The organism is Hansschlegelia zhihuaiae (assembly GCF_004103825.1).
Taxonomy (GTDB): domain Bacteria; phylum Pseudomonadota; class Alphaproteobacteria; order Rhizobiales; family Methylopilaceae; genus Methylopila; species Methylopila zhihuaiae.
In genome coordinates this window covers 14,061-60,609 of the sequence record NZ_RYFI01000021.1, presented here as the reverse complement: position 1 = coordinate 60,609, position 46,549 = coordinate 14,061, and the positions used below count along the sequence as shown (strand labels likewise).

At 70.0% G+C, this 46,549-nt stretch carries 49 protein-coding genes; 25 read left to right on the top strand and 24 right to left on the bottom strand.

The annotated features are described in order from the left end of the window. The 3 genes from EK403_RS18565 to EK403_RS18555 form a co-directional block, all read right to left on the bottom strand. The coding region (locus tag EK403_RS18565) for a PAS domain-containing protein (RefSeq protein WP_128778975.1) at positions 1–508 on the bottom strand (508 nt) is incomplete at its 3' end. Between the two features lie 165 nt (positions 509–673). Next, positions 674–3,070, bottom strand: a complete 2,397-nt coding sequence (locus EK403_RS18560) for a mechanosensitive ion channel domain-containing protein (protein WP_128778952.1) — start codon at positions 3,068–3,070, stop codon at positions 674–676. Between the two features lie 106 nt (positions 3,071–3,176). Beyond that, positions 3,177–3,398, bottom strand: a complete 222-nt coding sequence (locus EK403_RS18555) for a hypervirulence associated TUDOR domain-containing protein (protein ID WP_128778951.1) — start codon at positions 3,396–3,398, stop codon at positions 3,177–3,179. Positions 3,399–3,551: 153 nt separating this feature from the next. On the opposite strand from EK403_RS18555, the gene argE reads away from it, so the two are divergent. Together argE and EK403_RS18545 are read left to right on the top strand one after the other, a co-directional pair. After that, positions 3,552–4,709 (top strand): acetylornithine deacetylase, encoded by a 1,158-nt coding sequence (gene argE / locus EK403_RS18550; RefSeq protein WP_128778950.1) that lies wholly within the window; start codon positions 3,552–3,554, stop codon positions 4,707–4,709. A gap of 229 nt (positions 4,710–4,938) precedes the next feature. Further along, on the top strand, positions 4,939–6,189 hold the full coding sequence (locus tag EK403_RS18545; RefSeq protein WP_128778949.1) for a PQQ-dependent sugar dehydrogenase: 1,251 nt from the start codon (positions 4,939–4,941) through the stop codon (positions 6,187–6,189). Between the two features lie 24 nt (positions 6,190–6,213). Here EK403_RS18545 and EK403_RS18540 read toward each other — a convergent pair whose 3' ends face one another. Together EK403_RS18540 and EK403_RS18535 are read right to left on the bottom strand one after the other, a co-directional pair. Continuing rightward, on the bottom strand, positions 6,214–7,248 hold the full coding sequence (locus tag EK403_RS18540) for a diacylglycerol/lipid kinase family protein (RefSeq protein ID WP_128778948.1): 1,035 nt from the start codon (positions 7,246–7,248) through the stop codon (positions 6,214–6,216). 72 nt (positions 7,249–7,320) lie between these two features. Beyond that, positions 7,321–8,025, bottom strand: a complete 705-nt coding sequence (locus tag EK403_RS18535) for an RluA family pseudouridine synthase (RefSeq protein ID WP_128778947.1) — start codon at positions 8,023–8,025, stop codon at positions 7,321–7,323. A gap of 30 nt (positions 8,026–8,055) precedes the next feature. Between EK403_RS18535 and EK403_RS18530 the strand changes: the two genes are divergently transcribed. The 5 genes from EK403_RS18530 (at position 8,056) to ispG (ending at position 12,091) form a co-directional block, all read left to right on the top strand. Further along, a complete protein-coding gene (locus EK403_RS18530) occupies positions 8,056–8,373 on the top strand; it encodes an antibiotic biosynthesis monooxygenase (protein ID WP_245479792.1) in 318 nt (105 codons plus the stop codon). Between the two features lies 1 nt (position 8,374). Then, positions 8,375–9,346, top strand: a complete 972-nt coding sequence (locus EK403_RS18525) for a glucokinase (RefSeq protein WP_164919670.1) — start codon at positions 8,375–8,377, stop codon at positions 9,344–9,346. Between the two features lie 529 nt (positions 9,347–9,875). Beyond that, positions 9,876–10,136: a hypothetical protein gene (locus tag EK403_RS18520; RefSeq protein ID WP_128778945.1), complete on the top strand. Its 261-nt coding sequence runs from the start codon at positions 9,876–9,878 to the stop codon at positions 10,134–10,136. Between the two features lie 132 nt (positions 10,137–10,268). Continuing rightward, positions 10,269–10,799, top strand: coding sequence for a Fur family transcriptional regulator (locus EK403_RS18515; RefSeq protein WP_128778944.1), 531 nt, complete (start codon positions 10,269–10,271; stop codon positions 10,797–10,799). Positions 10,800–10,834: 35 nt separating this feature from the next. Next, positions 10,835–12,091 (top strand): flavodoxin-dependent (E)-4-hydroxy-3-methylbut-2-enyl-diphosphate synthase, encoded by a 1,257-nt coding sequence (ispG, locus tag EK403_RS18510; RefSeq protein ID WP_245479794.1) that lies wholly within the window; start codon positions 10,835–10,837, stop codon positions 12,089–12,091. 6 nt (positions 12,092–12,097) lie between these two features. On the opposite strand, the gene EK403_RS18505 is transcribed toward ispG, so the two are convergent. Both EK403_RS18505 and EK403_RS18500 read right to left on the bottom strand, forming a co-directional pair. Further along, complete coding sequence (locus EK403_RS18505; RefSeq protein ID WP_128778973.1) at positions 12,098–12,550, bottom strand: response regulator; 453 nt, start codon at positions 12,548–12,550, stop codon at positions 12,098–12,100. A gap of 297 nt (positions 12,551–12,847) precedes the next feature. Continuing rightward, positions 12,848–14,536 (bottom strand): bifunctional diguanylate cyclase/phosphodiesterase, encoded by a 1,689-nt coding sequence (locus tag EK403_RS18500; RefSeq protein WP_128778942.1) that lies wholly within the window; start codon positions 14,534–14,536, stop codon positions 12,848–12,850. Between the two features lie 169 nt (positions 14,537–14,705). Between EK403_RS18500 and EK403_RS18495 the strand changes: the two genes are divergently transcribed. Beyond that, positions 14,706–15,092: a hypothetical protein gene (locus tag EK403_RS18495; protein ID WP_128778941.1), complete on the top strand. Its 387-nt coding sequence runs from the start codon at positions 14,706–14,708 to the stop codon at positions 15,090–15,092. A 383-nt stretch (positions 15,093–15,475) separates the two neighbouring features. On the opposite strand, the gene rpmF is transcribed toward EK403_RS18495, so the two are convergent. Both rpmF and mtgA read right to left on the bottom strand, forming a co-directional pair. Continuing rightward, positions 15,476–15,661, bottom strand: a complete 186-nt coding sequence (gene rpmF / locus EK403_RS18490; protein ID WP_128778940.1) for a 50S ribosomal protein L32 — start codon at positions 15,659–15,661, stop codon at positions 15,476–15,478. 152 nt (positions 15,662–15,813) lie between these two features. Next, positions 15,814–16,533 (bottom strand): monofunctional biosynthetic peptidoglycan transglycosylase, encoded by a 720-nt coding sequence (mtgA, locus tag EK403_RS18485; protein ID WP_128778939.1) that lies wholly within the window; start codon positions 16,531–16,533, stop codon positions 15,814–15,816. A gap of 210 nt (positions 16,534–16,743) precedes the next feature. On the opposite strand from mtgA, the gene EK403_RS18480 reads away from it, so the two are divergent. From EK403_RS18480 to EK403_RS18465, 4 genes are all read left to right on the top strand, one after another. Then, the gene (locus EK403_RS18480; protein ID WP_128778938.1) at positions 16,744–17,673 is read left to right on the top strand and encodes a polyprenyl synthetase family protein; all 930 of its coding nucleotides are present in this window, start codon (positions 16,744–16,746) and stop codon (positions 17,671–17,673) included. A 73-nt stretch (positions 17,674–17,746) separates the two neighbouring features. After that, the gene (locus tag EK403_RS18475) at positions 17,747–18,328 is read left to right on the top strand and encodes an NADPH-dependent FMN reductase (RefSeq protein ID WP_128778937.1); all 582 of its coding nucleotides are present in this window, start codon (positions 17,747–17,749) and stop codon (positions 18,326–18,328) included. Further along, entirely contained in the window at positions 18,325–19,044 is a 720-nt protein-coding gene (gene pyrF, locus EK403_RS18470) for an orotidine-5'-phosphate decarboxylase (protein ID WP_128778936.1), read from the top strand. Before EK403_RS18475 ends, pyrF begins: the two co-directional genes overlap by 4 nt. Before the next feature lie 196 nt (positions 19,045–19,240). Then, entirely contained in the window at positions 19,241–19,873 is a 633-nt protein-coding gene (locus tag EK403_RS18465) for a response regulator transcription factor (RefSeq protein ID WP_128778935.1), read from the top strand. 127 nt (positions 19,874–20,000) lie between these two features. Here the strand turns inward: EK403_RS18465 and EK403_RS18460 are convergent, their stop codons facing one another. Continuing rightward, positions 20,001–20,441 (bottom strand): DUF4174 domain-containing protein, encoded by a 441-nt coding sequence (locus EK403_RS18460; RefSeq protein ID WP_128778934.1) that lies wholly within the window; start codon positions 20,439–20,441, stop codon positions 20,001–20,003. 58 nt (positions 20,442–20,499) lie between these two features. Beyond that, a complete protein-coding gene (gene leuB, locus EK403_RS18455; RefSeq protein ID WP_128778933.1) occupies positions 20,500–21,615 on the bottom strand; it encodes a 3-isopropylmalate dehydrogenase in 1,116 nt (371 codons plus the stop codon). A 174-nt stretch (positions 21,616–21,789) separates the two neighbouring features. Between leuB and EK403_RS18450 the strand changes: the two genes are divergently transcribed. Continuing rightward, entirely contained in the window at positions 21,790–22,320 is a 531-nt protein-coding gene (locus tag EK403_RS18450; RefSeq protein ID WP_128778972.1) for a hypothetical protein, read from the top strand. Between the two features lie 59 nt (positions 22,321–22,379). On the opposite strand, the gene EK403_RS18445 is transcribed toward EK403_RS18450, so the two are convergent. The 3 genes from EK403_RS18445 to EK403_RS18430 form a co-directional block, all read right to left on the bottom strand. Beyond that, complete coding sequence (locus EK403_RS18445; protein ID WP_128778932.1) at positions 22,380–22,775, bottom strand: VOC family protein; 396 nt, start codon at positions 22,773–22,775, stop codon at positions 22,380–22,382. Positions 22,776–22,995: 220 nt separating this feature from the next. Continuing rightward, the gene (locus EK403_RS18435; RefSeq protein ID WP_128778930.1) at positions 22,996–23,772 is read right to left on the bottom strand and encodes a Bax inhibitor-1/YccA family protein; all 777 of its coding nucleotides are present in this window, start codon (positions 23,770–23,772) and stop codon (positions 22,996–22,998) included. 158 nt (positions 23,773–23,930) lie between these two features. Then, positions 23,931–24,500: a L,D-transpeptidase family protein gene (locus EK403_RS18430; protein ID WP_128778929.1), complete on the bottom strand. Its 570-nt coding sequence runs from the start codon at positions 24,498–24,500 to the stop codon at positions 23,931–23,933. Positions 24,501–24,614: 114 nt separating this feature from the next. Here EK403_RS18430 and EK403_RS18425 point away from each other — a divergent pair, with 114 nt between their 5' ends. After that, positions 24,615–25,301 carry a response regulator transcription factor gene (locus EK403_RS18425; RefSeq protein ID WP_128778928.1) on the top strand — a complete coding sequence of 229 codons (687 nt, stop codon included), beginning with the start codon at positions 24,615–24,617 and terminating at the stop codon, positions 25,299–25,301. 34 nt (positions 25,302–25,335) lie between these two features. Continuing rightward, complete coding sequence (locus EK403_RS18420; RefSeq protein ID WP_128778927.1) at positions 25,336–25,776, top strand: cyclic nucleotide-binding domain-containing protein; 441 nt, start codon at positions 25,336–25,338, stop codon at positions 25,774–25,776. 115 nt (positions 25,777–25,891) lie between these two features. On the opposite strand, the gene EK403_RS18415 is transcribed toward EK403_RS18420, so the two are convergent. Next, complete coding sequence (locus tag EK403_RS18415) at positions 25,892–26,695, bottom strand: exodeoxyribonuclease III (RefSeq protein ID WP_128778926.1); 804 nt, start codon at positions 26,693–26,695, stop codon at positions 25,892–25,894. Positions 26,696–26,987: 292 nt separating this feature from the next. Further along, positions 26,988–27,692: an outer-membrane lipoprotein carrier protein LolA gene (locus tag EK403_RS18410; protein WP_128778925.1), complete on the bottom strand. Its 705-nt coding sequence runs from the start codon at positions 27,690–27,692 to the stop codon at positions 26,988–26,990. 129 nt (positions 27,693–27,821) lie between these two features. On the opposite strand from EK403_RS18410, the gene EK403_RS18405 reads away from it, so the two are divergent. Beyond that, positions 27,822–28,556, top strand: a complete 735-nt coding sequence (locus tag EK403_RS18405) for an AAA family ATPase (protein WP_128778924.1) — start codon at positions 27,822–27,824, stop codon at positions 28,554–28,556. On the opposite strand, the gene EK403_RS18400 is transcribed toward EK403_RS18405, so the two are convergent. The 4 genes from EK403_RS18400 to tesB all read right to left on the bottom strand — a co-directional run bounded on the left by EK403_RS18400 (position 28,557) and on the right by tesB (position 34,522). Next, on the bottom strand, positions 28,557–31,196 hold the full coding sequence (locus EK403_RS18400) for a DNA translocase FtsK (protein ID WP_206659586.1): 2,640 nt from the start codon (positions 31,194–31,196) through the stop codon (positions 28,557–28,559). A 292-nt stretch (positions 31,197–31,488) separates the two neighbouring features. After that, positions 31,489–32,949 (bottom strand): ammonium transporter, encoded by a 1,461-nt coding sequence (locus tag EK403_RS18395; protein ID WP_128778923.1) that lies wholly within the window; start codon positions 32,947–32,949, stop codon positions 31,489–31,491. Between the two features lie 53 nt (positions 32,950–33,002). Then, positions 33,003–33,341: a P-II family nitrogen regulator gene (locus tag EK403_RS18390; RefSeq protein ID WP_128778922.1), complete on the bottom strand. Its 339-nt coding sequence runs from the start codon at positions 33,339–33,341 to the stop codon at positions 33,003–33,005. A 320-nt stretch (positions 33,342–33,661) separates the two neighbouring features. After that, entirely contained in the window at positions 33,662–34,522 is an 861-nt protein-coding gene (gene tesB / locus EK403_RS18385) for an acyl-CoA thioesterase II (protein WP_128778921.1), read from the bottom strand. A 162-nt stretch (positions 34,523–34,684) separates the two neighbouring features. Here tesB and EK403_RS18380 point away from each other — a divergent pair, with 162 nt between their 5' ends. Beyond that, positions 34,685–34,867 (top strand): hypothetical protein, encoded by a 183-nt coding sequence (locus tag EK403_RS18380; RefSeq protein WP_128778920.1) that lies wholly within the window; start codon positions 34,685–34,687, stop codon positions 34,865–34,867. Positions 34,868–34,907: 40 nt separating this feature from the next. Then, the gene (locus EK403_RS18375) at positions 34,908–36,089 is read left to right on the top strand and encodes an FAD-dependent monooxygenase (RefSeq protein ID WP_128778919.1); all 1,182 of its coding nucleotides are present in this window, start codon (positions 34,908–34,910) and stop codon (positions 36,087–36,089) included. A gap of 186 nt (positions 36,090–36,275) precedes the next feature. Here EK403_RS18375 and thpR read toward each other — a convergent pair whose 3' ends face one another. Next, positions 36,276–36,809, bottom strand: a complete 534-nt coding sequence (thpR, locus tag EK403_RS18370; protein WP_128778918.1) for an RNA 2',3'-cyclic phosphodiesterase — start codon at positions 36,807–36,809, stop codon at positions 36,276–36,278. Between the two features lie 131 nt (positions 36,810–36,940). Then, entirely contained in the window at positions 36,941–37,537 is a 597-nt protein-coding gene (locus tag EK403_RS18365; protein ID WP_128778970.1) for an arylesterase, read from the bottom strand. 127 nt (positions 37,538–37,664) lie between these two features. On the opposite strand from EK403_RS18365, the gene EK403_RS18360 reads away from it, so the two are divergent. Both EK403_RS18360 and EK403_RS18355 read left to right on the top strand, forming a co-directional pair. Then, positions 37,665–38,348: an ABC transporter ATP-binding protein gene (locus EK403_RS18360; RefSeq protein ID WP_206659584.1), complete on the top strand. Its 684-nt coding sequence runs from the start codon at positions 37,665–37,667 to the stop codon at positions 38,346–38,348. A gap of 83 nt (positions 38,349–38,431) precedes the next feature. Beyond that, positions 38,432–41,050, top strand: coding sequence for an ABC transporter permease (locus tag EK403_RS18355; protein WP_128778916.1), 2,619 nt, complete (start codon positions 38,432–38,434; stop codon positions 41,048–41,050). 217 nt (positions 41,051–41,267) lie between these two features. Here EK403_RS18355 and EK403_RS18350 read toward each other — a convergent pair whose 3' ends face one another. Continuing rightward, complete coding sequence (locus tag EK403_RS18350; RefSeq protein WP_128778915.1) at positions 41,268–42,539, bottom strand: NAD(P)/FAD-dependent oxidoreductase; 1,272 nt, start codon at positions 42,537–42,539, stop codon at positions 41,268–41,270. A gap of 232 nt (positions 42,540–42,771) precedes the next feature. Between EK403_RS18350 and trxA the strand changes: the two genes are divergently transcribed. From trxA to EK403_RS18335, 3 genes are read left to right on the top strand one after another with little or no spacing between them, the layout of a single operon-like run. After that, positions 42,772–43,668 (top strand): thioredoxin, encoded by an 897-nt coding sequence (gene trxA / locus EK403_RS18345; protein ID WP_128778914.1) that lies wholly within the window; start codon positions 42,772–42,774, stop codon positions 43,666–43,668. A gap of 17 nt (positions 43,669–43,685) precedes the next feature. Further along, a complete protein-coding gene (locus EK403_RS18340; protein WP_128778913.1) occupies positions 43,686–44,357 on the top strand; it encodes an LON peptidase substrate-binding domain-containing protein in 672 nt (223 codons plus the stop codon). Between the two features lie 5 nt (positions 44,358–44,362). Beyond that, complete coding sequence (locus EK403_RS18335; RefSeq protein ID WP_428979630.1) at positions 44,363–44,560, top strand: Trm112 family protein; 198 nt, start codon at positions 44,363–44,365, stop codon at positions 44,558–44,560. 195 nt (positions 44,561–44,755) lie between these two features. Here EK403_RS18335 and EK403_RS18330 read toward each other — a convergent pair whose 3' ends face one another. Further along, positions 44,756–45,487 (bottom strand): hypothetical protein, encoded by a 732-nt coding sequence (locus tag EK403_RS18330; protein WP_128778911.1) that lies wholly within the window; start codon positions 45,485–45,487, stop codon positions 44,756–44,758. Positions 45,488–45,587: 100 nt separating this feature from the next. Here EK403_RS18330 and leuD point away from each other — a divergent pair, with 100 nt between their 5' ends. Further along, positions 45,588–46,193, top strand: coding sequence for a 3-isopropylmalate dehydratase small subunit (gene leuD / locus EK403_RS18325; RefSeq protein ID WP_128778910.1), 606 nt, complete (start codon positions 45,588–45,590; stop codon positions 46,191–46,193). Positions 46,194–46,390: 197 nt separating this feature from the next. Continuing rightward, a partial coding sequence (locus EK403_RS23410) for a RidA family protein (protein WP_487327330.1) occupies positions 46,391–46,549 on the top strand: 159 nt, incomplete at its 3' end.

The window sequence follows — 46,549 nt, the reverse complement described above, 5'->3', positions numbered from 1 at the left end:
CGCCCCCCCCCCGCCGCTCGGCTTCGGCGAGGTCGATGGTGCGGGCCTCGACCAGCTCGGCGAGCATCGCGCCCTCGGCGTCCGCCGCGTCGGCGTCGCGCGCGAGATCCTCGATGTCGGTCATCGATCCGGCCCAGCGCACGATCACGTCCTGAGCGTCGCGGATCGGCCGCGCGCGGCACAGGAACCGCCGCCACGCGCCGTCGCGCATGCGGATGCGGTGCTCGTTCTCGTACGGCTCAGCCGCGGCGATCGCGGCTCTCCAGCGCGCGAGCAGCTCTTCGACGTCGTCCGGGTGGATCGCGTCTGCCCAGCCTTCATAGGGGGGCGCGCCGGTGAGCTCCGTCCAGCGCGCGCTGACGAACTCGGTCTCGCCGTCGGGCGTGGCGGACCACAGGATGACCGGCGCCTCGGCGACGAGCGTCTCCTGCAGCTCGAGCGCGCGCGCTGTCTGGCGCACGGCTGCGCCCGCGTCCTCGGCTGGAACACGTGACGACGCGGCGGTCATCGCTTGAGGCCCCGACTCCTCGCGTCGCGGGCCGTCAGCCGGCCGCACATCCGCGGCCGGTCCGCCCCGACGGCGGTAGGCTAGCACGAAAAATCGGGGGCTTGGCGAGACTCTCGCGCAAGGCGCGCCCGCGCCGGCCGCACGCCTGCGGGTTATGATTGACGATCAGTTGGCCGGGCCGTCCTCGTCGTCGCCTGGCCCGTCCAGCGCCTCGACCCGCTCGGCGGGCGTCGCGCCGCCGACGGTCTTGGGCGAGGGTTTTGACCGCGGCCGCGCGGCCTCGACCGCGACCAGCGGCGAGCCGCCGTCGCCGCTCACCCGAAGCGGCGGGGCTTTGCCGTCCTTGTCCTCGCCCATGTAGAGGGTGACGTGAGGGAACGGCATCTCGATGCCGCGCTCGTCGAAGATCTCCTTCACGATCTCGTTGTAGGCGCGGCCGATCGCCCACTGCTTGCCGGGCTCGGTCTTGATGCGGGCCCGGACCGTGATGGCGCTGTCGCCGAACTCGGTCAGGCCTTGCATGTCGAATGGGCCGATGATGTGCGGGCCGTGCTCGGTCTCCTTCAGACGGTCGAAGGCGTCCTGCATCGCCCGCTTCACCTCCGGGATCGACTCCCGGTACGCGACCCCGATCTGCGCCATGTGATAGCTGAAGATCCGCGTCGTGTTGGAGACGGCGTCGACCGAGGAGAACGGGATCAGGTGATAGGTCCCGTCGAGCGCGCGGATGCCGACGGAGCGGATCGTCAGGTTCTCGACCGTGCCCTGCACGCCCGCCACCTTGACGTTGTCGCCCGTGTTCATCGCGTTTTCGAACTGGATGAACAGGCCGGTGATGATGTCCTTCACGAGGCTCTGCGCGCCGAAGCCGACCGCGAGACCGAGCACGCCCGCGCCGGCGAGCAGCGGGGCGATGTTCACGCCGAGCTCGGCGAGCGCCAGCATCGCGACCAGCACGGCGATCGCGATCGAGAAGGCGTTGCGGAACAGGGTCAGCAGGGTCTTCTCGCGCGCGTTCGGCACATGGCCGAACTCCGGATTGAGCCGGTATTCGACCCAGGACGACATCGCGACATAGAGCGCGAGGCCGACCAGCACGATGACGCCGGCGGTGAGCGTCGAGGACGCGACCCGCGCCCCGACCTCGGTGCCGAGCCAGCCCAGCACGTCGAACAGCGCCCAGCTCTGCGCGATCGCGAGCAACACGACGAGCAGCACGACGACCCGGACGACCTTGAGGATCGCGGGGATGAACGCGTTGAGCCGGCGTTCGAGCAGCGGCAGGCGTTGCTTGACGCTGTCCGGCACGTGCAGACCGCCCGAGATCAGCCGCGAGATGAAGGCCGTGACGAGCGCCCCGAGCGCCATGGCGGCGAGCGTCTGGGCGGTGGCGCGCGCCATGAAGGGCAGGGCTTCGGTCGGGTTGGCGAGCCAGACGACGAACAGCGCGACAAGCCAGACCAGCGCCGCGAGATGCCAGAAGCGCGCGAGGAAAGCGTAGAAGGCCGAGAGCGCGTCACTGCCGGTCGCCTCGGTCTTGTGGGCGAGCGTGGCGCGGACCTGCGCGCGGTTCTGCAGGACGATGGCGATCGCCATCATCAGCGTCGCGAAGGCGACCACCACCCGCACCGCCTGCGCGGCTCCGGGCGTCACCGCGGCCGCCACGATCGGCGCCACGAACAGGAAGGTGTAGCCGAGCGTCGAGACGATCCGGCTCAGCCAGAAATACCAGTAGGCCGCGGCCTCGTCGGCGATCGGCAGGGCGCGCAGGGTCGGCTGCGCCGGCGAGAACAGCGCGCGCAGGGTGACCTTGACCAGCTCGATGGCGAAGAAGGCGTTGAGATAGAGCGTCTGCTGGATGTTCATGACGCCGGTTTCGCCGAACTGCAGGGCGAAGACGTAGCCCGCGCCCCAGGCGATCACGATCATCAGGGCGTCGACCGCGACGCTCGCGGCCACGAGGCCTATGCGGCCGCCGAGCTCGGCGGTCGCGGCCTTGCGGCCGATCCAGCGGTAGAACGGGATGCCGAGCGCCCTCAGCCCGAAGAACGCGCCGAACGTGACGCCGATGGTGGCCGCGACCGCGATCAGCCGGCCCCAGTCGAAACCCTTGCCGCCTTCGGCGCCCGTCACGATGCTGGTGAGGTCGCCCGCGAGCGCGGCGCTCGCGGCCGCGAACGCCGCGGCGCGCTCCGCGACCCCGCGGGTGTATTCCGCCGCCCGGCGCGCGAAGGTGGGCTCGGCTGTGCCCTCGGCGGATTTGGCGGCGTCCGCCGCCGCCGCTTCGGTGGGCGCTGCGGCCGGGCCGTCGCCTGCGGACTTCTCAGCCTTCGGGGGCGCGGCGGACTCGGGAGACGCCGCGGCGCGCAGCCGATCGATCAGCGCCGCGCGCGCCCGGTCGTCCTCGAGGATGCGGATCAGCGCGTCGACGTCGCCCGGCGGCGCCTTCGCGGCCTGTCCGGCGGACGGCGCCGCCGTGGGCTCCTGGGCCGAGGCGGCGGGGGCGAACACAGCGGCCGCCAGGAAGGCGAGCGGCAGGAGGACGCGAAGCAGGCCTTGCATGGGTCCCTGGGGCGGGCCGCTTGTCTTGGGCGCGGCTTTGTTGCGCTTTAGCCATGCAACTAGGCCGCGGGCCTCCGGCGGCCACCCAGCCGAAGGTCGGCGGTTTTCAGGAAGCCTTCTCCAGCTCGGAATGCGACTTGAGCGCCCGCCCGCCGTCGCTTTGCTCGACCAGATAGGCGGGGTTCTGCTCGCTGGCGCGGCGCGAGATTCTGGCGCCCTTGATGGTGCGCTGGACGCGCTTCTTGAAGACCTCCGCGACTTTGCCCTCGGCCTTGCCCTTGCCCCAGGACCAGCTGACGGTCGAGCCGATCGGATAGGCGTTCGCCATGCGCTTCCTCCCTTGCGCGCCGTTCTATTTGCGTGTCTTGGCGTCGAACGCCGCGTGGCCAGCGTCGTTCCGCGCACGGGCCCGAGGGTTCAGATCGGCGGCCGCCTGCTCTAGGGTCGGTCGACTCCTCCCCTTCGGCGACCTCCGGACCCCATGGCGTCAGACGCGACCATCGAGCACCTCGCCCGCCTCGTCGGCTTCGACACCACGAGCCGCAACTCGAATCTCGGGCTGATCGACCATGTCGAGGCCTATCTCCTCGGCCTCGGCTTCATCTGCGAGCGGAGCACGGCCGCCGAGGGACTCAAGGCCAATTTGTTCGCCACGGTCGGGCCGGCGGAGCGCGCGGGCTTCGTGCTGTCCGGCCATACCGACGTGGTGCCCGTCGACGGGCAGGACTGGACCACGGACCCGTTCTCGCTGACCGAGAAGGACGGGCGGCTCTATGGCCGCGGCGCCTGCGACATGAAGGGGTTTCTGGCGGTCTGCCTCGCGCTCGCGCCCGAGATGGCGGCCGCCGACCTCCGTGTCCCGATGCACCTCGCCTTCTCCTATGACGAGGAGGTCGGCTGCCTCGGCGTGCGCGAGATGATCGCCGAGCTCGTCAAGCGGCCCGTGAAGCCGGCCGGCTGCATCGTGGGCGAGCCCACCTCCATGCAGGTCGTGATCGGCCACAAGGCCAAGAAGACCATGCGGATCTGCGCCTGTGGGGTCGGCGGCCACTCGTCCCGCGCGCCGGACTGCGTCAACGCCGTCGAATACGCCGCCAGGCTAGTGGTCGCGACCAGCGCGATCGCCGCCCGCCTCGCCGAGCATGGGCCCCGCGACGCGCTGTACGACGTGCCGCACTCTACCGCCCACGTCGGCGTGTTCCATGGCGGCTCGGCCGTCAACGTGGTGCCGGCGGAGGCGAGCCTCGACCTCGAATTTCGCACCATCGCCGAGGACGACATCGAGGCGCTGATGGACGAGGTTCGGGCGGCGGCGGCCGAGGTCGAGGCCGAGATGCGCGCGCGGGACGCGCGTTCGGCGATCACCTGCGAGCAGGTCTCGGAAATCCCGGGGCTCGCCATGGAGCCCGAGGCCGAGATCGTGACGCTCGCCAAGCGCCTGGCCGGCCGCAACGACCACGCCAAGGTCGCGTATGGCACCGAGGCGGGGCTGTTCGTCTCGACCGCAGGAATCCCCACCGTCGTGTGCGGGCCCGGCTCGATCGGCGAGGCCCACAAGCCCGACGAGTTCGTCGAGATCGACCAGCTTTCGAAATGCGAGCGCTTCGTGCGGGCGCTGATCCGGCACTGCGAGGCGTAAGGCCGGCGCGGCCTTAGATAGGCGGCCTCAGTGGCCGTCGGCCGCGCCTCCTCCACCATGGCTATCGCCATGGTCCCCCTCCTCCGCGATGCGGAGGAGGATCCGCGACGGCGGCGCCTGGTTCCTCCCCTGCGAAGCGGCCCTCCCGAAACGGGCTTGTCCCCCGGACGCCATGACGGCAGTCTCGCTGCGACAGGCCGTCAGAGCCTGACGTCAGGGAGGATTGACCATGCTCGCTTCGCGCTTCGGGGCCGCGGCCGTCGCCATAATGTGCGCGGCTTCCGCGCCCGCCTTCGCCGACGACACCCTCAAGAAGCTCGGCCAGTTCCAGTCGACGGGCGCGCCCGGCGAGATCCCGCAGGTCGAGCAGGGCGGCAAGAAGGCCGAGAACCTCCGGGCGATCGCCCCGAAGATCAAGGTCCCGGACGGCTTCAAGGTCGAGCTCTACGCGATCGTCCCGGACGCCCGCCACATGGCGGTCGGGACCAATGTCGGCGTGGTGTTCGTCGGCACCCGCAAGACCAAGGCCTGGGCCGTGACCGACCGCGACGGCGACGACGTCGCCGACGAGGTCAAGGAGTTCGCACCGTCGATCAAAAAGTCGAACCCCAACGGGATGTGCTTCACCCCGGACGGCTTCCTCTACATGGCTGAGCACAATCGGGTGCTGCTGTTCCCCGCCGCGGAGTTCTTCTACGAGAGCCCGGACGTCGCCGTCGAGGTCATCGCCGAGCAGCTGATCCCGAAGGCCGAGGAGAGCTTCAACCACGGTGCCCGCGCCTGCGTCGTGGGGCCCGACGACAAGCTCTACATCCCTCTCGGCCAGCCCTTCAACGTGCCGCCCAAGGACAAGCTGCCGCTCTATGACGAGCAGGGCATGTCGGGGATCATCCGCATGGACCGCGACGGCAAGAATCGCGAGGTGTTCGCGCTCGGCGTCCGCAACTCGGTCGGGCTCGCGTTCAACCCGAAGAACGGCGAGCTCTGGTTCACCGACAACCAGGTCGACGGCATGGGCGACGACATCCCGCCCGGCGAGCTCAACCGCGCCACCAAGGCGGGCCAGAATTTCGGCTTTCCCTGGTATGGCGGCGGGATGGTCCGCACCAAGGAGTACCAAGGCGAGCAGCCGCCGGCCGACGCCGTGAAGCCCGAGATCGAGTTCGCGGCCCACGCCGCCGATCTCGGCATGCGCTTCTACACGGGCGAGCAGTTCCCGGAGAAATATCGCGGTGGGATCTTCGTGGCCGAACACGGCTCGTGGAACCGCAAGAAGCCGGTCGGCGCGCGCATCATGTTCGTCACCCTCAAGGCCGATGGCTCGGCCGACAAGGCAGAGGTGTTCGCCGACGGTTGGCTCGACGACAAGACCGGCCGCTATCTCGGCCGCCCGGTCGACGTCGCGGTCGCGCTCGACGGCTCGCTGCTGGTCTCGGACGACCTCAGCGGCGCGATCTGGCGGATTTCGTACAAGGATTGAGTGCGATCCGGCCAGGATAAGACGTCATCGCCGGGCTTGGCCCGGCGATCCATCCTTTTGGGAAGGAGATGGATGCCCGGCTGAAGGCCGGGCATGACGGTCGTGATTCAGCGCCTCTTCAAGCCGCCGGGGCTCGGCGGCTTCCGGCGCAAGCGGGGCCGGCCGCAGCATCAGCGCGGCGGCCGGCAGCGCCTCATAGGCGACCGGGCAGCGCTCGCGGGTGAGCTCGCCGTCGGTCGCGACCCAGACGCGCGTGCGGCGGCCCTTCTCCACCAGGACCGAGGTCGCGCGGAACGACTCGACCAGCGGGTTGCCGCGCCACCCTCCGCGGATCACGTCGACGCCGAGCCGGAAGCGCTCGCGCCAGCCGCCGGCATGCGCGACGATCACCTCGATCTCTCCCGCGTCGAGGCGGGGACGCCGCCAGCCGTCTTCGCCGAAGGCGTTGTTGGTCACGAGCACCGCGGTGGCGTCGACCTTGATGGGCGCGCCGTCGATCACCAGGCGGTAGCGCGATCGGCCCGAGCGGAAGAACGCCCGGAACGCCGCATAGGCGAAGCCGGCGTAGCGGCCGAGCCCCTTCAGGCCCCGCGCGGCCTCGCGGGCGCGCGCCATCTGGGCGAAGAAGCCGAGCCCCGAGATCGAATGGAACGGCCGTCCGTTGATCGTGGCGAGGTCGATCCGCGCGGGCTCGGCCGTCGCGAGCGCCGCGATCGCCTCGTCGATCTCCTGCGGCACGCCGAGGTCGCGGGCGAGCAGGTTCATGGTGCCGAAGGGCAGCACGCCGAAGGTCTTTTCGGTCGCGAGCAGGCGCCCGAGCGAGCGTGACAGCGAGCCGTCCCCGCCACCCACGATGATCTCGTCATGGTCCCGGTCGCGGCCGACCTCTTCGAGCACGGAGCCGAGATCGCGCGGCGGAACCATGCGGACGTCGACCTGCTTGCCCGCGGCCGCGAAGGCGCGCTCGATCCGCGCCGCGGGGCTTTCGGCGCCGGACTGCTCCTTGAGGTCCTTGAGCGTGCCCGACCGTGGATTGAGGAGCACGAGACACCGGGCCATGGAGCGGTCAGCACCCTCGTCGGTTCGGTTGCGGCACCGCGGGTATAGCGCGCCGCGCCTCCTGGCGTAAGTTCAGCTCCCGGCCGTCCAGCCCATCGCCGCGAAGGTCGCTGAGATGTGTGCGGGAAGCGGCGCCGTGACGGCGATCGGGTCCGCGCCCTGCTTCATCGGCAGCGACAGCGCGCGGGCGTGCAGGTGCAGCCGGGCGCCGCCGACCGGTTCGCGGCCATAGATCGGGTCGCCGAGCAGCGGCAGGCCGATATGGGCGGCGTGCGCGCGGATCTGATGGGTGCGGCCGGTGAGCGGCGTGAACTCGATCCAGGCGAGCCCGCCGCCGCGCGCCATCACCCGCCAGTCGGTCACCGAGGGCAGGCCCGCGGGGTCGACCGCCATCCACCAGCCGCGCGCCGGGTCGCGCTTGGCGAGCGCCGCCTCGATGCGTCCGCCCTCGGCCTGCGGCTCGCCCCGCACGACCGCCCAGTAAGTTTTGCCGACCCGTCCCGACGAGAACAGCTTGCCGAGTTTCGCGAGCGCCTTGCGGTGGCGGCCGAGCGCGAGGCAGCCGCTGGTGTCCTTGTCGAGCCGGTGGGCGAGAGCGGGATCGCGCGGCAGCCCGAAGCGCAGTTGCGAAAACAGCTGTTCGAGATTCGCGCCGCCCTTCGGGCCGGCATGCACCGGCAGCCCGGCGGGTTTGTCGATCACCAGCACCAACCCGTCCCGATGCAGCACGCGCGGCACGAGATCGAGATCGAGATCGGGAAAGCCGTCCGGCGGCATCGTTTCTCCTGTTGCGGCGCGGCGAAAAGGATGGGCGGGCGCCGCGCCCGCACTATCTCGCGGGCGATGAAGCTCGTCGCCACCGTTTTCGAGGTCGAGCCCAAGCACGCTTCCGCCTTCCGGGCGGCCGCGCTCGCCAACGCCACCGCGGTCGAGCGCGGCGATCCGGCCTGCCGGGGCGTCGCGATCGCGGAGGATCCGTCGGCGCCGGGCTTCTTCCTCACTTCCGCGCTCTACGCAAGCGAGGAGGCCGCCGCCTCCCACGCCGCCTGCGAGGCCGCCCGCGTCTTCGAGGAGACGGTGCGCGGCTTTGTGAAGCTGAAGCGCGTGCGGCTCGTCGATCTCTGACGTGACGCTGCTGGTCGCCGACATCGGGGGAACGCATGGCCGGTTCGGCCTCCTGGAGGGCGACGGCCTGCGCCCCGGAGGCGTCGGGATCGAAGAGGGCGACGCGCACGCGACCTTCGAGGACGCGGTCGCGGCCTATCTGGGCAAGGCCGGCGCGCGGCCGGATCGCGCGGTCTTCGCGGTCGCAGGTCCCGTCGACGGCGGCCGCGCCCGCATCACCAACCGCCCGAACTGGACGATCGACGCCGGGAGCCTCCGGCGGCGCTTCGGCTTTGCGCAAGTGACGCTGCTGAACGACTTCGCCGCCCAGGCGCTCTGCCTGCCGCATCTCGAACCCGACGAGACGAGGCGGATCGGCGGTGCGCGTCCCCGCGCCGGGGTGAAGGCCGCGGTCGGGCCGGGCACCGGCCTCGGGGTCGCAGCGCTGCTGCCGGAGGGGAACGGCTGGCGGGCGCTCGCGGGCGAAGGCGGCCATGTCGAGTTCGCCGCCGTGACGCCCCGCGAGGCCGCGGCCTTCGAGGTCATCCGGAAGGCGCGCGGCCGGGTCTCGGCCGAGGACGTCCTGTCCGGGCCGGGCCTCGCCCGCCTCCATGACGCGTTTGCGGCGATCGACGGGGAGACGGAGCCGGGCCTTCAGCCCGGCGAGGTCGTGGCCAGCGCCGGTTCGGGCGGCGCGCGCGCCGCCGCGACCGTCGACGCGTTCCTCGACATGCTGGCGCGCTTCTGCGGCGACGTGGCGCTGACCTTCGGCGCCTGGGGCGGCGTCCATCTCTGCGGCGGGGTCGCGCCGCGCCTTCTCGACCGCCTCGACGCCGCCCGGTTCCGCTCGTGCTTCGAGGCGAAGCCGCCGCATGGCGAGCGGCTGAGCGCGGTCGCGACCCTCGTGGTCCTGTCGCCTATCGCCGGGCTGATCGGCTGCGCGGCCGCAGCCCAGGCGACGGATGATCCGGGCAGTTCACGAGGATCGAAATAATATCCGATTAACCACCGATAAAGATCTGTTCAAATTAGAGACGAACAAGAAGCGAATCCGTTTGATTGGCCAAAAGCCCGAGACTAAATCTTGGCTGAGAGCCGTGGAAGTCGCGCGACATGTTTCGCAGCAAGCTTTCCTCGGCCGCCGGGTGGGCTCCGGTCTCGCCATTCCCGATCGGAGCCGTGGGACGAAGCGGCGTCGAGCCTCTCGACGCCGCTTCGTTTCGCCACCTGTTTCGCACGGCCCTCGAGGGCGCGTCCAGAACCTGCCTCGGCGATCCACGGACCCTGCGTGCTTCGGGGCGCCCGCGAAGACGCGGGCTCCTCAGCATGAGGAGGGTGGAGGACGCCAAAGCACAGAACGCCCCTCATGCTGAGGAGCCGTCCGACAGGACGGCGCCTCGAAGCACGCAGCACGCTTCTGCGGGACTCCGTCCGCCCCGACTATCCGATGGTCTTACGGAACGATCGCGGATGAGACGGGTTTCCTAAGAGACGTCTGCGCAAAAGCTCGCAAGGAGGATTTCATGACTGTGAGGCTTCTGGAGGCTGCGGCGCTGTCCGCGACGATGATCCTCGGGTCGGTCGCTGTGGCTGGCGCGCAATCGGCGGCCAACAGCGGCAACGCCGGTAACCTCGCGGATCCCGCCAACCCGCAGAACCCGGGCGCCCCGGCGGCCAAGAGCTCGAGCTCGGGCGGCGGCGAGATGAAGAGCGACAAGCCGGCCAAGAGCTCCAAGACGACCAAGAAGTCGGCTTCGAAGAAATCGTCGAAGAAGAGCATGTGATCCGGCGGGCGGAAGCCCGCGAGTTCTTGAGGGCGCGCCGGCCGGCTGGTCGACGCGCCCTTCGCTTTTCGGCGCCCCGTCCTGCGAGGCGTCGCGTTCGCGCGAGGGCGCGCATGTGCTAAGGGATCGCCGATGAGCGAAGCCCGCCCGCATGACATGAGCCTGCCGTCCTTCGCGGCGCCCGGGCACGATCACGGCGCCTGCGCCGGCGCCGTGATCGAGCGCGCCGAGGCGCTCTGCGCCGCGCGCGGCGCGCGCCTGACCGAGATCCGCCGCCGCGTGCTGGAAGCGCTCGCCGCCGACCATGCGCCGGCCGGCGCCTATGACGTGATCGGCCGGCTGTCCGAGAAGGGAGGCAAGCCGCCCGCGCCGATCACGGTCTACCGGGCGCTCGACTTCCTGCTCGCCCACGGCCTCGCCCACCGCATCGAAAGCCGCAACGCCTATGTGGCCTGCAGCCACGACCATGCGGCCGACGCGGACGGCCCGGTCGTGTTCCTGATCTGCGAACGCTGCGGGGCCGTCGGCGAGGCCGCCTCCGCGGATTTCTCCGAGGCGCTCGACGCGCTCGCGCGAAGCTCCGACTTCCGGCCGCGGGCGCCGGTCATCGAAGTGTCGGGCGAATGCGCGCATTGTCGGGCGGCCTCAGCGAGGCCGTCATGACTGCATCCGTCGAAGCAATCGGGTCATTCGAAGCCATGGACTGTCCGTCGGCGCTCTCCGGGCGGCGCGCCTCGCGCGCCGTCGCGGTCGGCGGCGTGACGGTCGGCGGCGGCGCGCCGATCGTGGTGCAGTCGATGACCAACACCGACACCGCCGACGTCGCCGCGACGGTCGCGCAGGTCGCGGCGTTGGCGCGGGCCGGGTCGGAGCTCGTCCGCATCACCGTCGACCGCGCCGCGGCCGCGGCCGCCGTGCCACACATCCGCGACCAGCTCGCGGGGCGCGGCGTCGAGGTCCCGCTCGTCGGCGACTTCCATTACATCGGCCACACGTTGCTCGCCGAGCACCCGGCCTGCGCCGAGGCGCTCGCCAAGTACCGCATCAATCCCGGCAATGTCGGCTTCGGCGCGAAGAAGGACCGACAGTTCGCCCAGATCGTCGAGATCGCGGCGAAGAACGGCAAGGCGGTCAGGATCGGCGGCAATTGGGGCTCGCTCGACGGCGAGCTGCTGACCCGCCTGATGGACCAGAACGCGGCCTCGGCCGCCCCGAAGGACGCCCGCGAGGTCACCCGCGAGGCGCTGATCCGCTCCGTCCTATTGTCGGCCGGGCGTGCGGAAGAGCTCGGCTTGCCGCGGGAAAAAATCATCCTGTCGGCCAAGGTGTCGGCGGTGCAGGACCTGATCGCGGTGTACGCCGAGCTTTCGCGCCGCGCCGATTATGCTCTCCATCTCGGGCTGACCGAGGCCGGCATGGGCTCGAAGGGCATCGTCGCCTCCTCGGCCGCGATGGGCGTGCTGCTGCAGCAGGGGATCGGCGACACGATCCGCGTCTCGCTGACGCCCGAGCCCGGCGGCGACCGGACGCTCGAAGTCAAGGTCGCGCAGGAGATCCTGCAGACCATGGGCTTCCGCACCTTCGTGCCGCTGGTCGCGGCCTGCCCGGGCTGCGGGCGCACCACCTCGACGGTGTTCCAGGAGCTCGCCCGCGACGTCCAGAACCACATCGTCGCGCGCATGCCGCAGTGGAAGGCGCTCTATCCGGGCGCCGAGGCGCTCAACGTCGCGGTGATGGGCTGCATCGTGAACGGGCCGGGCGAGTCCAAGCACGCCGACATCGGCATCTCGCTGCCCGGCACCGGCGAGGCGCCGACCGCGCCGGTCTTCATCGACGGCAAGAAGGTCGCGACGCTGCGCGGCCCGACCCTCGTCGAGGACTTCAAGACGATGGTCGAGGACTATGTCGCCCGGCGCTTCGGAGCCCGCGAGGGCGGCCGCGACGCGGCCGAATAACAGGCTTCAATGCGTCATGTGCCCGACCTCGGGCACGCGCCAGCGGCGGATGAAGGCAGGCGCGAGTTCGAGGCTCGAGGGCGCGGGGCGCGTCGCCTCGCCGGCCTTCAGGCAATCAGAGACGAAGCGCAGCGCCGCCCGCATGCCCCATTCCGTGTAGGGTTTCGCGACCGTGCCGACCCCGCCCGCAAAGTCCTCGGGCAGTCGCCTGCGGTTTGCGGTCATGAACAGCACCGCGGTCCCATGCGTCGCCGCGGCCCTGCGCGCGATCTCGACGCCCGTCGGGCCGTCGGAGAGATGGACGTCGAGCAGCACCAGGTCCGGCCGCTCCCGCTCCAGCATCTCGAGCGCCTCGTCGCAGTCGATCGCGACGCCGACCGCCGCCATGCCGGCCTCCGCCACCAGGACCTCGATCTCGGCCGCGACGACGACCTCGTCCTCAACGATGAGCACGCGCATCGTCGAGCCCGCGCTCATGAAGCCCCGCACGCCCCTGGCGCCGTCTTCGGCGGCGTGACCTTGACCTTGGCGCCCGCCTGCCCGTCGGTCGTCCGGTCGACGGCGGCGCCACGGGGGTCGCTCGCCCCGCGCGCGCCGTGAAGGCGTCGGACCTCGCGCGGCGATGCGTCTCGCTTGACCATGTCTCGCTCGCAGGCGGGCTCGCGATGCGGCCCTCGGAGGCGGGAGAAATCGGCTGCGGGCCGCATTCGTCAAGCGGCGCAGCGTCCCGGACGCGTGAGCGCGAGCGGCCCGCGTTCAGGCGAGCTGCGGCGCCGCCAGAAACTCGCCCTGAAGATAAGTCGCGCCCCAGGCGGTGAGGAGTTCGGCCGCGCCCCGGGTCTCGACCTGCTCGGCGACGGTCTCGAGCCCGAGCTCGCGGGCGAGCGCGATCAGCGCCCGGACGAACGCCCCCGACTCAGGCGAGGTCTCGACGTCGCGCACGAAGGAGCCGTCGATCTTGACGATGTCGACGCCGAGCTCGCGCAGCGCCTTGAACGAGGTGTGGCCGGTGCCGAAATCGTCGATCGCGACCTTGACGCCCCATCCCCTGAGCGTGCGCACGAACCGCCCCGTCACGCCGAGATCGGCGATCGCCGCGGTCTCGGTGATCTCGACCATCAGGCGCTCGGCGACGTCGGGCCTGAGCGACAGCCAGGCGAGCAGCGCCTCCGTCCAGGCGTCGTCCGCCGTGGTGGCGGCCGAGACGTTGACGGCGACGCGCTCGTCCGGCCGCTCGGCGAGATGGGCGACCGCGAGGTCGAGCACCCGGCGGTCGAGCATGTGGATCAACCCGACCTCCTCGGCCGCGCGGGCGAGAGGGCCGCCCGAGACCACCGTGCCGTCGGCCGAGACCACGCGCGCCAGCGCCTCGCTCCAGCAGGTCTCGCCCGAGCCCGCCCGCAGCACCGGCTGGAAGGCGAGGCGCATGCGCCGCTCGTTGAGCGCCGAGACGAGATCCTCGGCGAGCTTCATGTTGGCGCGGCGCGCGGCCTCGCGTCCTGGGTCCGGCGCATAGATCCACGTCGAGCCCGGCGTGCCGGCGGAGGCGCGGGCGAGCGCGAGCCGGGCGCGGGCGACGAGCTCCTCGACGTCGCGGGCGTGGCGCGGGGCGACCACCGCCCCGACTGCGATCCGGACCGCGACCGGCCCGGCGGCCGTCGCTATCGGTTGGTCGTGGACCGCGCTGGCGAGGCGCCTGGCCGCGACCTCGAGGTCCCCGCGGTCGCATTCCTGCAGCACCATGCCGAAGGTCGAGGTTGAGAACCGGCCGAGCGTGTCGCCGCCGCGCATCGCGCCGCGCAGCCGCCGCGAGACCTCAACGATCACCAGGTCGCCGACGTCGAAGCCGTAGGATTCGTTGATCGCCCCGAGATTGGTGACGCCCGCCAGCGCGAAGGCGGTCGGCGTCTGCAGGCGCGCCCCGGCCGCAAGCGCCGCGCCCGCGACCTCGATCAGGCGCGGCCGCGAAAGCTGACCGGTGAGCGGATCGAAACGGGCGAGCGAGGCCGCCCGCTCGGCGGCCTCGTGGCGCGGGCCGAGGCGGCGCACGACGCCCAGCACCCGGGCGGGCCGCCCGTCCGGGCCCGCATGCCAGCGCCCGCGATCCTCGATCCAGAGCCGCGCTGTGCGGGCGCCGCGCATCAGCGGATACTCGACCTCGAACGCGACGCCCTCGCCCTTGTCCAGCTTCTGCGATCCCAGCACCGCCTCTCGCCGGGTCGTCAGCGCCTCCGGGTCGAACAGCGCGGCGAAGCGCGTCGCCGTGTCGATCCGCACGCCGGGCTGCAGCCCGAGCACGGCCTGGGCGTTGTCGGTCCAGTCCAGCCGATCGCTCGCGACGTCCCAGACATAGGCGGCCTCGCCGACCGCGGCGAGCACCTCCTCGAGCGGCGCGCCGACGCCGGCCTCAGAGCGGTCGATCGTCGTCGGCAGCGGTTGGGCCATGCGGAGTCCGGCGGACGGGAAAAACGAATCGTTCGTCTGGACTCTAGCCAAAACCCTTCTAGAATTTATGTCCAGAGGAATGCGGTCTGGAGCCGCGATTACTTGGTTAATGGATGTTCAGTTGCATAATTAGTGATCGGATCGTGACTTTGAGGGGCTTTTTACCACGATGATGATGCTGCCGCCCATTGCCCCGACGATTTCGGGCGAGCGCCCCGAGCGACGGGCGCGGGCGCGGCGCGTCGCCGATCGAACACAGCAGACGGACGCCGCCGTCGAACAGCCCGACGCCGCCCCCGGGCTCCAGGCCGAGCCGCGGGCGCGCTTCCGGGGCCGGGCCAGGGGCCGCCGCGCAAGCGACCGCGAGCCCGAAACCGCTTCGGCCGCGCCCTTCGGCTGCGCCCCGAAGCCCCACGCGCCGCTGGTCGCGCAGCTCGTCGCCACCGCGCTCGGCCTCGAGCAGACCCGCTCGCGCCGCCGCGGCTCCATCGAAGAGGCGGTCGCGCTCTACGGGCGCCGCCGCGAGAAGCCCAAGCGCCCGCGCGGCGAGGCCTGAGGCGGCGTCGGGCGCGATCCGGGCAGGATGAATCGCCATCGCCGGGTCTGCCCCGCCGATCCATCACTTGCCGAAGGCTCATTCACGAAGTCGATGGACGCCCGGATCAAGTCATCACGTCTGGGCATGACACAGTTCAGGCGTATCCGCTTGGCTTAGAGCGTGACCGTCATCCCCGGCCGAAGCGCCGGAATCCATCGCCACCGAGGACGCCAGATGCGCCGCGGCCGGCGACAATGGATTCCGGGACAAGCCCGGAATGACGGCGTTGGCGGTTTTCGGGATGACTTTGGGTTCCGTGAAGCCAGAAGCAAAAAAGCCGGCTCGCGGGAGCCGGCTTTTTTGTGCTCAGGATCAGGCCCGGATCGAGACCAGGCCCTGGATCAGGCGTCGGACTTCGGCGACAGGATCTGGCGGCCGCGATACATGCCGGTCTTGAGGTCCAGATGATGCGGGCGGCGCAGCTCGCCCGAATCCTTGTCCTCGACATAGGTCGGGGATTTGAGCGCGTCGGCCGAGCGGCGCATGCCGCGCTTCGAGGGGGAGGTCTTTCGCTTCGGAACGGCCATTGGTCTATCAAACTCCGTCGATCGTAGGCGCGGCCGCTAGACGGCACGCAAAATTCCTGGCGCGGACCAAGGGCCCCGCCGTTTGGGCGGGCTTATAGCGGCATCGACGTCCGGACGCCAGCGCCAACGTGACTCCGCGATGACGCAAAGCCTCACTTCAGGCAGGCCGCAAGGCTCCCCGCGGCGCGGGCGCGGCTCGCGATGACGGCCGCACGGGACCGGGCGCGGGCGTTGGGGCGGGCCGGATTGCGCAGGATCGGGTTCGGCAGCGCCGCCGCCATCAGCGCGGCCTGGCGGGCGTCGAGCCGGCCGGCGCCGCGTTTGAAGGCGCGCCTTGCGCCCGCCTCCGCCCCGAAGGTTCCGTCCGGGCCCCATTCGGCGACGTTGAGATAGACCTCCATGACGCGGCGCTTCGGCCAGACCAGATCGATCCAGTGGGCCAGCACGATCTCGATCGGCTTGCGGAGATAGGCCGCCCCTTGCCAGAGGAAGAGGTTCTTGGCGACCTGCATGGCGATGGTCGAGGCGCCGCGCCCCGGCCCGTCGGCTTCGCCCTCCTTCATCACGGTCCGGATCGCCCCCCAGTCGACGCCGGAGTGCCGGCAGAACAGCGCGTCCTCGGAGACCAGAACCGCGCGCGGCAGCGTCGGGGCGATCTGGTCGAGCGGCGTCCAGATCCGCGTCACGGGCCGCGCGGTCGCCCAGCGGGCGAGCATCAGCGTCGAGACCGGCGGGACCACAGCATAGACGAGCGTGAGCACGAAGGGCAGCGCGGCCAGCGCGCCGAGGACGTAGATCGCGATCCCGAAGCCCGACCGTCGCGGCCGAAGCAGCCGTGCGGTCGACGCCGCAGTCCGCGCGTAACTCGCCATCGATCCTCGCGCCGAATTCCCCGCGGGCAATCTAGCAGAGCGGCGCGCCCGAACGCCACGCGCGCCCGTCATGATTGAAGCGAATGGAGGGGAGGCCGCGCCACTTGAAGGTCGACAGCTCCGCGCCCGCGCCCGGCGCGCTTGACGCAGCCGTGAGCTTCGGGCACGGGGCGTTCGCGGGCGCCTAGTCCGTCAGTCGCGGACCAATCCATGCCGACGATCGGATTCGAGCAACACATCGCGGAGGTCGCGGCGCGCGTCGAGGCCGGCCTCGAGGCGCTGCTTTCGGAGCGTCCGGAGCCCGGCGAGATCGCGCGCCCGGCACGCCTCCTCGCCGCCATGCGGCACGCGACGCTGGGCGGCGGCAAGCGGCTGCGGCCCGCGCTGCTGACCGCCGTCGCGCGGCTGTTCGGCGCCGAGGGCGAAGAACCGCTGAGGGCCGCGCTCGCGGTCGAGTGCGTCCACGGCTACAGCCTCGTGCATGACGACCTGCCGGCGATGGACGACGACGATCTGCGCCGCGGCCGGCCGACCGTCCACCGCGCCTTCGACGAGGCGACCGCGATCCTGGCGGGCGACGCGCTGCAGGCGCTCGCCTTCGCGACGCTCGCCGATCCCGCGACCGATCCCGATCCGGCCGTGCGGGCCGAGCTCGTCCTGGTTCTCGCCCGCGCTGCAGGGCCCGGCGGCATGGCGGGCGGCCAGATGCTCGATCTCGCGGCCGAGGGCCGGTTCCGTGAGGACGGCCCCGAGCGGCTCGGCGAGGCCGAGGTGCTGAGGCTGCAGGCGATGAAGACCGGCGCGCTGATCGAGGCCTCGGCCGAGATGGGCGCGATCCTCGGCCGCGCAGGCGGCGGCGATCGCGCCGCGATTGCGGCCTACGCCCGCGCGCTCGGGGCCGCGTTCCAGATCGCCGACGACCTGCTCGACGCCGAAGGCGCGGCCGACGCCGTCGGCAAGGCGACCGGCAAGGACGCGGCCGCCGGCAAGGCGACGCTGGTCGGCATGCTCGGCGTCGGCGGCGCGCGCGCCCGGCTCGACGCCTTGACCGCGACGGCGCTCGAGGCGCTCGGCCGCTTCGGCCCCGAGGCCGAACCGCTGCGCGGCGCGGCGCGGTTCGTCGCCGCACGCGAGCACTGACGCCATCCAGGGCGTGACGCCGCGGGTTAAGCTCGTTTAGTTTTCGTCCGACCTCATTCCTACCGGAGACGTCATGGCGGCGCCCAGGATCGTCGTGTTCGCTGGATCGATCCGCACCGGCTCGATCAACGAGAAGCTCGCGGCCGCGGTCGCGGCCCGGCTCGCGGCGGCCGGAGCGCGGCCGACGCATGTCTCGCTGAAGGACTATCCGCTGCCGCTGTTCGACGCCGACCTGATGGCGCGCGACGGAATACCGGCGCCGGCGCGGAGCCTCGTGGAGCTGTTCTTCGAGCACCAGGGCGCGTTCGTGGCGAGCCCGGAATACAACGCCAGCTTCTCGCCGCTGCTCAAGAACGCGTTCGACTGGATGTCCCGCGTCAATGTCGAGGGACGCCCGCCGCTGCCGGCCTTCAAGGAGCGGGCGTTCGCGCTCGGCGCAGTCTCGAACGGCGCGATGGGCGGCTATCGCGGCCTCACCCAGCTCCGCACGATGATGGAATTGGGGCTCGGCGCGCTGGTGCTGCCCGAGATGGTCGCGGTCGGCAATGCGGCCGAGGCCTTCGGGTCGGACGGCGGGCTCGCCAATGAGCGCGCCGCCGGCTTCCTCGACGACGTCCTGGGCAAGCTGATCCGGACCGCGGAGCTTCTGTGGTGACCGGCGCGGCGATCCGGGATCCGCGAGACCGGCTGATCGTCGGGCTCGACCTTGCGAGCCTCACCGAGGCTGAGTCGGTGGTGGCGCGGCTCGGCGACGCCGTGACGTTCTACAAGATCGGCTTCGAGCTTGCGGTCGCGGGCGGCCTCACGCTCGCCGAACGGCTGGCGCGGTCCGACAAGAAGGTGTTCGTCGACCTGAAGCTCCACGACATCGGCGCCACCGTCGAGAAGGCGACGCGCCAGATCGCGCGGCTCGGGGCCGCGATGACGACCGTGCACGCCTATCCGCAGACGCTGCGCGCGGCGGCCGCAGGGCGCGGCGACAGCGCGCTCAAGGTGCTGGGCGTCACGGTGCTGACCTCCTGGGACCAGTCCGACGTCGCGGCGGCGGGCTTCAGCGGGACGCCGGAGGCGCTGGTCGCGCGGCGCGTGAAGCAGGCGCGCGACTGTGGCGTCGACGGCGTGATCTGCGCGCCGACCGACCTCGCCTCGGTCCGCGGCGTCGCGCCGCCGCCCTTCCTGGCCGTGACCCCCGGCGTGCGGCCCGCGGGTTCGGCCGCCGGCGACCAGAAGCGGGTCGCGACCCCGGGCGAGGCGATCCGCGCCGGCGCCGACCATCTCGTGGTCGGCCGCCCGATTCTCGCGGCGCCCGATCCGCGCGCCGCCGCAGAGGCGATCCTGCAAGAAATTGATCAGGCGCTCGCCGAGGCTTGAGTTTCACCTTCCGTATTATTGATGCAAATCAACTACACACCTAGATGGATCGTCGCGATATCGGGTCTTTCTGGCCACGTAATCGTCTGAAAATTAACGATTGACTAAGTACGCTCTTGCCTTGTCGGCCTGCTTCGCGCAGAAGTCGGCCGGTTATGCGGGTGTATCCCGTATGTCCTCAGCGCGTGGGGGCGCGATGCCGACGGGGCAGACGGACAGTGCGTTGGTATGCGTTGTGGACGACGACGAGGTCATCCGCGACGTGCTTTCGGCGGTGTTCGACGCTGATGGGTTTCTGGTCGAGACCTTCGAGAGCGGGGACCAGTTCCTCGGCCGGCGGTTCGACCGGGCACCGGCATGCGTCCTGCTCGACGTGCTGATGCCTGGTTCGTCCGGGCTCCATGTGCTGAAGGCGCTGAACGCCAGCGGCGGCGGCGCGCCTGTCATCATGATCTCGGGCTCCGCCGACATCCCGATGGCGGTCGACGCCATCCGGCATGGCGCGCTCGACTTCATAGAGAAGCCCTTCGATCCCGCCACCATCGTGCGGCGCGTGCGCGACGCCCTCGATGCGAGCGGCGTCCGGGCCGCCGCTTTGGCGCAGGCGGAGGACGGGCCGGACCTTCCGGGCGCCGAAGCGTTGACGCCGCGCGAACGCGAAGTGTTGGGGCTGATCTCCGGCGGTCAGTCCAACAAGGAGGCGGGTCGGCTGCTCGGCATCAGCCCGCGCACCATCGAGGTCCACCGCGCGCGCATCATGGAGAAGCTCGGCGCCAAGAACGCCGCCGACCTCGTGCGCATCGTGATGTCGGCGACCGAGAGCCGCTGAGGCGCGGCCGCGGCGCAATCTGAGTCAACTCGGGTCGTCATTGCCGGGCTTGACCCGGCAATCCATCTCCTTGGCGAAGAGGATAGATGCCCGGGTCAAGCCCGGGCATGACGGCGGCGCGGACCGGTTACCGCGTCTCCTGCTTCCGCATGGGCATCTCGTCGACGAGCCCGGTCAGCTTCGCGGCGTCGACCGGCTCGGCGGAGCGCAGCTTCTCGCCGCCGTCCTTGCCGACCAGCACGATCGCGAAGGCGTCGTCCTTCACGCCATAGGCTTGGCGCAGCCCCGCGGCGGTGAGGGTGGCGGGCGCGCGGCCGCCCGACAGCGTGGTGACGCCGCGCGTCGTGACGACGAAGACCGGCATCTCGCGTTCGGTGAGCGCCTCGCGCGCGCCGGCGAGGCGCTTCAGCTGGTCGGCGACGGCGGGCGCCTCGCGGCTCGGCGCGAACACCACGACGGGCCGCGATTTCCCGCGAAACGCGTCGAGACCGGCGGCGGCCGCCGGCGCGGCGACGCCCGCCGCGACGAGCGCGGCGCCGAGCCAGGCGAGAGGCGCGATCCGGGTCATGGATCCGAATTGGCGCCCCCCGCCGGCCCGTCAAGCGGCTGTCGCGACGATGTCGGGGTCAGGCGCCGGTCAGCGCCTTCTCGAAGCGCTCGGCGACCGCCTTGCCCATGTCTGTCGTGCCGACCTTCGTCGTCCCTTCCGAGTGGATGTCGCCGGTTCTGATCCCATCGGCGAGCGTCTGCGAGATCGCCCGGTCGAGCAGGTCGGCGACCTCCGGCTTGCCGAGCGAATATTTGAGCGCCATTGCGAGGCTCGCGATCATGGCGAGCGGGTTGGCGACGCCCTTGCCCGCGATGTCGGGCGCCGAGCCGTGGACCGGCTCGTAGAGCGCCTTGCGGCGGCCGTTCTCATCCTCGGCGCCGAGCGAGGCCGAGGGCAGCATGCCGAGCGAGCCGGTCAGCATCGAGGCGACGTCGGACAGGATGTCGCCGAACAGATTGTCGGTGACGATCACGTCGAACTGCTTCGGCGCGCGCACCAGCTGCATGCCGAGCGCGTCGGCCAGCATGTGGTCGAGCTTGACGTCCTCGTAGCCCTGCTTGTGGGTGGCGGTGACCACCTGGTTCCAAAGCAGGCCCGACTTCATGACGTTGCGCTTGTCGGCCGAGGTGACGCGGCCCGAGCGCACCCGCGCGAGCTCGAACGCCACTTTCGCGATGCGCTCGATCTCGTAGGTCTCGTAGACCTGGGTGTCGACGGCGCGCTTCTGGCCGTTCGGAAGGTCCGTGATCTCCTTGGGCTCGCCGAAATAGACGCCGCCGGTGAGTTCGCGCACGATCATCAGGTCGAGCCCGTCGACGAGCTCGCGCTTGAGCGCGGAGGAGTCGGCGAGCGCGGGGTAGCAGATCGCCGGCCGAAGATTGGCGAACAGCTCGAGATCCTTGCGGAGCCGCAGCAGGCCGGCCTCGGGGCGATGCTCGTAGGCGACGCTGTCCCATTTCGGCCCGCCGACCGCGCCGAGCAGCACCGTGTCGGCTGCTTGCGCCTTCTCGACGTCGGCGTCCGAGATCGCGACGCCGTGGGCGTCGTAGGCGCAGCCCCCCACGAGGCCTTCGTCAATCGACAGCGACAGGATCCCGCGCGCCTCGATGATCGCGAGGATGCGCTTCACCTCCTCCATCACCTCCGGGCCGATGCCGTCGCCGGGCAGGAGCAGAAGCCTGTGGGTCGCCATGAAATCCTCTCGGGAAGCGAATGTGATAAGTCGGCGGCGTTTTGACCCTCGCGGCCCGGCTTGGCAAGATGGCTCGCCGCCTCGTCGCCCCGCGTCCCCGCCTCCCATCCGGTCCCCGTGAACGCGATCGCATCGACTCACGACGCCTATTTCCACATTCGCATCGTGCTCGGCATGGTGGTCGGCCTTGCGATCTCACGCCTGCTCACGGGCGTCGCGCGCTTCGTTCAGCACCCGTCCCGCCAGGCGATCTATCCGGTTCATCTCGGCTGGGTGTTTTTCGTCTTCCTGACGATCATCCACTTCTGGTGGTTCGAGTTCCGGCTCGTCGAGATGCCGAAATGGATCTTCGAGGTCTACATCTTCGTAATCTTCTATGCCTGCCTGTTGTTCCTCACGAGCACACTGCTGTTCCCGGACCAGATGGGCGAGTATTCGGGGTATCGCGACTACTTCATGTCGCGACGAGGCTGGTTCTTCGGCCTGCTCGCCGCTGTGTTCCTCGTCGACATCGTCGACACCTATCTGAAAGGCGGGGAGTATTTCCGCTCCTTCGGGCCCGAATATCCCACCCGGAACCTCGTCTACGCGGCCGTTTTCGTGGCCGCGGCCTTCATCCGCAACGAGCGCTTCCATGTCGCGCTTGTCGTGGTCGCGCTGGCCTATCAGGCGAGCTGGATTCTGAGATTGTTTGACTCAATCTGATCGGGCCGGCCGGGCGTCGCGCGAGATCGGCGACCTTCCGTCAGGTTCGCGACCGGCCCCTACAGGAACCTGCCGCCGCGCTGCAGGACCTCGATCTTGTAGCCGTCGGGGTCGGAGATGAAGAAGAACCGCGCGAACGGCGTCCCGTCGCGCTGCATGGTCTTCACGTCGTTGGGCTTGAGGCCCGCCTCGACCATGCGCTCGTGCTCGGCGTCGACGTCGTCGACCGACAGCGCGAGATGGCCGTAGCCGTCTCCGAGGTCGTAAGCGCGGTCGCGGCCGGCGTTGACGGTGAGCTCGAGCTCGAAGCCGGTCTCCTCGTTCCTGAGATAGACCAGCGTGAAGCTCTCGAACGGATAGCGGTCCGCGACCTTGAGCCCGAAGGCCTTGCCGTAGAACTCGATCGAGCGCTTCTCGTCGGTCACGCGGACCATGGAGTGAATCATCTTGGCCATTGCGGCTCCTCGAGCTGCTGGCGGCCCTGGTCGGCGGATGCGCCGGGGCCGTCATGCCCGGACTTGATCCGGGCATCCATCCTTTGGGCCAATGGATGGATCGCCGGGTCAAGCCCGGCGATGACGGTTTCGGGAACCGAAGACCGCAAAAACGAAAAAGGCCCCGGCGTCGCCGCCGGGGCCCTCTCGCAATCTCCGGGCGGGGCCGGAGCCTATGACGTCACTCGCGGTTGCCGAACAGCGACAGCAGCATCGTGAACATGTTGATGAAGTTCAGGTAGAGCGACAGCGCGCCCATGATCGCCTTGCGGCCCATCGAGTCGCTGTCGTCGCCCTCGTAATACATCTCCTTGATGCGCTGCGTGTCGTAGGCCGTGAGGCCCGCGAAGATCAGCACGCCGGCGACCGACACCACGAACTGCAGCATCGACGACGCGAGGAAGATGTTCACCAGGCTCGCGATGATGAGGCCGAACAGGCCCATCACCATGAACGAGCCCATGGCCGTCAGGTCGCGCTTGGTCGTGTAGCCCCAGAGGCTGAGCGCGCCGAACGCCGCCGCGGTGATGAAGAACACCCGTCCGATCGAGGCCCCGGTGTAAACGAGGAAGATCGACGACAGCGAGAGCCCCATCAGGGCCGCGAAGACGTAGAAGGCGATCTGACCGCTCGCCGTGCTCATCTTGTGCAGGCGCGCGGACAGGAAGAACACCATGCCGAGCGGCGCCAGCAGCACCACCCACTTCAGCGGGCTCGTGTAGAGCATCACGCCGAACTGGGTCAGATTCATGCCGCGCGCCACCGCGCCCGTCGGCTCGGACGAGACCGCCAGCATGAAGGCGCCGATCGCGGCGAAGCCCGTGATCGCGAGGCCGAGCGACATGTAGTTGTAGACGCTCAGCATATAGGAGCGGAGCCCCTGGTCGACGACCGCGCCCTGCGCGGTGGTCCGACCGAGGGTCGTCTGCCCGAAAGCGTTGCGTTGGAAGTCCGACATTTGTGTCGTCCCTTTTGGAACAGGAGCCCGTCAGCGCGCCGTTCCGCGGCCCGCCATTGGTTGAGAAGGATATGGGGAATGGGCCGTCGCGCACAAGTTCGCGAGCGGGGGTGGGTTCTGACAACTTCGTCAGAACCGCGCGGCGGCGCGGAACGACGTTAAGGGAGGCTGGAGAGCTTGCGCGGGCCGACCGCGATGCAGAGCCTCGTCTTGGGTCCGATGCGGGCGAGCAGGCGACGCAGCGCGGCGGGCGCGAGCGCGACGCATCCGGCGGTCGGCGGGAAGCCGGGCTTCGCGACATGGAGGAAGATCGCGCTGCCGCGGCCGGGGCGCGGAGGCCGGTCGTTCCAGCTGAGTTCGCCGACCAGATCGTAGAGCCCATCGTCCCGGTACATGACCTCGTGCGACGCCGGAAAAGGTAGCTTCACCAGTCGGTTATAGAGCCTATGGCCGGGCGCGTCGCACCAGCCGTCGCCGCGCCGCGCGACCCGCTGGGGCAGTCCCGACGCGACCCTCGGGCCGCGGTCGGCCCGCCGCCAGAGCCGCCGGATCGCAAGCGCGCCCCGGGGCGTGGCGCCGTCGCCCTCGCGCTTCGCGACCACGATTCCGGCGGGCCCCAGCGCGCAGGGGAAGGCGGCGCGGCCGACCGTCAGCCGGCCCTTCGCGCGGTCTCCCGTCAGGGCCCTGACGTCGACCCGCGAGATGCGCCGCCGGACGATTCGCGTCATTGTTTCAAACTCCCTGCCCTCCCCGTGCGGGGCTCCGCCGCCTTGCCGAATGCGGGGTCGGTGCTCTACTTCACGGCGGTCGGACGACGGAAGCCGGCTTTCCAGAGATTTTGAATGGCCACAAAGCGCAAGATTCTTGTCGTCGAGGACGACGCCGACCTCCGCCAAGAGCTCGCCGAGCAGCTCGACCTTCACGACGAATTCGAGGCCGCCCAGGCGCCGGCTGCGCAGCCGGCGATCGCGCATGTGCGCTCCGATCACGTCGACCTGGTCCTGATGGATGTCGGCCTGCCCGACATGGACGGCCGCGAGGCCGTCAAGGTGATGCGCCGCGACGGCTTCCGCGGCCCCGTGATCATGCTGACCGGCCAGGATTCCGACGCCGACACGATTCTGGGCCTCGAGGCCGGGGCCAACGACTATGTGGCGAAGCCGGTGCGCTTCGCGGTGCTGCTCGCCCGCATCCGCGCCCAGCTCCGGAGCCACGAGGCGAGCGAAGACGCGGTCTTCACCATCGGACCCTACACGTTCCGGCCCGGCGGCAAGATGCTGGTCACCGAGAAGAACGCGAAAATCCGGCTGACCGAGAAAGAAACCGCGATTCTGCGTTTTCTGTATCGCGCGGGCTCGTCCGTGGTCGGACGCGAAACGCTTCTTCAGGAAGTCTGGGGTTATAATTCGGGCGTGACGACTCACACGCTCGAGACGCACGTCTATCGTCTTCGCCAGAAGATCGAGGCGGACCCGTCCAATGCGCGGCTGCTCGTCACGGAAGCGGGGGGCTATAAGCTCGTTCCTTGAGACGGGCTTTTAGGCAGTTGCGTAGCGGGGGCGCGTGGCGCTCGAGGACGATATCAGGACGCTCGGCGAGACGCCGATGCTCGACCAGCTCGGGCGCGACGCGCAGCGGCTCATCGCCTTCTCGGCGGATCGGGTCCGGCTCGGCGAGGGCGACGTGCTGTTCCGCGAGGGCGACCGCGCGGATTCGGGCTATGTCGTCGTGTCGGGCGCGATCACGCTCGCGCGGCGCGGCGTCGAGAAGCGGGTCGGCCGCGCGAGCCTGATCGGCGAGCTCGCTCTGATCGCCGACGCCGCCCGGCCCGCGACCGCGACCGCCGCCGAGCCGACCGAGGTGCTGCGCATCGCCCGCGGATTGTTCGCCCGGTTGTTCGACGAATATCCGGACCTCGCGCGCAAGCTCCACGCCCGCATCGCCGCCCGCCTGCAAGCCGACATCGCCGAGCTGCAGTCGATCGAGGCGCTGCTGAGGAAATAGGCCTTGCCGTCATCCCGGCCGGAGCGAAGCGGAGAGCCGGGATCGTCATCAGGATTGAGCTTCATCCTTCGGACGATCCCGGATCGGCCTTTGGGCCGTCCGGGACGACGCTTGCTCAGCCGAAGGTGACGATCACCGGCACGTGGTCAGACGGTCGGTCCCAGCCCCGCGCGGCCTTGAGGATCTCGACGCCGGTCGAGCGCGCCGCGACGTCCTCGCTCGCCCAGACATGGTCGAGCCGGCGGCCGCGGTCGGAGGCCTCCCAGTCGGCCGCGCGGTAGCTCCACCATGAATAGAGCTTCTCGGGGTGCGGGACATGCGCCCTGACCGCGTCGACCCAGCGCCCGGCGAGCCGCATGGCGTCGAGCCCCTCGGTCTCGACCGGCGTGTGGGAGACCACCCTGAGCAGCTGCTTGTGGCTCCAGACGTCGGACGGGTCGGGCGCGATGTTGAGGTCGCCCACCATGATGCGGGCGTCCGTCTCGGCGATCCGCTCGGACCATTGATGGAGCTCGCGCACGAACTGCAGCTTGTGGGCGAATTTCGGATTGATCGTCGGATCCGGCTCGTCGCCGCCGGCCGGGACATAGAAATTGTGCAGCGTCACGCCTTCGAGCGGCCCGGCCGCGAAGGTCGTGGCGAGGTGGCGGGCGTCGTCCTTGTCGGCCCAGCGCTCCTTGGCGGTGGTGACGAAGGGGAAGCGCGAGAAGGTCGCGACGCCGTGATAGCCCTTCTGGCCGTGGATCGCGACATGGGCGTAGCCGAGCTTGCGGATGTCGTTCAGCGGGAAATGGTCGTCAGCGCATTTGGTCTCCTGCAGGCACAGGACGTCGGGCGCGTGCTCGTCGACGAGCTTGGCCACGAGCCCGATGCGCAGGCGCACGGAATTGATGTTCCAGGTGGCGAGGCGGAGCGGCATGGAGGACTTGGGCGACCGGCGGGAGAGAGGGCTTTAGGCGAGCCGGGCCCGGAACGCAAAGACGCCCGGCTCTCGGGGGAAAAGCCGGGCGTCCGCGCGCTTGGCGCTCCGCCGATCGGAGGAGCGGCGGAAACGAGGTGATTTCGTCGAGGCTGCGACGGGGGGAACGCAGCTGTTCGACAGCGCCTCGCTCGACCGTCGAGATGGTCGTTCGTGCGCAATCCGTCAAGCGCACGAGTGCGTGAAATCGTAACGGCACGTGAAGAGGGTTCTTACGCCTCGAATCCGAGCGTCAGGGGCGCCGCTGCACCGGCCAGCGCTGCTGCACGATCTTGAACAGATTGTCGTCGAGCTTGGCCTGGGCGGTCACGTCCGAGAGCATCACGGAGGTCTCCATGCCCTGCGCGTCCGTTACGGTCCACTGCGCCAGCTCGTAGTCCTTGCCCGAAAACATCAGCTGGATCTGCGCCTTGCCGCCGATCGCGTTCTTCTCCTCGAGCACCACCGAGACCATCTCGGGCTCCTGGTAGACCCCGAGGACATTGGCGTTCCTGGTCAGGTCGACATTCTGCTGGAGCAGGAAGCGCAGCGGCGTCTGGCTGAGCGGCCAGAGCTCCTGGGTCGCGAGCTTGCGGTTCTTGACCGAGACCGACGAGCCGTCGGCCACGATCTCAAGCGGGGAAGGCGGCGCGTACTGGAACCGGATTTTTCCGGGCCGCGACAGATAGAGCTTGCCGACCGCGCGCGAGCCGTCGGGGCCGACCTGCTCGAAATTCGCGGTCACGTTCTGGATCGAGTTGAAATAGGCGTTGACGCGCTGGAGCGTCGCGCGCTGCGCGGCGTCGAGCTGGCCGGGCGGCACGCCGGCCCCGGCGGCGGCGAGGCGGAGCGAGGCCGGCGGCGGCGGATCGAGCGACTCGCCCTGCGGCCCCGCGACGGCCGGGGAGGCGATGAGCGCCGCGAGGGCGAGGGCGCCGATCAGGCGGGGAAGCGTCATGGTCGTTCAACGTCCTGATGGGTTGAGACTGTGGTCGCGTCTCGACTCGGCGCCATAGCTAGTGTCCCATCATGGCGATTTAAGGCGCCTATGCGGAAGCCTCGGCGCGCATAACCCGGAGCGTCTGCAGTGCTCTTGTCGCTTCGCATCGATTGGAGCCGCGTCGAGGATCGGGAAACCTATCCCTTCAACCTTCCGGCGATCGCCGGGATCGACGAGATCGATCTTGACGCGCCGGTGGTGATCTTCGTCGGGGCGAACGGCTCGGGCAAGTCGACGCTGATGGAGGCGATCGCGGCGCAACTTGGCTGCAACCCCGAGGGCGGCTCGCCGAACTTCCGCTTCGACACCGCGGGGACGCTGTCGGCGCTTCACTCCGTCATGCGGCTCGCTCGCCGCATTCCGCGTAACACGGACCGCTATTTCTACAGGGCGGACGCCTATCACGTCTTTGCCACCGAAATGCGTCGGCTCGATTCCGAGCCTTCATTCGGCCCGCCGATCAAGACCTATTACGGCGGGCAGGACCTCCATGAGATGTCCCACGGCCAGGCTGTGATGAAGCTCCTGCGGCATCGCTTCCGTGGCGGCGGGATCTATCTCATGGACGAGCCGGAGGCCGCGCTGGCCCCCGAGACTCAGCTCGAGGTCATCGCCCGCATCGCCCAGCTTTGCGGCGAAGGAGCCCGCTTCGTGCTCGCGACGCACTCCCCGCTGCTGATGGCGCTGCCGGACGCGCTGATCTACGAGCTCGACGAGACCGGCGTCTCGCGCCGCGCCTATCAGGAGCTCAACCATGTGCGCCTCTACAGGCGCTTCCTGGGAGACCCGGCGTCGGTGGTCGCGCGGCTCGTCGCGGACTGACTAGGCCGCGTCGTCGGCGCCTTCCGCTTCGAGCAGGATCTCGCGCTTGCCGGCGTGGTTGGCGGGGCCGACCACGCCCTCCTTCTCCATCCGCTCGACCAGCGAGGCGGCGCGGTTGTAGCCGATCTGCAGGCGGCGCTGGATGTAGGAGGTCGAGCACTTCTTGTCGCGCAGCACGACCGCGACCGCCTGGTCGTAGACGTCGCCGCCCTCCTCGCCGAACGCGCCCTTGTCGAAAACGGCGCCGTCCTCGTCCGCGCCGTGCTCATCCTCCTCGGCCGTGACGGCGTCGAGATAGTCCGGCGCGCCCTGAAGCTTCAGATGCGCCACCACCTCCTCGACCTCGTCGTCGGACACGAAGGGGCCGTGGACGCGGGCGATGCGGCCGCCGCCCTGCATGTGCAGCATGTCGCCCTGCCCCAGCAGCTGCTCGGCGCCCATCTCGCCGAGGATCGTCCGGCTGTCGATCTTGGAGGTGACCTGGAAGGAGATGCGGGTCGGGAAGTTGGCCTTGATGGTGCCGGTGATGACGTCGACCGACGGCCGCTGGGTCGCCATCACGATGTGGATGCCGGCGGCGCGCGCCATCTGGGCGAGCCGCTGGATCGCCCCCTCGATCTCCTTGCCGGCGACGAGCATCAGGTCGGCCATCTCGTCGACGATCACGACGATGTAGGGCAGCTTCCCGATCTCCATCACCTCCTGCTCATAGACCGCCTCGCCGGTCTGCCTGTCGAAGCCGGTCTGGACTGTCCGCGTGATGGCCTCGCCCTTCTCGATCGCTGCCTGGGCGCGGGCGTTGAAGCCGTCGATGTTGCGGACGCCGAGCTTCGACATCTTGCGATAGCGGTCCTCCATCTCGCGGACCGCCCATTTGAGCGCGACCACGGCTTTCTTGGGATCGGTGACGACCGGCGTCAGGAGGTGGGGGACGCCGTCATAGACCGACAGCTCCAGCATCTTCGGGTCGATCATAATCAGCCGGCAGTCTTCCGGCTTCAGCCGGTAGAGCAGGCTGAGGATCATGGTGTTGATGGCGACCGACTTGCCCGAGCCGGTGGTGCCGGCGATCAGCAGATGCGGCATGCGGGCGAGCTCGGCGATGACGGGCTCGCCGCCGATCGTCTTTCCAAGGCACAAGGGCAGACGCATCTTGGACTTCTCGAAGTCCGACGAGGCCAGCAGCTCGCGCAGGAAGACGGTCTCCCGCTTGGCGTTGGGCAGCTCGATGCCGATCGCGTTGCGGCCGGGGATCACCGCGACGCGCGCCGCGACGGCGCTCATCGAGCGGGCGATGTCGTCCGCGAGCCCGATCACGCGGCTCGACTTGATGCCGGGCGCGGGCTCGAGCTCGTAGAGCGTCACCACCGGGCCGGGCCGCACATTCACGATCTGGCCGCGAACGCCGTAATCCTCGAGCACGCCTTCGAGCAGCCGGGCGTTCTGCTCCAGCGCGTCCTGGCTGACCGTCGGCGTCGCGCCTTTCTTCGGCTCGGCGAGCAGCGCGAGCGGCGGCAGCTCGTAATGGTCGCGGTCGAGCAGGTCGGGCTGCGCCTCGCGGGCCGCGCGCCGGCCGGGGCGCAGCGCGCCGGCGGGCCGGGTGATCCGTCCGGACGGCTCGCCGCCGCGGGCGAGCTGCAGGGGCGCGCCGCCGAGCACGCCGGTCGGGCGCGGCGCGCGCAGCACCGGCTCGCCGTCGAGATCGTAGTCGTACGGCTCGCCGGACGCGTCGAAGCTCGGGTCGCGGCGGGCGCCGAAATCGTCGGGCTCGCGGCTCGCGCGCGCGAGGATGTTGGAGAGCGAGCGCTCGTCGCGCAGCGCGTCGCCGCGGCGGCGCGCGATGGCGCGCGCGATCGCGGCCTTTGCGGAGAGCGCCCAATGCGCGACGAGGCCGAGCGAGACGAGGCGGCGGTCGTCCTCGTCCTCCTCGTCGTAGAACTCTGGTTCGGTTTCGCGCTCGGCGGGCGCGGACCGGCCGCGCGAGGGCGGCGGGACCTCGGCGCCGCGGGTCGGCGCCGGCTCGCGGCGTTCGGTGGGTCGCGGGGCGACCAAGCTCCGCTCGCTCGGCGCGATCAGGCCGATCGCGAGCCCGAAGGCCACGAGCCCGAACAAGGCGATGACGCAGGCCGCCGGAACGCGCGCCACCGCGGCCGTCAGGCCGACGCCGTCAGCGATGACCGCGAACAGGTCGCCCACCACGCCGCCGAGACCGGCCGGCAGCGGCCAGGAGGCGGGCGCGGGCGTCAGGCCCGCGACGCCCGCAAGCAGCACGGCGGCGAGCGGCCAGAAGGCCAGCTTGACCTTCTCGCTCTCGATCGAGCGCTGGGTCATGAGCCGCCAACCCCAGACGCCGACCGGCAGCACGAAGGCCGCGGCCGCGAGCCCGAAGGCCTGGGTCAGCAGGTCGGCCAGCACCGCGCCGGGCGCGCCGAGCAGATTGTGGATCTTGACGTCGGTCGCGTGGCTGAAGCTCGGGTCCTGGGCCGACCAGGTGGCGAGCGCGACGCCCGCGAGCGCCGCGACGCCGACCAGCGCGAGGCCGCCGAGCTCCACGGCGCGGCGAATCAGCATCGACCGCACGCCGTCGGGCAGCACGCTGACGGTCTGGAATCCCCTCGGACGGGGCCTCAGCGCGCGCATGGCCATCGGAAGCTCCTGCGCGCGATCCGGCCGGGGGTCTTGCGCGGAGCGCGGAGCCGCGCGTCCGCCTGTCCGCCCGATGCCATCATCCGCCGCGCCAACCTGTTTTCGCTGCTTGGCCGCAGAGCGCGGCCGATCGTTGAAGAGACGGTAGGGGGCGGGTGGTTAAAGCGCGCTTACTTCGGTCGCCGGACGGTGCGCCTGAGGGGCGGGGACAGGGGCAAAAAAGGCCCCGGAGCATCGCTCCGGGGCCTGTCTTCAGCGGGGACGGGCGCTGGCGGCGCCCGACGGCTCACATGTTGTAGGCGCGCTCGCCATGCTCGGTGATGTCGAGACCCTCGCGCTCCTTCTCCTCGGTCACGCGAAGGCCGACGATCACGTCGACGATCTTGTAGAGGATGAAGGATCCGACGCCCGACCAGACCAGCGTGACCAGCACGCCCTTGCACTGCGCGATAACCTGGGTGGCGAGCGAGTAGGCGCCCGCGGTGCCCGCGCCGTTGTCGAGCGTGTAGTCGACGACGCCGGCGCCGCCGAGGTCCGGATTGACCAGCACGCCGGTCAGGATCGCCCCGATGACGCCGCCGACGCAATGGACGCCGAAGACGTCGAGCGAGTCGTCATAGCCGAGCGCGTTCTTGATGCTGGTGCAGGCCACGAAGCAGATCACGCCGGCGATGATGCCGAGCACGATCGAGCCCATCGGGCCGGCGAAGCCTGCGGCCGGAGTCACGGCCACGAGGCCTGCGATCGCGCCCGAGGCGAGGCCCAGCATGCTCGGATGGCCCTTCGCCATCCACTCGACGAACATCCAGGCGAGGGCCGCCGCGGCGGTCGCCAGGAAGGTGTTGATCATCGCAAGCGCCGCGTAGCCGTTCGACTCGAGGTTCGAACCGGCGTTGAAGCCGAACCAGCCGACCCACAGCAGCCCGGCGCCGATCAGCGTCATGGTGAGCGAGTGCGGGGCCATCAGGTCCTTGCCGTAGCCCACGCGCTTGCCGAGCACGAGCGCGCCGACCAGGGCCGTGATGCCCGCGTTGATGTGGACCACCGTGCCGCCCGCGAAGTCGATCGCGCCGAACGACCAGATGAGGCCCGCGCCCGCGACGGTGGCTTCGGCAGGATTGGTCGAGGCGAACTCCGGCCCGGGCCACCACCAGACCATGTGGGCCATCGGGAAGTAGATGAACGTGACCCAGAGCACCGTGAACAGCAACAGCGCCGAGAACTTGATGCGCTCCGCGAAGGCGCCGACGATCAGCGCCGGGGTGATGGCCGCGAAGGTCATCTGGAAGCACACGAAGACGAGCTCGGGGATCACCACGCCGCGCGAGAAGCTCTCGACCGTGGTCGAGGTCGTGACGCCGGCGAGGAAGGCCTTCGAGAAGCCGCCCACGAAGCTGTTGAGGCCGCCGCCGTCAGAGAAGGCGAGCGAGTAGCCGTAGACCGCCCAGATGATCATGACGAGGCAGGCGATCGCCATCACCTGCATCAGGACCGACAGCATGTTCTTGGTGCGGACCAAGCCGCCATAGAACAGCGCGAGGCCGGGCACGGTCATCAGCAGGACCAGCACGGTCGAGACCAGCATCCAGGTCGTGTCGCCCTTGTTGGGCGTGGGGGCGGCAGGCGCGGCTGCGGCCGCGGCGTCCGCCGCCGGCGCGGCGGCTTCCTGGGCGTAGGCGCCCGCGGCCGCCAGAAGGCCGACCGCCAGGACCGGCGCCCCCCAGCGAAGTACGGAACTCAGTTTCATCAAGGTGCTCCCGAAGACGTCTCTATGAGGGTGTTCGCGCGTCGGCCGCGCCGTTACAGGGCGTCGGTGTCGGTCTCGCCGGTGCGGATGCGCACCGCCTGGTCGATCGAGTAGACGAAGATCTTCCCGTCGCCGATCTGGCCGGTCTTGGCCGCGGAGGCGATCGCCTCGACGACCTTCTCGACGGACTCGGACGCGACCGCGACCTCGATCTTCAGCTTGGGCAGAAAGCTCACGGCGTATTCGGCGCCGCGATAGATCTCGGTGTGCCCCTTCTGCCGACCGTAGCCCTTCACCTCGGTGACGGTCAGGCCGTGGACGCCGATGCCGGTGAGGGCGTCGCGCACCTCGTCCAGCTTGAACGGCTTGATGATGGCCATCACGAATTTCATGCGTCGCGTTCCCCGTTGGCCTGCCGCCTCCGCGCGAGACGCCTCGCGGGACGCGTCGACTGTTGACGACTGTATCGGGCGCGCACGGAAGCCTGCCGCCCCCACGCCTCGCCGCGCCATGGCAATCAAGCCGCGTGCCAACTCCGGGAGCCGATTGTGTTTTCTGCTGTTTTCGCTTCGTCGAGGGGCGCAGGCGCAGACGGCTACGATGCCTGCCCGGCTGCGTGCCCATTAAAAAGGCATAGTGATCAAAAATTAGTCCGACAATTGTGGGTGCGGCGAGGCGGAGCCCAGCGATTGGGCGCCGAAGGCCGTTCCGGTCAGTCTTTTCGGCGTCGGCGGATCAGGCCTTCCTGCGCGACCGACGCGATGAGCTGGCCCTGTTCTGTGTAGATCCGGCCCCTTGTGAAGCCGCGCGCGCCGCCCGCGAAGGGGCTGTCCTGCGTATAGAGCAGCCACTCGTCGGCCCGGAACGCGCGATGAAACCACATCGCGTGATCGAGGCTCGCGGCCTGGATCTCGCCCGAAAACACCGACGAACCATGCGCCACGAGCGCCGCGTCGAGCAGCGTCATGTCGGACGCGTAGGCGAGCACGCATTGATGGATCGCCGGGTCGTCGGGCAGCGGCGCGGTCGTCCTGATCCACACGCTCTGCATGGGCGGGCGTGGCTTGCCGTCGACATAGCGCATCGGGTCGACATGCCGGAGCTCGATCGGCCGCTCGCGCTCGAAATAGGAGCGGATCGCCTGCGGCATGGTGGGCATCAGCTGCTCCTTGAGCAGCTTCTCGCTTGGCAGTTCGTCGGGCCGCGGCGCCTCCGGCATGTCCATCTGATGCTCGTAGCCGACCTCGTCGAAATGGAAGGAGGCCGACATCGAGAAGATCGCCTGGCCGTGCTGGATCGCCACCACCCGGCGGGTGACGAAGGAGCGGCCGTCGCGGATGCGCTCGACCTCGTAGATGATCGGCGCGGCGGGATCGCCCGGCCGCATGAAATAGCCGTGCAGCGAATGCGCCGGGCGGCCGTCGACGGTGCGGGTGGCGGCCACCAGCGCCTGTCCGACCACCTGCCCGCCGAACACCCGCTGCCAGCCGGTCTGCGGCGACTGTCCCCGGAACAGGTTCACCTCGAGCGGCTCGAGGTCGAGAATCCGAAGCAGTTCGGAGACGGCGGACATGCGGGGGCTACCTCGTGGCGTGCGGCCCGCGAGCATCGCCGCCATGAGGAGCCCGTCAAGCCGGACCTTCGAGCCGTTTCAACTGATCCGATTTGAGGCCCACGCGGGATCGAGTGCGGTTCGTCGCGCGTTCATCGCAGCGGGGCGCGCTGGGAGGTGGGATTGATCTCGCTCATCATGATGGTCTGCCTTCAGGCGGACGCCAAAATCTGCCGACAGGAACTCATCGAGTTCAACGGTTCGTCGATGGCCTGCGTGTTCGAGGCGCAGCCGATCGTCGCCGAATGGGGGACCGACCATCCGGAGTGGCGGATCGCCTCCTGGAAGTGCAGCCGCACGGGTTGAGCGCTTCCATCGCCGCGGGTCGGGCTCTAGACTCGCGGCCATGAGCGAACGCCAGAGCGCAGAAATCCTCGACGTCGCGATCGTCGGCGCGGGCCCGACCGGCCTCGCGCTCGCGCTCGCGCTCCGCCGCGCTCTCGGGCCTTCGCTGCGACTGGCGGTGTTCGACCCTGCCCTCGCACGTCCGGCGCGGACGGAGACCCGCGCGTCGATGATCGCCGCGGACGGCAGGCGCCTGCTCGACGGCGTCGGCGCTTGGCCGGCGGGCGCAACCCCCGTGGCCGGGCTGAGGATCACCGACAGCCGCCTCGAGGACGCGCTCCGGCCGGCGTTCCTCGAGGTCGGCGAACCCACGACCGACGGGCAGCCCTTCGCCCACATGGTGATGGACGGCGATCTGCGGGGCGCCTTGCGGGGCGCTGCTGAGGCCGTCGCGATCCCGCTCGAAGCCGACGCCGTGGCGCGTCATTCGTCCCGGTCCGGCTGGCTCGATCTTTCGCTGGCGTCCGGCCGGATGATCTCGACTCGGCTGCTCGTCGCCGCCGACGGCGCACGGTCCGAGACCCGCCGCCGCGCGCGGATCGCGACCCACGAATTCACCTACGACCACACCGCGCTGGTCGCGACGCTCGCGCATGAGTTCGCGCATGGCGGCGTGGCGGTCCAGCATTTCCTGCCCGGCGGCCCGTTCGCGATGCTGCCGCTCTCGGGGGGCCGGTCGTCGCTCGTCTGGAGTGAGCGGCGCGGGGTCGCGGAGACCATGGCCGCGCTCGACGACGACGCCTTCGTGGCGGAGGTCGAACGCCGCGCGGGTCCGGCCTTCGGCCACGTCTCGCTCGCCGGCCCGCGCGGCGCATTTCCGCTCCGCTTCCTGCTGGCGCGGAGTTTTGTGGGCTCGCGGATCGCGCTCGTCGGCGACGCGGCGCATGTCGTCCACCCGCTCGCCGGGCAGGGCTTCAACCTCGCGCTACGCGACGTCGCGGCGCTGAGCAGCATCGTGGCGGACGCCGCGCGGCGCGGCGAGGATTTCGGCGCGGAGGCGACGCTGGGAGCTTACGAGCGCGCCCGCCGCTTCGAGGCCGCCAGCCTCGCCGCCGCGACCGACGGCCTCTATCGTCTGTTCGGCCACGAGGCGACGCGGGCCTTGCGTGACATCGGCATGGGGCTGGTCGACCGCGCGCCCGCGCTCAAGCGCCGGATCGTGCGGGCGGCGGCGGGGTTCTGAGGCCCGGCCTCAAAGCACAAATGGCCCAACTGGTCTGCGTGCTTCGAGACGGCCCTTCAGGCCTCCTCAGCATGAGGAGGTTTGCGCTTGCCATCCTCCACATTCCTCATGCTGAGGAGCCGTCCGCCAGGACGGCGTCTCGAAGCACGCAGGACAGCGGCCGCATTTCTTTTCGGATGACCGGCGTCACCGCAGCGGATAGGCGGCCTCGACCAGATAGGGGCCGCCGCCGACCGAATCGCGCGACGAGTAGATCACGAAGCGCTCGGCCCGGAAGGCGAGGCCGGGCGGGCCTCCGCGGAGGCCGAGATACTCCGCGACCCCGCGCGGCGAGGCGTCGCGCAGCCGCGCGAGGGTCACATGCGGCGTGAACTTCCGCTTCTCGGCCGGCAGGCCGGTTCGGCGGATCAGCCGCTCATGCTCGGCCTGCAGCTCCATGATCGCGGGCGAGGGCGCGACGCGCGCGATCAGCGCGCGGGGCCGTTCGCCCCCGAAGGCGTCGAGCCCCTCGATCACCACGTCGAAGGGCGCGCGCCGCACGGTCCCGAGCTGATAGGCCGCCTCATGCGCGGTCTCCTCGTCGATGTCGCCGAGGAAGCGTAGCGTGATGTGGTAATTCTCGACGTCGATCCAGCGCGCGCCCGAAAGCCCGCCGCGATAGGTCGAGAGCGCGTCGCCGACCTCGTCCGGCACTTCGATGGCGGTGAACAGCCGCGGCACGTGTCGGATCCTTTCACGCGGCGGCGAGGCGCCGCCTTACGGTCCACGAAAGAGCCGGGCGATCGCGATTTCAAGGCGCGCGGTCGACAGAACGGCCGCTCTCCCCAGCCGATCGTCCGCGCGGGATCGCATCAGGAGCGGGCGGCCGCGATCTGGTCCAGGAATCGCTCGACGCTCGGCAGGATGCCGGCGACGATCGCCTCGACGCCCTTGGCTGTCGGGTGGAGGCCGTCCTGCAGGTTGAGGGTCCGATCGCCCAGGACGCCTTCGAGGAAGAACGGGTAGAGCAGGAGCCCCCGTTCCCTGGCGAGATCAGGATAGATGCGGTCGAAGGCCTGCCGGTAGTCCGGTCCGAGATTGGGCGCGGCGCGCATGCCGGCCAGCATCGCCGGGATCCTTCGGGTCTGCAGCCGGTCGAGCAGGCGTTCGAGTGCGGCCCGCGTGACCTTGGGATCGACGCCGCGGAGCATGTCGTTCGCGCCGAGTTCGACGATGACGCCGTGCGAGCCCTCGGGGACAGACCAATCGACGCGGTCGGCGCCGCCGCTCGCAGTGTCGCCCGAGACGCCGGCGTTCGCGACCGTGACGGAGCGGCCGCCGGCCTGAAGCGCCTTTTCGAGCTTGGGCGCGAAGCCATCCGGCCTCGCCAATCCGTATCCCGCCGTAAGACTGTCGCCGAGCGCGACAAGGCGGACGGTTTCGGCCGCCTTGGCGGGCCTCAAGCCCATCACGGTTGCGAGAGACAGCGCCAGGGCGGCCGTCACGGCGCGCCGTGACGGGTGGCGGTCGGCGTGAGCGTCGTTATATCGGCTGATGCTGCGCCGCAGCGGCGAGCGGCCGGAACCCAAGGGCATCATGACTGCGATCGAACTCCATGGCGTCAATGTCGCGCTCGGCGAAGGCGCCGCCCGCGTCCACATCCTGAAGGACGTGGGGCTCGAGATCGCCCGCGGCGAGGCCGTCGGACTCGTCGGGCCCTCGGGGTCGGGCAAGTCCACGCTGCTGATGGTCCTGGCCGGGCTCGAGAAGCCGGTCTCGGGGAGCGTCCGCACGCTCGGAGAGGAGCTCACCACGCTCGACGAGGACGCGCTGGCGCGCTTCCGGGGCCGGAACATAGGCGTGGTGTTCCAGGCCTTCCACCTGATCCCGACAATGACGGCGATCGAGAACGTCGCGACGCCGCTCGAACTCGCGGGCGAGCCCGACGCCTTCGAGCGGGCGCGGGCGGAGCTGGTCGCTGTCGGGCTCGGCGAACGGCTTGAGCATCATCCTGCGCAGCTGTCGGGCGGCGAGCAGCAGCGCGTCGCGCTCGCTCGCGCCCTGGTCTCGCGGCCCGAGATCCTCGTCGCCGACGAACCCACCGGCAATCTCGACGAGGCGACGGGCAAGCAGATCGCCGACCTGCTGTTCGCCAAGAGCGCCGAGCGCGGCGCGACGCTGGTCCTCGTCACGCATGACCCGGCGCTCGCGGCCCGCTGCGGGCGCGTCGTGCGACTGCGCTCGGGCCGCATCGAGACCGAGACGGAGCAGGCCGCGTGACGGATCGGCTGCATGGGCCGGCTGCGCGCTTCGAGAGGGCGGCCTGTGGCGGCCTTCCTCGAGCCATAAGGAGTATTTGAGTTTTGGCGTCCTCAGACCTCCCTCATGCTGAGGAGGCCCGGAGGGCCGTCCCGAAGCACGCAGCGCGTCGCTCCCGTTCCTTCGCTCCCAACGTCATCTTCCGCCTCGCCGCCCGCGAGCTCAGGGCGGGCGTCCAGGGCTTCGTGGTCTTTCTGCTGTGCCTCGCCCTCGGCGTTGCGGCGATCGCGGGCGTGGGCTCGCTGGCCCGCGGACTGACCGAAGGCCTCGCCCGCGAGGGCCGCACGATTCTGGGCGGCGACGCCGCCTTCGCGCTGCTCCACCGCGAGGCGACGCCGGAGGAGCGCGCCGTGCTCACGGCCAAGGGCCAAGTCGCCGAAGTCGCGACGCTCAGGGCGATGGCGCGGACGGCCGGCGGCGACGCCGCGCTGGTCGAGCTCAAGGCGGTCGACGGCGGCTGGCCGATGGTCGGCCAGGCCGCGCTCGAACCCGCCGTTCCGCTGTCCGACGCGCTCGCCAACCGCGACGGGCGCTTCGGCGCGGCCGTCGATCCGGCGCTGCTCGCCCGCTTCGGCCTCAAGCCCGGCGACCGCCTGTCGGTCGGCTCAATCGAGGTCGAGCTGCGGGCCAGCCTGACGCGCGAGCCGGATCGTCTGTCGGAGGGCGTCGGCTTCGGTCCGCGCATGCTGGTCTCGAACGAGGCGCTGAAAGCGTCGGGCCTGATCCAGCCTGGCAGCCTCGTGCGCTGGTCCTACCGCGTCGCATTGCCGGCGGCGGCGAGCGACGACGCCGCGGTGCGCCGGCTCGTCGCCGACGTCGAGCGCGAGGCCAAGGACGCGGGTTTCAACGCCACGTCGCGCTTCAACGCCGCGCCCCAGCTCGAGCGCAATGTCGGCCGCTTCACCCAGTTCTTGACCATCGTCGGGCTGGCCGCGCTCGTAGTGGGCGGCGTTGGCGTCGCGAACGCGGTCGCGGCCTTCGTGGAGCGTAAGCGCGACACGATCGCGACCCTGAAGAGCCTCGGGGCCTCGGGCGGGACTGTGTTCCTCATTCATCTCGTCGAGGTCTCGGCGCTCGGCGCGCTCGGCGTCGCGATCGGGCTCGCAATTGGCGCCGCGCTGCCCTTCGCGGCGGCCGGGGTGATCGGAAGCGTGCTGCCGCTGCCGATCGAGCCGGCGCTCTATCCGCGGGAGCTCGGCCTCGCGCTCGCCTATGGCGCGCTGACCGCGCTCGCCTTCGCGGTCTGGCCGCTTGGCCGCGCCCACGACGTGCCGGTCGCCGCGCTGTTTCGCGACCAGGTCGCGCCGGAGCGGCGTTTTCCGCGACCGGCCTATGCGATCGCGACGTTCGCGCTCGCCGCCGCGCTCTGCGGCCTCGCGGTCTATGCGGCCTATGACCGGCGGATCGCGACCGTCTTCGTCGTCGCGGCCGCCGGGACCTTCGTGGCGCTGAGGGTCGTCGCCTGGGGCATCATGCGGCTCGCGGCCCGCGCGCCGAAGCCGCGCGCGACCGAACTCCGCCTGGCGCTCGCCAACGTCCACCGGCCGGGCGCGCTGACGCCCTCGGTCGTGCTGTCGCTCGGTCTCGGCCTCGTGCTCCTCGTGACGCTCACGCTGATCGATTCCTCGATCCGGCGGCAGCTCACCAACGAGCTGCCGACCAAGGCGCCGTCCTTCTTCTTCCTCGACATCCCGTCCGCCGAGCGCGACGCCTTCGCTGCGCTGATCCGCGACAAGGCGCCGGGCGCGACGCTCGAAAGCGTGCCGATGCTTCGGGGGTCGTTCTCGTCCATCAAGGGCAAGGCGATCGACGAGGTCTCGGTCGATCCCGAATATCGCTGGGCGCTGCGGGGCGACCGCGGCGTCACCTTCGCGGACGACGTGCCGGAAGGCTCGCGCGTCGCCGAGGGCGAATGGTGGGCGCCCGGGCACACCGGCGACGTGCTGGTCTCGTTCGACCAGCGGCTGGGCAAGGCGCTGGGGCTCTCGGTCGGCGACGAGATTTCGGTCAACGTGCTCGGCCGGGACATCCACGCCAAGGTCGCGAACTTCCGCGAGATCGCCTGGGAGACGCTCGGCATCAATTTCTTCATGGTGTTCTCGCCGAACGCCTTTGCGGGCGCGCCCTACATGAACCTCGCCACGCTCTCCTTCCCGGACGGCGGGACCGACGCGCAGGAATTCGCGCTGATGCGCGAGGCGACCCGCGCCTTCCCGGCCATCACGGCGATCCGCGTGAAGGACGCGCTGACCTCGATCACCACGGTGGTCGAGAATCTCGCCTTCGCGATCCGCGTCGCGAGCGGGGTCACGCTGCTCGCGAGCGTGCTCGTGCTCGCCGGCGCGCTCGCGGCCGGCCACCGCCGGCGGGTCTATGAGGCGGTGATCCTGAAGACGCTTGGCGCGACCAGGGGCCGGCTCATTCGGGCCTTCGCGGCCGAATATGCGCTGCTGGGACTTGTCACGGCCGGTTTCGGCCTGGCGGTCGGCTCGCTCGCCGCCTGGGGCGTCACGACCGAGATCATGAAGATCGAATTCGCCTTCGACCCGCTGGGCGCCGGGGCGGCGGCGCTGGCGGCGCTGGTCGTCACCATCGCGCTCGGCCTGATCGGGACGTGGCGGGTGCTCGGCGAAAAGCCGGCCCGCCATCTCCGGAACCTGTGAGGGGCGGGCGTCGGTCGGAGCCGACGCCCGCGGCCCGCTCTCAGCTCAGATAGCCGAGCAGCCAGAGGATGATGATGATCGGGAGCGGAATCCCGATCAGCCACAGAAGTCCGCCTTTCATCATAGTCGTCGCCTCCCATGCAGGTGACGACTCAACCTCCCGGCTTAGGACATCGTTCCGCTCGCAGGCGCGTGATCGACGATCGGCGAAGGCCCGTCAGATCTGGTCGCGCTGGTCGGTGATCAGCCGCGCGCCGCGCTGGAAGGTCATGAAGTCCCAGACCCATTTGAACGCCACCGCGATCCGGTTGCGCGTGCCGATCAGGAAGTAGATGTGCGCCACGCACCAGAACAGCCAGGCGATCATTCCCTTCAGATTGACGTAAGGCAGGGTGATCACCGCGGCGCGCCGGCCGATCGTCGCGACGTCGCCTTGGTGGACATATCTGAAAGGCGGCGGCGGGACCGCCTCGCGGGCGCGCGAGGCGATCACGTCGGCCACATAGGCCCCCATCTGCTTCGCCGCGGGGGCGATGCCGGGGACCGGCGAGCCGTCCGGCCGCTTCACCGCGGCGGTGTCGCCGATGACGAAGACGTTGGGACGGCCGGGGACAGAAAGGTTCGGCTCGACGATCACGCGGCCCGCGCGGTCGCTCTCCGCGCCGATCCAGCGCCCGGCGCCCGACGCCACGACGCCGGCGGCCCAGATCACGGTCGCGGCGTCCAGCCGGCCATGCTCGAGGTCGACGCCGGTCTCGTCGACCTTGGTCACCCGCGTGTCGGTCATGACCTCGACGCCCATGTCCTCCAGCGAACGCCGCGTATAGTCGCTGAGCGACTCCGGGAAGGCCGGAAGCACCCGGGGGCCGGCCTCGATCAGGATGACGCGGGCGGTCCTGAGGTCGATCCGGCGGAACTCGCTCGGCATGACCTGCCGCGCGACCTCGATGATCGCGCCGGCGAGCTCGACGCCCGTCGGCCCGGCGCCGACGATCGCAAAGGTCAGCAGCCGCTCGCGCTCGGCCGGATCGTCCGACAGTTCCGCCCGCTCGAAGGCCATCAGCAGGCGGCGGCGGATGATGGTCGCGTCCTCGATGCGCTTGAGGCCGGGCGCGGATTTTTCCCACTCGTCATTGCCGAAATAGGAGTGCGTCGCGCCGGTCGCGAGCACGAGCTCGTCGAAGTCGAGCGTCACGGTGTCGGCCACGACCTTGCGGTTTTCGAGATCGATCGCCTGCACCGTTCCGAGCAGGACGCGCGCGTTTTTCTGCCGGCGCAGCACGTGGCGGATCGGCCAGGCGATGTCGGCGGGCGACAGTTCGGCGGTCGCGACCTGATAGAGCAGCGGCTGGAAGCAGTGGTAGTTGTGGCGGTCGATCACCGTCACGTCGACCTCGGCCTTGGCGAGCTTGACGGCCGCCGTCAGCCCGCCGAAGCCGGCGCCGACGATCACGACCTTGGGGCGACGGGCAGGAGGAGACGCGTCCATGACGTTAAGATCCTCTGAATGTCGTGGCGGTGATGCCATAGTTTGTGCAGTGCAGCAAAGAGCTTTTTCGTCCCATCCCGCTATCACAAATCGGGTGTTGCCCGCGGCCCCTGCGAAAGGTCATAGGGCGGGAGGGAGCCAAGGTTTGCATTCCTTCGCCGCTTCCCCCATTTCTGACCCGACTTGAAGATGGTGGGCGCGACGCGTCGCGCCGACACGGAGGCATTCACGCATGCTCGCCGCCGGGGAGAAAGCCGTCGCCGATGACGGCCTCGTCGTGGACACGACCACGCAGACCTTCATGGCGGACGTCGTGCAGGCATCGGTGACGACGCCGGTGCTGGTCGATTTCTGGGCCCCCTGGTGCGGCCCGTGCCGCCAGCTCGGCCCCGTGCTCGAGAAGGTGGTTCGCGCCGCCGGCGGCAAGGTCAGGCTCGCCAAGATGAACATCGACGAGCATCCGCAGATCGCGGGCCAACTCGGCGTCCAGTCGATCCCGGCCGTGATCGCCTTCCGCCGCGGCCAGCCGATCGACGGCTTCGTGGGCGCGCTGCCGGAGTCGCGCCTGCAGGCGTTTATCGAACGCTTGATCGGCGAGGCTTTGCCCGACGAGGTCGGCGACCTGCTCGCCGAAGCCGAGGCGGCGCTCGAGGCGGGCGACGCCGCCGGCGCGGCCGAGATCTATGCGGCCCTGCTCGCCGAGGAGCCGGATTCGGCCCCGGCGCTCGCCGGCTTCGCCCGCGCGCGGCTTGCGACCGGCGACGTCGAGGGCGCGAAGGCGGCGCTCGCCGAGGCGACCAACGCCGCCGACCCTGCGATCTCGGCCGTCAAGGCGCAGATCGACCTCGCGGAGCGCGCCTCGGCGGTCGGCGACCTCGCGCCGCTCGAGGCGAAGGTCGTCGCCGACCCGGCCGATCATCAGTCGCGCTTCGATCTTGCCGTCGGACTGGCGGCCGCCGGCCTGCGCAAGGAGGCGCTCGATCACCTGCTCGAGATCGTGCGCCGCGACCGGACCTGGAACGACGACGGCGCGCGCAAGGAGCTGGTGAAGCTGTTCGAGGCCTGGGGACCGAAGGACGAAAGCACGATCGCCGGCCGCAAACGGCTGTCCTCCCTACTGTTCGCCTGATAAAATCAGCGGCGCAGATGGCTTCGAACGTCACCTACCACAAGATCGACGAGCTGCCGGGCGTGATCCCGGTGTTCCCCCTGCGCGCAGCTTTGCTGCTGCCGCGCGGAGAGATGCCGCTGAACGTCTTCGAGCCGCGCTATCTCGCCATGGTCGAGGACGCGATCCGCGGCCATCGCATCATCGGCATGATCCAGCCGGACCCGGAATCCGCCGAGGACGAGGACAGGCCCGATCTGGTGCGGGTCGGCTGCGCGGGACGGCTCACCGCCATAGGGGAGACCGGCGACGGCCGCTATCTCGTCACGCTGACGGGCGTCGCGCGCTTCCGCGTGGTCGAGGAGGTCATGGCGACGACGCCCTATCGCCAAGTGCGCGCGGCCTTCGACGAGTTCGCGAGCGATCTCGCGCCCGGCGAAGGCCAGGAGGATGTCGACCGCGACGCGCTGCTCAAGACCCTCAAGGACTACCTGACGGCCAACAGCCTCGAGGCCGACTGGGACGGCATCCGCCGGGCGCCCAACGAGGCGCTGGTCAACGCGCTCGCGATGATGAGCCCGTTCGGCCCGCGCGAGAAGCAGGCGCTGCTCGAGGCCGCAGATCTGAAGAGCCGCGCGGAGATCCTGGTCGCCGTGACCGAGATGGATCTGGCCCGCGCGCGTGGAGACGCGAGCTCGTCGCTGCAATGACAGATATGACCGAAGACGGCCGCCGCGCCGGCGGGATCGACCCGAAGCTGCTCGAGATCCTGGTCTGCCCGCTGACCAAGGCGACGCTGACCTATGATTCGGAGCGCCAGGAGCTGATCTCGAAGCCCGCAAAGCTCGCTTATCCGATCCGCGATGGCATCCCCATCATGCTGCCCGACGAGGCGCGGCCGATCGAAGGCTGAGGGGCGGCGGACTCGGCGCAATCTGGGATCGCGGTCATGCGTGCTTCGAGACGCCCGCGGAGACGCGGGCTCCTCAGCATGAGGACCGTTTCAGGATGCCAGAGCACATACGCTCCTCATGCCGAGGAGCCGTCCGCAAGGACGGCGTCTCGAAGCACGCAGGACGTCGTCGCCTCGACTACTTGAAACCGGCGGTCACGCCACCTTCCGCATGAGCCGCTTCACGAGAGTCGAGCCCGCGGCGGTCGGCCGTTCCGGCGCCGAGACGTCGGACGCCGCGGCGAGCCGGTCGACGAACAGGCGCAGGCCTTCGGCGTAGAGCTGCATGTCGCGGGCGTTGAGCTCCGCGATCCGCGTGCGCTGGTCGGCGTCGGCCCTGGAGCGCTGGTCGGTCGCGTTGTAGCGGCGCTTGAGCTCCGGTGCCCGGTCGCCGAACAGCAGCGCCAGGCCGAGCTCGAACTGCTCGACGATGCCGACGAATGCGAGTTGGGACAGCGCGAAGCCCTTGAGATAGCGCGTCTGCAGGTCGCGGACGCCCTTGATCTTGGCGAAGTCGTCGAGATCGAACTCGCCGGCCTTGACCCGTCCCGCCAGCGCCTTCAGCTCCAGCGGCCGCTCCCTGTAGAAGTCGAACTGCGAGATCGTCCGGTCGACCGGGTCGCGCAGCCATGTCCAGACCTGTGCGGAGGCGTCGGTGATCAGCGGCGCGACGAGGCGCAAGGGGTAGTGGCCGTGCAGAACCTCGTAGCCCTGCTCGGCGAGCCGCGCCGCGGCTGCCGGCACCTCCTCCCGCGGGACCCTCAGCCCCTCCGTCGTCTTCGGATCCTTGACGCCGTAGTAGAGCGCGAGCCGCGACCCGAAGCGCTCCTCGAGCGCGCGTCTGAAACTCGTGCCCGCGGTCTTGGGGATATGCACTGAAAAGATCATCTAAGGCTCAGGACCTCGCGCCACGCAGGCCGGCGCCCCGTCCAAGAGTTGACCGGCGCGCCCGGGCGGAGCATGACACGCGGCTTCAGGAGATGCGACCATGCAAAGCTTCACCACGCTGACCGGCGTCGCCGCGCCGCTGCCGATGATCAATATCGACACCGACATGATCATCCCCAAGCAGTACCTGAAGACGATCAAGCGCACCGGCCTCGGCGCGGGTCTGTTCTCAGAGCTTCGCTATGACGCCGACGGCGGCGAGAACCCGGACTTCGTGCTGAACAAGCCGGCCTACAGAAACGCCGAGATCCTGGTCGCGGGCGACAATTTCGGCTGCGGCTCGTCGCGCGAGCACGCCCCCTGGGCGCTGCTCGACAAGGGCATCCGCTGCGTGATCTCGACCTCGTTCGCCGACATTTTCTACAACAACTGCTTCAAGAACGGCATTCTGCCGATCATCGTCTCGCCGGAAGACCACGCCAAGCTGATGGACGACGCGGAGCGTGGGCAGAACGCGCGGCTGACGATCGACCTCGCCGCCCAGGAGATCCGCGGGCCGGACGGCGGGGTGGTGCGTTTCGACATCGACCCGTTCCGCAAGCGCTGCCTGCTGGAGGGCCTCGACGACATCGGCCTGACGATGGAGAAGGCCGCGAGCATCGACGCCTTCGAGGGCAGGCTCGCCGACGAGCGCCCCTGGGCCTGAGGGCGGGGGAGCGGGGCGCGCCGGCCCCCTCCACCGCTTAGCGGTCCCCCTCCCCCGCTGACGCAGGGGAGGAGCGCTGACGGCGCCGTTTCTGATCCTCCTCCGCTCGCGGAGGAGGGGACCATGCGAAGCATGGTGGAGGAGGCGTGTGGCGCTTGGCGGATGTTCCTAGCTCTATTCTTCTTTTAAGGCGCTTCATGACCCGCCGCCTCATCTCCACCGGCTCGCCCTTCGAAAAGGCCTCGGGCTACAGCCGCGCGGTGGTCGACGGCGATTTCGTCTTCGTGTCCGGCACGACCGGCTACGACTATGTCGCCATGACGATGCCCGAGAGCGTCGAGGCGCAGGCCCGGAAC

What these genes read in the sequence shown, in the direction of transcription:
- EK403_RS18430 (WP_128778929.1), bottom strand. Translation starts at nt 24,500, where the DNA reads ATGACGCGAATCGTCCGGCGGCGCATCTCGCGGGTCGACGTCAGGGCC.
- EK403_RS18415 (WP_128778926.1), bottom strand. Translation starts at nt 26,695, where the DNA reads ATGCCGCTCCGCCTCGCCACCTGGAACATCAATTCCGTGCGCCTGCGC.
- EK403_RS18465 (WP_128778935.1), top strand. Translation starts at nt 19,241, where the DNA reads ATGCCGACGGGGCAGACGGACAGTGCGTTGGTATGCGTTGTGGACGAC.
- EK403_RS18535 (WP_128778947.1), bottom strand. Translation starts at nt 8,025, where the DNA reads ATGCCGCCGGACGGCTTTCCCGATCTCGATCTCGATCTCGTGCCGCGC.
- EK403_RS18375 (WP_128778919.1), top strand. Translation starts at nt 34,908, where the DNA reads ATGAGCGAACGCCAGAGCGCAGAAATCCTCGACGTCGCGATCGTCGGC.
- EK403_RS18560 (WP_128778952.1), bottom strand. Translation starts at nt 3,070, where the DNA reads ATGCAAGGCCTGCTTCGCGTCCTCCTGCCGCTCGCCTTCCTGGCGGCC.
- EK403_RS18395 (WP_128778923.1), bottom strand. Translation starts at nt 32,949, where the DNA reads ATGAAACTGAGTTCCGTACTTCGCTGGGGGGCGCCGGTCCTGGCGGTC.
- leuD (WP_128778910.1), top strand. Translation starts at nt 45,588, where the DNA reads ATGCAAAGCTTCACCACGCTGACCGGCGTCGCCGCGCCGCTGCCGATG.
- EK403_RS18515 (WP_128778944.1), top strand. Translation starts at nt 10,269, where the DNA reads ATGAGCGAAGCCCGCCCGCATGACATGAGCCTGCCGTCCTTCGCGGCG.
- EK403_RS18505 (WP_128778973.1), bottom strand. Translation starts at nt 12,550, where the DNA reads ATGCGCGTGCTCATCGTTGAGGACGAGGTCGTCGTCGCGGCCGAGATC.
- tesB (WP_128778921.1), bottom strand. Translation starts at nt 34,522, where the DNA reads ATGTCCGCCGTCTCCGAACTGCTTCGGATTCTCGACCTCGAGCCGCTC.
- EK403_RS18360 (WP_206659584.1), top strand. Translation starts at nt 37,665, where the DNA reads ATGACTGCGATCGAACTCCATGGCGTCAATGTCGCGCTCGGCGAAGGC.
- EK403_RS18390 (WP_128778922.1), bottom strand. Translation starts at nt 33,341, where the DNA reads ATGAAATTCGTGATGGCCATCATCAAGCCGTTCAAGCTGGACGAGGTG.
- EK403_RS18460 (WP_128778934.1), bottom strand. Translation starts at nt 20,441, where the DNA reads ATGACCCGGATCGCGCCTCTCGCCTGGCTCGGCGCCGCGCTCGTCGCG.
- EK403_RS18495 (WP_128778941.1), top strand. Translation starts at nt 14,706, where the DNA reads ATGATGATGCTGCCGCCCATTGCCCCGACGATTTCGGGCGAGCGCCCC.
- EK403_RS18545 (WP_128778949.1), top strand. Translation starts at nt 4,939, where the DNA reads ATGCTCGCTTCGCGCTTCGGGGCCGCGGCCGTCGCCATAATGTGCGCG.
- EK403_RS18410 (WP_128778925.1), bottom strand. Translation starts at nt 27,692, where the DNA reads ATGACGCTTCCCCGCCTGATCGGCGCCCTCGCCCTCGCGGCGCTCATC.
- ispG (WP_245479794.1), top strand. Translation starts at nt 10,835, where the DNA reads ATGGACTGTCCGTCGGCGCTCTCCGGGCGGCGCGCCTCGCGCGCCGTC.
- trxA (WP_128778914.1), top strand. Translation starts at nt 42,772, where the DNA reads ATGCTCGCCGCCGGGGAGAAAGCCGTCGCCGATGACGGCCTCGTCGTG.
- EK403_RS18530 (WP_245479792.1), top strand. Translation starts at nt 8,056, where the DNA reads ATGGGCGGGCGCCGCGCCCGCACTATCTCGCGGGCGATGAAGCTCGTC.
- EK403_RS18350 (WP_128778915.1), bottom strand. Translation starts at nt 42,539, where the DNA reads ATGGACGCGTCTCCTCCTGCCCGTCGCCCCAAGGTCGTGATCGTCGGC.
- mtgA (WP_128778939.1), bottom strand. Translation starts at nt 16,533, where the DNA reads ATGGCGAGTTACGCGCGGACTGCGGCGTCGACCGCACGGCTGCTTCGG.
- EK403_RS18330 (WP_128778911.1), bottom strand. Translation starts at nt 45,487, where the DNA reads ATGATCTTTTCAGTGCATATCCCCAAGACCGCGGGCACGAGTTTCAGA.
- argE (WP_128778950.1), top strand. Translation starts at nt 3,552, where the DNA reads ATGGCGTCAGACGCGACCATCGAGCACCTCGCCCGCCTCGTCGGCTTC.
- EK403_RS18540 (WP_128778948.1), bottom strand. Translation starts at nt 7,248, where the DNA reads ATGGCCCGGTGTCTCGTGCTCCTCAATCCACGGTCGGGCACGCTCAAG.
- EK403_RS18555 (WP_128778951.1), bottom strand. Translation starts at nt 3,398, where the DNA reads ATGGCGAACGCCTATCCGATCGGCTCGACCGTCAGCTGGTCCTGGGGC.
- rpmF (WP_128778940.1), bottom strand. Translation starts at nt 15,661, where the DNA reads ATGGCCGTTCCGAAGCGAAAGACCTCCCCCTCGAAGCGCGGCATGCGC.
- EK403_RS18435 (WP_128778930.1), bottom strand. Translation starts at nt 23,772, where the DNA reads ATGTCGGACTTCCAACGCAACGCTTTCGGGCAGACGACCCTCGGTCGG.
- leuB (WP_128778933.1), bottom strand. Translation starts at nt 21,615, where the DNA reads ATGGCGACCCACAGGCTTCTGCTCCTGCCCGGCGACGGCATCGGCCCG.
- EK403_RS18520 (WP_128778945.1), top strand. Translation starts at nt 9,876, where the DNA reads ATGACTGTGAGGCTTCTGGAGGCTGCGGCGCTGTCCGCGACGATGATC.
- EK403_RS18450 (WP_128778972.1), top strand. Translation starts at nt 21,790, where the DNA reads ATGGTGGTCGGCCTTGCGATCTCACGCCTGCTCACGGGCGTCGCGCGC.
- EK403_RS18400 (WP_206659586.1), bottom strand. Translation starts at nt 31,196, where the DNA reads ATGCGCGCGCTGAGGCCCCGTCCGAGGGGATTCCAGACCGTCAGCGTG.
- EK403_RS18340 (WP_128778913.1), top strand. Translation starts at nt 43,686, where the DNA reads ATGGCTTCGAACGTCACCTACCACAAGATCGACGAGCTGCCGGGCGTG.
- EK403_RS18480 (WP_128778938.1), top strand. Translation starts at nt 16,744, where the DNA reads ATGCCGACGATCGGATTCGAGCAACACATCGCGGAGGTCGCGGCGCGC.
- EK403_RS18500 (WP_128778942.1), bottom strand. Translation starts at nt 14,536, where the DNA reads ATGGCCCAACCGCTGCCGACGACGATCGACCGCTCTGAGGCCGGCGTC.
- EK403_RS18425 (WP_128778928.1), top strand. Translation starts at nt 24,615, where the DNA reads ATGGCCACAAAGCGCAAGATTCTTGTCGTCGAGGACGACGCCGACCTC.
- EK403_RS18365 (WP_128778970.1), bottom strand. Translation starts at nt 37,537, where the DNA reads ATGGGCTTGAGGCCCGCCAAGGCGGCCGAAACCGTCCGCCTTGTCGCG.
- EK403_RS18475 (WP_128778937.1), top strand. Translation starts at nt 17,747, where the DNA reads ATGGCGGCGCCCAGGATCGTCGTGTTCGCTGGATCGATCCGCACCGGC.
- EK403_RS18335 (WP_428979630.1), top strand. Translation starts at nt 44,363, where the DNA reads ATGACCGAAGACGGCCGCCGCGCCGGCGGGATCGACCCGAAGCTGCTC.
- EK403_RS18445 (WP_128778932.1), bottom strand. Translation starts at nt 22,775, where the DNA reads ATGGCCAAGATGATTCACTCCATGGTCCGCGTGACCGACGAGAAGCGC.